Raw genomic sequence first — 56,379 nt, forward strand, 5'->3', positions numbered from 1 at the left:
GCGGGCGTGAAGGTCTCGAAGGCAAGGCCCAGCCGCTGCAGCAGCGTATCGGCGAGGTCCCAGTCCGCATCGTCAAGGCGCGCGCGGGGACGTGGCGTGCGATGGTCCTTTTCCGTGCGGCGTGTGGCAAGGGCTGCGCGCATGCCTTCGATGCCGGGTGCGGGCGCGGGGCCGCGCAGCACGCCGATTTCGAGAACGCTCGCGGCATGTTCGACGGTGGCACGCGGGAAGCCCAGACGCACCAGCGGATGCGCGAGCAGCGAGAGCAGCCGCACGGGGCTCAGATCATCGGCTGCGGCTTCCGCGGTGAGGCGCGCGAGACGTCCTGCGGGCGTATCGGCAAGCGGAATGCCCGCTGAATCTTCCACGCTCAAGCCCCAGCGGGCGAGCTCCGCCGTCACGCGAGCGGCCAGTGCACGGTCGGGCGTCACGAGAGCAGCCGTCCTGTCGGGATGCTGAAGCGTCTCGCGCAGGGCGATCGCGATGGCGAACGCCTCCTCGCGCTCGTCCATGGCCTCGATGATGGTAAGACCCTCACAGCCGCTGCGGCTCATTGCCAGACGCTCGTCCGGCGTGATGAGAGCCCAGCGGTCCGTGGTGTCGGCGGGGCGGAGCGCTTCAGAGAGCAGGTGGTTGCGCGCCTGCGCTGCCTCCGGCAGATCGCCAAGGATGGTCACTTCGGAGCGCGGAATGCGCAGGTGCCTGTCCGTCAGGCGGCGCAGCGACGCCTGCGGGTGGCCGTGAACCGGATCGGTCTCGTCATCGCCGACGCCGCCGATGGTGGACCAGCTCTCGTCATCCAGATCCGTGTCGAGGCCCGGGAGCACGATGGCGCCGCGCGGCAGGCGCGCGATGGTGGCCATCAGATGCGCGGTCGCAGGCACGGAGCCGGTGGAGCCTGCGACGATGATGGGATTGTCGGGACGTTCGCGGGTGAGGCGGCGCGCCTCCGCCTCGATCAGGGCGGTGCGTCTTTGAGCCGGGTCGCTCGCCTGGCGCTCGGCGAGAATCTTCGGCCAGTTCTCGCTCGCGATCTGCACGAAGTGGCGCGTGATCTCGAAATATTTCGAGTAGTCGGAATCCACCGCGAGTTCGAGCGCGTGCCAGTCGATGCCTTCCGTCGTGAAGGCATCCATGAGCGTTTCGAGATCGCCGGCAAGATTCACCGCATCGGCGGGAGAAGCGGGCACCATGAAGGGCACTTCGGGACCGAGCTGCAGCAGCGCGCGATCCACTTCTGCGGACCAGCGCTGCACGAGGCGCGTGAGAATGAGACGACGCTCCAGCGGCGGAATGGGCGGCTTCAGGCTCGCGGCTTCCGCGAAGGGCGTGCCCTCGAGGCCCGTCAGCTCGAATTCGGCTTCATCCGTCTCGCCCAAGGGCACGATGCGCGGCAGCAATTGCGCGCGGCCCGCGCCGCGTTCAGCCAGCAGCGCGATCAGCGCGCGGGTGGCGCGGCGGGTCGGAACGTAGATGGTGACGTCGGCAAGAGCGGCAGGATCGTCGGAGAGCGCGCCGACGAGGCGGCCTTCAAGCAGCGCGTCCACCAGGGTCGGCAGGAAGGCGCAACCCGGAGGGATCGAAAAGACGCGCGGCAAATCTTTTTGGGCAAACATGATCTGATCGGAAAACCGGTCTCCACTGTTCCGGATCATGTTCGACACGTCGGGCACTCATCGCTTGCTGGCGGCAAGGCACTTTTCTGCCTCAGCAATCGTGTGAGGCTCTCCAACATGCAGCCATTGCCCCGTCAGAGGCAAGCCGTAGAGGCGTCCTTTCGCGATGGCGCGGTCGTAGAAAGCGTTCGCGGAGAAAGCTCCCTCGGGCGTTCCGACGACCAGTTCCGGCTTCACGATGGCCACACCCGCGTAGACGAAATCCGCACCCGGATCGGTTCCACGACGATGCAGGCGGCCATCCGGATCACGGTGAAAGTCGCCGCGTCCCTCATAGCCAACACTTGTGGATAACGGGGCGACGAGCATCAGGATGTCCATGCGCTCAGGCTCCCAGGCCGCCACGAGGCGCCGCAGATTCGGTTCCTCGCCCTCGATCCACATGGAATCGGAATTGAAGGTGATGAAGGGATCTTGTCCCAACAGCGGCAGCGCCTTCTTCACGCCGCCGCCGGTCTCGAGAAGTTCCGGCCGCTCGTCGGAGATCACGATCCGCGGGAAACTGCGTATGCGCAGATGCCCTTCCAGCATGTCCGCGAAGTGGTGCACGTTCACGATCACCGTCCCGATGCCGGCTTCATGCAGTTTGTCGAGCGCGAAATCGATCAGGCTTTGCCCGGCCACCTTCACGAGGGGCTTAGGGATAGAGGCCGTAATCGGCAGCATGCGCTTGCCGAGACCCGCAGCAAGAACGATGGCGGTGTGGGGCTTGCGTTGGGACAATGGGGACACTGAAACCGCTCAAGAAGAAGGAGGCGTCTCATCCTCGAGCGGAATGAGGCGCGGCAGATAAGTCTCATACCAGACCTTGAGCTTCGCCAAGGCCGGATGCGCGAGGTTGCGGGTGAGATAGGCCTCAATCCGCGGCAGATGCTTCAGATAATGCGGCTTGCCATCGCGCCGGTCGAGACGCGCAAAGATGCCGAGGATCTTCGTGGCGCGCTGCGCCGCCATGATCGCGTAGGCGCGGGCAAAGCCTGAGACGTCGAAACCGGGATCAGCCGCCTTGCGCTCGCGGGCATAGAGGCCGATGAGCTTCAGCTCCAGATCCGCCGGCACGGTCACGCGCGCATCCTGCAGGAGAGAGGCGACATCATAGGCCGGAGAGCCCAGCACCGCGTCCTGGAAGTCGATGAGGCCCACGCGCTGCAGGCCTTCGCGCTCGGGCATCCAGATGAGGTTGGGCGAGTGATAGTCGCGCAGGATCCAGGTGACGGGACCTGCGAGAATTTCACCCAAGGCCTCCGTCCAGAGATTGACGAATTCCGCGCGCGCGGAGCCGGAGAGCTGCGTGCCGATGATGTGCGGCACATACCAATCGGCAAGAAGCTCCACCTCGATGAGCAGCGCTTCGAGATCATAGGGCGGGATCTCATGCTCGATGCCGTCGGAGACCGGCAGCACCTGCGGCAACTCTGTGCTGTGCAGTTTCACGAGAAGGCGCGTCGCTTCCGCGTAGCGCTCGGGGATCGGGCCGTTCTCGTCGACCACCGGTTCGGAGCCGAGATCCTCGATCAGCAGGAGGCCCGCATCGAGATCCTCGCCGTAGATGTAGGGCGCGCTGAAGCCCAGCGCGCGCAGACCCTTGTCCATCGCGACAAACGCGTGAACGGTTTCGGCGAGCTTCGCGATGGTCGTATAGGGCTTGCCGCGCCGTACGGGCGGGCCGACGGGCCGCGGCGGCGAGATCATCAAGAGCGCGGTCTCGCCGTTCGGCTTCACCAGCCGCTCGTAGGAGCGGATCACGGAGGCGTCGCTCGGCATCGGATGGCGCGCGGCATCCGACCAGCCGCAGCGATCCACCAGATTGCGGAACGCCTTGATGCGCTGCAGGCGCGAGGCGAAGGCGCCGGTCCCGGTGAGCATGGCGACGCGGCCACGGCCTCCAGGTCCGATATCGAGATGAATGTCGAGGTGTTCGGGGTTCAGCCCATCCTCGGCCCGCTCCGGCCACTCGACGAGCGCGATGGCGTTTTCCGTCAATTCCTCCCAGCCCAGCTCGACCAGTTCATAGCCCCCCGAAAGGCGATAGAAATCCGCATGCACGATGGGGCAGAGCGGGCCGTCATAGACCTGCATCAGGGTGAAGGTGGGGCTCGGAACCTCGAGCTCCGGGTCATTCGCAAGCGTGCGCACGAGGGCGCGGGCGAAGGTGGTCTTGCCGGCGCCGAGCCCCCCTGAGAGGGTCACGAGATCGCCCGGCTTTAACTCCTCCGCGAGCTTGCGCGCGAAATCCTCCGTGGCCTCGTGATCGGGAAGCGTCACGATCCATGCGACTTGGGAGACATCGTGCTCGGACATAAGAGCCAATCCATTCACCATCACAGGGGTCCTACTCGGCAGCCATAGGAGTTAGCGCAGAGGGGCCGGATCGGCCATCGGAGGGAGATTCCTGCCGGTCATTGGGGAAGATGCAGGTCACCGTAGTGCCCTGGCCCGGCGCGGAGGTAAGATCGATGCGCCCGCCATGAAGCTCCACGAAGGAGCGGACGATGGACAGTCCCAGGCCTACGCCCCGGTGGCGGGTGCCCAATGTGTGGCTCTCGAACCGCTCGAAGATGCGCGCCTTGATCTCCGGCGGGATGCCGCGGCCCTGGTCCTTCACCTCGAAGATGACCTCGCCGCCGCGCTTGCGGGCAGACACCGTGATGGTCTGACCCGGCGAGGAGAAGCCCACTGCGTTCGAGAGCAGATTGAACAGGATCTGCCGCACGCGCTTGCCGTCCGCCACGAAGGTGCCGATGTCGCCCGGCGTATCGATGACGAGATGGAGCGATGATTCCGCGAGCCGGTCCTCGAGGCCGCGCATCGCGGCCTCGATGGTGGAGCGGATATCGACGATCTCCGGCGTGAGCTCCAGCGAGCCCGTGTCGATGGAGGCAAGGTCCAGGATGTCGTTGAGAATCGCGAGCAGCGCCGCCGAGGAGCGCATGATGTGATCCGCATAATCGCGCTGGCGCGGATTAAGCGCGCCCACGGTCTCGTCGCCGAGCAATTGTGTGAAGCCGATGATGTTGGTGAGCGGCGAGCGCAGCTCGTACGACACGTGGTGCACGAATTCGTCGCGAAGCCGCGAGGCGCGTTCCAGCGCCTCGTTGCGTTCGGTGAGCGCGCGCTCCACGTTCACGCTCGCAGTGACATCGGTGAAGCTCAACAGCGTCGCGCCATCGGGCAGAGGCTGCGCCGTGCAATCGAGCGCCGAACCATCGGGCCGCTCGATGCGGCAGGAGAGGCCCATGCGCATGTCGGCAAGGCCCACCACTGCGCCGCGAATGTCGGTCCACGGCTCCTCTTGCGGCGCCAGCAGGCGACAGGCCTTGATGATCGTTTCGACATGCGGATTTGGCGTCAGCATGTCGGAGGTCAGGTTCCACATTTCCGCGAAGGCGCGGTTGTGCAGCTTGAGGCGTCCGTCCGAGCCGAACACCGCCACGCCCTCCTTGAGCGTGTTGAGCGTTTCGCCCTGCACTTGGGTCAGCGAGTTCACCTGCGAGGCGAGTTCGAAGCGCTCGCTCACGTCGTCGAACAGATAGGTTACGCCGCCCTGCGGATTGGGATTGATCACCACACGCAAAGTGCGGCGGTCAGGCAGATGCCACCAGGTTTCCAGCTGTTCGACCGAGTGATAGCCGTTGAGAAAATCCGCCTTCCATGCGCGAAAATCCGCTTGCTCCGGCAGCTTGCGCGCAGCGCGCAGACGATCGAGCACCTCGCTGTCCGTGGGACGCGAGGAGAGGAATGCCGCGTCCAGGCCCCAGAGACGCTGATAAGCGGCGTTGCTGAAGATGAGTGTTTGCGATCCGTCGAAGATCGCGACCGCCGTCGGGAGCTGATCGAGGGTGCGCACATGCGCATCCATCTGCCGCTGCAGATCGGTGCGCACGGCCTCCAGCTCTGATACGTCCACCGCAATGCCCGCGCTGCCGCCCGCAGTGGGGCGCTCGATCACGTCGAGGACGGCGCGCTGGCCGGCAACGACGGCTGTCACACGCGCGGTATAAACCGCACCGCTCTTGCGCTGGCGGAGCGCGTCCTCCCGCGCCCGTTCGCTCAGGAGTTCGAGGGAGCGGGCAATCGCATCATCGAGGTTCGGCGCTTCAACGGCGCGCAGGTAAGCCTGGTTCGCCCAGAGCAGCCTGTCATCCGCATCGCGGATCCAGAGCGGATAAGCCACGTCGTCGAGCAGCATGGTCATGGAGCGAAGATCGCTGCGTGCATTGGCAAGATCCGCGCGTGTCTTCAGAAGATCGGCGCGGTCGCCGGTCACGTCGCGCAGCCGCAGGATCGCGCGGCCGCCGATGGTCCGTCCTTCCACATCGATGAAGTGGTTGGAGAGCGTGCGCGCCACTTGGCGGAACGCTTCGCCGCGCTGCTTCAGTTGCTCGAGGGAGGCTTCTGCGGCGGCCGCATCGCTCGGCTGCATCCAGGTGCCGAAGGCAAGCGCGCGTTGCGCGGGCGCGCCCCCGCCGATGATGGAGGGATCGCCCTGGAAGCGTGGCTCGCTGTTGCGTCCCTGCCAGCTCACCAGCAATTGCCGCTCGGAACCCATGAGCAGGGTCGCAAGATCGTCGGAGCCGCGCAAAGCCGCAAGCTCTCTGCGCAAGGCGCGCTCCACCCGCGCGGAGCGGCGGCGCTCCTGCATCAGCAACAGGGAGGTGATGGTGGTGAGCGACATCAGGCCCATGAAGAGGCCGAAGGCCGCGGCGCTGTGCAGATTGAAACCGTAGAGATAGGCGAGGATGTCGGAGGCCTGCTCCATAAGATGAGCGGGCGTGTCGGCGGCAAAGGCGGCTTGGGACGTTCCGGAGAGAAGCGTCAGGCTCAAGGGCACGCGGACGAAGCCTGGGAGGATGCCTGCCTCGCCGCAGCTGCCGTTTTGATGCTCCCCTAGCCCGGCCATGCCGTGCGGTCCTCCCCAATACGAACGGCCTTCAACAGGCCAAGTGTGTTCACGCCTCTAGAGCCTTTCTCTTGCTCGAGAGGAGATACCGCCTACGCATGAACGGAACTGCCGGCATGGTTTGCAAGAAAACCGCGGTACCGCCGGTCGAATCGCATTCACTCTAGACCACCCCTGACTCCGCCAGGAAGAGGGTTAACGTCGGCTTAATCTTCCTTTGGAAAAGCTGTGCGCAATTGGTGGAAAGCTATTGCATTTGCGACACACGCATGACGCTGCGGCGTGCTGCCGATTCGACAGCAAGGCCTAAGAAAAAAGCCCGGCATGGAGCCGGGCTTTCTTGAATATTTCCGTCACGGAAGGTCCGATCAGTAGCGATAATGGTCCGGCTTGAACGGGCCGGTCTCCTTGACGCCGATATAGGCCGCCTGGTCGGGGCGCAGCTTCGTGAGCTTCACGCCGATCTTCTCGAGGTGCAGGGCAGCCACTTTCTCGTCGAGATGCTTGGGCAGGGTGTAGACCTTGCGCTCGTACTTGCCCTGGTTGGCGAAGAGCTCGATCTGGGCAAGCGTCTGGTTCGTGAAGGAGGCCGACATCACGAAGGATGGGTGGCCCATGGCGTTGCCGAGATTCACGAGGCGGCCTTCCGACAGCAGGATGATGCGGTGGCCGTCGGGGAACTCGATCTCGTCCACCTGCGGCTTGATGTTGTTCCACTTGAGGTTCTTGAGAGCCGCGACCTGGATCTCGTTGTCGAAGTGGCCGATGTTGCAGACGATGGCGCGGTCCTTCATCGCCCGCATGTGGTCGATGGTGATCACGTCCTTGTTGCCGGTCGCGGTGACGAAGATGTCGGCGCGGGGAGCCGCGTCCTCCATCGTCGTGACCTCATAGCCTTCCATGGCGGCCTGGAGCGCGCAGATCGGGTCGACTTCCGACACCAGCACGCGGCAGCCGGCCTGACGGAGCGAAGCGGCCGAGCCCTTGCCCACGTCGCCGAAGCCCGCGACCATCGCGACCTTGCCGGCCATCATCACGTCCGTGCCGCGGCGGATGCCGTCGACGAGCGACTCGCGGCAGCCATAGAGATTGTCGAACTTCGACTTCGTGACCGAGTCGTTCACGTTGATCGCCGGGAAGAGGAGCTTGCCCTCCTTCTCCATGATGTAGAGGCGGTGAACGCCGGTGGTGGTCTCCTCCGACACGCCCTTGATGGAGGCGGCGAGCTCGGCGAACCAGCCCTTCGGCTTTTCCGACAGCAGGCGCTTGATGAGAGCGAAGAAGACCTCCTCTTCCTCGGAGCCGGGCTTGTCGAGGAAGGCGGTGTCGCCCTGCTCGGCGCGCAGGCCCGCATGGACCAGCATGGTGGCATCGCCGCCGTCGTCGAGGATCATGTTCGGCATGCCGCCGTCATGCCAGTCGAAGAGCTTGGCGGTGAAGTCCCAGTATTCCTTCAGGGTTTCGCCCTTGTAGGCGAAGACCGGGATCCCGGCGGCGGCGATCGCCGCGGCGGCGTGGTCCTGGGTGGAATAGATGTTGCAGGACACCCAGCGGATGTCGGCGCCGAGAGCCTTCAATGTCTCGATCAGCACCGCGGTCTGGATGGTCATGTGGAGCGAGCCGGCGATGCGGGCGCCCTTCAGCGGCTGCCTGGGGCCGTATTCCTCGCGCACGGCCATGAGGCCCGGCATCTCAGTCTCGGCAATCGAGATTTCCTTGCGGCCGAAATCGGCAAGCCCGATGTCTTTAACGATGTAGTCCTGAGCCATGATGGCCTCCGTGCACCCGTGGGGTTTCGATTGGCGGTGTCTCTACCAGAGACCTGCCCGGGAGGCAATCAAGATATAAAGATGTCTTTATATGTTTCGGGTGGAGTGGCCGAAGATGGGAGCTACTCCTCCTCGCCGAACCTGTTGGCGAGGAGGTCGTCGATGGCCTGGAGGCAGGCCTGGGCGTCCTGGCCCTTCGCGGCGACGGTGATCGTGGTACCCTGGGCGGCAGCCAGGGTCAGGAGACCCATGATCGAGCGGCCGCCGACCGTCTCGCCGCAGCGGGTCACGGTCACGTCGGCGTCGAAGCGCTCGACGGTCTGGACGAACTTGGCCGATGCCCGGGCATGCAGGCCCCGGCGATTGATGATCGGGAGCTCCCGGACCTCGGCCCCGTCGGGAACAGGAGCTGGGGGGCAATCCTCCTGGTCGAGGGGCTGATCCATGGTTCTTATTTTCCCGACAGAACGCGCGAGGCGATGTTGATGTATTTCCGCCCCGCTTCCTGCGCGTGGGAGACCGCATCGTTCAAGGGCTCCTCGTCGCGGACGGAAGCCAACTTGATGAGCATGGGCAGATTGATGCCGGCAACCACCTCGACGGAGCCGCCGTTCATGCAGGACAGGGCAAGGTTCGAGGGCGTGCCCCCGAACATGTCGGTCAGAACCACGACACCCTGACCCGAGTTGACCCGGCACACGGCGGCCATGATGTCCTTGCGCCGTGTTTCCATGTCGTCGTCAGGGCCAATCGTGATCGTCTCAAGCTGCTCTTGAGGACCCACGACATGCTCCAGCGCGGCTTTGAATTCCGTCGCGAGCTGCCCGTGGGTGACGAGCACCATTCCAATCATATTGTTCCAGGTCCAAACGCTCCGAGAGCGGAGCCGCTATTTTGTGCACCGCGAAGCCAAGCGCAAGAGCATTGAGAGGAAAAGTTCATCACAGTGTCGCAACCGTGTCGCAAACACCACTCAGGCGCCCCAGGGCAATGCTCGCAAAACTTGCCCCGGCCCGCATGCGGATGCGAGGGACCATGACGCCGCACAGAACAATATTGCTGTCTTCCGCTTCCGGAAAGCGCGGTGGGTCTTCGCTGAGATCGATGACGAGGCGGATGACGGCGGCAGGCTCGTAGGGCTGCCGGATGATGCCCAGACCATGGATCTCCAGGTGGCCTGCGAGCGGCTCCACCGGGCGTGCGAGGAGGCGCCCGTGATCGACGCGGAGGGTGGTTCTGTCATCGCTGACGAGGCAGCCGAACCGGCCCGTCTGGATGGCATGAAGCACCATCTCGCGCGCCAATGTCGATTTGCCCGAGCCCGAGCGACCCCGGATCAGAACGCCGGCTTCGCCGATGACGACGCAGGACGCATGGACGGTTTCAGGCTGGCTCAAGGCGTTTTCTCTCCTTGAGCCTTTTTAGCCTGTTCCCGCTTGGCCGTCTCTTTCTTCGCCTGCTCCTTCCTGCCCTTCGGATTCTCGGCCGTGGGCAGGCGGATGATGAAGCGGGCGCCGAGCCGCTTCGGCTCGCCGGTCTCGTCCGGTGAGCCGAGCCGGTTTTCGGCGCGGATCTTGCCGCGATGAGCCTCGATGATCTGCCGGGAGATGGACAGTCCCAGGCCGGAATTCTGACCAAAGCCCTGATTGGGCCGGTCCGTATAAAAGCGCTCGAAGATGCGGTCGAGGGCATCGGGCTCGATGCCCGGACCATTGTCCTCCACCAGAATCTCGACCTCGGTCTTCCGCCGCCGCAACGTCACGCGCACCGGCGCATCGGGAGGAGAGAAGGAACGTGCATTGTCGATAAGGTTGTTGAACACCTGGCCGAGGCGGCTGTCATGGCCGAGTACCAGGAAGGCATCGCGGCCGCGCGGATGATTCTCGATGCTGAGCTCGACGAGCGGATCGTGCTCCTGCCGACGCTCGTTGGCCACAGACACCACCGCGTCGAGCAGGCGCGTCATGTCCACCGGTTCCGCATCGGCGCGGGCGAGTTCCGCATCGAGGCGCGACGCATCGGAGATGTCGCTGATGAGGCGGTCGAGGCGCTTCACATCATGCTGAATGATCGACATGAGGCGCCCACGGGATTCGTCGCTGCGGGCGAGGGGCAGGGTCTCCACGGCGCTTCGAAGCGACGTGAGCGGGTTCTTCAGCTCATGCGCTACGTCCGCCGCGAAGCTCTCGATGGCGTCGATGCGGTTGTAGAGCGCCTTCGTCATGTCGCGCAGCGCGCCTGACAGGTGGCCGATCTCGTCGGAGCGATTGGTGAAATCCGGAATTTCCTGGCGGGACTTGGTGCCCCAGCGAACGCGCTCCGCCGCTTCTGCCAGGCGGCGCACGGGGCCTGCAATGGCGCCTGCGAGGAAAAGCGAGAGCACGATCATCACGACTGCCGCCACCAGAAACACCTGGAGCAGCGCGAAGCGTTCGGAGGCGATGATGGCGTCGATGTCGCCTTCCTGCGTCGAGAGCAGCAGGACGCCCTGCACCGCGCGGAAGCGCTGAATCGGCACCGCGACGGAGACGATGGTTTCGCCGCGTGTGTTCACGCGCACCACGCTTGATTGCTGGCCTGAGAAGGCCTGCTGCACTTCGGCCAAGGACTTTCCGTTGACGGGGCCTGCCTCCTCCTGCACCGGGCGCTTGGTGCGACGGAACATCTTGCGCACGCTGTTCCAGAGGCGCTCGATGGTGCTTGCCGTATCCTCCACATTGGCGACCGGCGGCAGGTCCATCCGCAGGATGTCGCCGCGGGAATAGAAGTTGCGGGAATCGAGCAGGAGCAGACCGTCCCGGTCGAAGATCCGGGCGCGGGTCTGGGTCGGGGTCACGAGACGCCGCAGCAGGGGCGCGACGCGTTCCGGGTTGATGGAGAATTCGAGCGAGGAGAGGCTCTCGTCGTTCATGCGCTCGGTCTCGCCCGCCTGCATCTGGAGGAGCTGGTCAGGGTCGAGGGTGATGGTGTTGGTTTCCACCGTCGCGGAACTCGCGATGGCGCCGGCGATGATCTCACCTTGCGTAAGCAGGCTCTGCACCCGCGCCTCGATGAGGCCTTCGCGGAACTGGTTGAGATAGAGAAAGCCCACGAGCAGGGCCACGAGGCCCGCGAGATTGAGCACGACGATGCGGCGCGTCAGGCTCGACGAGGCGCGCTGGTAGAGCATGCGGCCGAAACCGTTCAGCCGCGCCAGGATGCCGCGAGGAGCAGGCGGATCGTCGGACGACGCCTCGGCGTGGATGGGATCAGCCTTCATGCCACTCATTCAGCACGGCCCGAAAGGTCTTTTCGGACCATGCCCGTCTTTCCTGGTTGTCCTTTGCCGTCGAAGGCAAGCGCTCTCAGGCTTTAAGCTTCCTTGAAGCGATAGCCGACGCCGTAAAGGGTCTCGATCATTTCGAAACTCGGGTCAACCACCTTGAACTTCTTGCGCAGGCGCTTGATGTGGCTGTCGATGGTGCGGTCGTCCACATAGACCTGATCGTCATAGGCCGCATCCATCAGGGCATTGCGGCTTTTCACCACGCCGGGACGCGTGGCGAGCGCCTGCAGGATCAGGAATTCGGTCACGGTGAGCGTCACCGGCTCGCCCTTCCACGTGCAGGCGTGGCGTTCCGGGTCCATCTTCAGCTGGCCGCGCTCCAGGGCCTTCGGGTCGGCTTCCTTGGGGGCGCTCTGGTCCTTGGGAGCGAAGCGGCGCAGCACCGCCTTCACGCGTTCGACCAGGAGGCGCTGGGAGAAGGGTTTCCGGATGAAGTCGTCCGCGCCCATTTTCAGGCCGAACAGCTCATCGATCTCCTCGTCCTTGGAGGTCAGGAAGATCACGGGCAGATCCGACTTCTGGCGCAGGCGCCGCAGCAGCTCCATGCCGTCCATGCGTGGCATCTTGATGTCGAAGATGGCAAGATCCGGCGGCGCATGCTTCAGGCCGTCGAGGGCGGACGCCCCGTCGGTATAGGTCTGGATGCGATATCCCTCCGCCTCGAGGGCGATCGAGACCGAAGTCAGGATGTTGCGATCGTCATCGACAAGGGCGATCGTGGGCATGAACTCTTCCCTAAGCTTACACGGACGATGGTCGCGTGACGTATCGTTCGACAACGCAGAAGGCCTTAAAGTGTGCCCAACTGCGCCTTACTCATGGCATAAATATGGTTGCCCCCAGTCCAAGTGCCAGGGCAGGCCATGCGATAGTGGTGTTTAGGAAGCGCAGGTTCAACCAGGGATGAACGGACCAGGACCATTTTGAGGCCGATCTGCCGCACGGAATACGCCGCCCCGGAGCCTGAAAGCATTGCACGATGGAGACCTCCCCCGTCAATCCTTCCAAAGAACTCTGCGACAAATGCTGAAAATCCGGGCGAACTACCCTGGATGGGTCTAGCGCCGCGAAAAATAGAATGCCATGGAATGCCCTCGGTTGACGGCTTAGCCGACTGACCTAAACATCCTTAGTTCAGGCGGATTTGCGCGGATGAACCGCGCCGCTTGAGTACAACAATGTGACGGCCATCTGAAAGGCGGCACATCCGCCGCTCGATGATCGGCGACCAGGAGAAGTCTTCCGTGGATAACATCGGCGTCTTCAACAGCGCTCAAGGCGCGGAGGCTATCGGCTTCCGCAATCTCAAAAAAGTCTACTGGAACCTCGAAGCCCCGGCACTCTACGAGCATTCCCTGACAAGGGCTGAGACCAAGCTCGTGAAAGGTGGCGCTCTCCTGGCCGAGACCGGCGTTCACACGGGCCGTTCGCCCAAGGACAAGTTCGTGGTTCGGGACGAGAACACCGAAAGCGCGGTCTGGTGGGACAACAACGGCTCCATCACCCCCGGCCACTTCGACACCCTGCTGCAGGATTTCCTGGCTCATGCCGAGGGCAAGGAGCTGTTCGCGCAGGATCTTTACGGCGGTGCCGACCCGGCCTACCGGGTCAAGGCCCGCGTGTTCACGGAATTCGCCTGGCACTCCCTGTTCATCCGCAACCTGCTGATCCGTCCCGAGATGGGCGAGCTGCAGGACTACGTGCCCGGCCTCACCATCATCGACCTTCCCTCCTTCAAGGCCGATCCGGCCCGCCACGGTTGCCGCTCAGAGACGGTGATCGCCTGCGATTTCACCCGCAAGATCGTGCTGATCGGCGGCACCTCCTATGCCGGCGAGATGAAGAAGTCGGTCTTCACCTATCTCAACTACGTTCTGCCGCCGCAGAAGGTCATGCCCATGCATTGCTCCGCCAATGTGGGCCATGAGGGGGATGTCGCCGTCTTCTTCGGTCTCTCCGGCACCGGCAAGACCACGCTGTCCGCCGATCCGAACCGCGTCCTGCTCGGCGATGACGAGCATGGCTGGGGCCCGAATGGCGTGTTCAACTTCGAGGGCGGCTGCTACGCCAAGACCATCCGCCTCTCCCGCGAGGCGGAGCCCGAGATCTTCGCGACCACCGAGCGCTTCGGCACCGTTCTGGAGAACGTGGTGGTCGATCCCATCACCCGCGTTCCGAACTTCGACGATGCATCGAAGACGGAGAACACGCGATGCGCCTATCCGCTGGACTTCATCCCGAATGCGAGCCCGACCGGCCGCGCGGGAATTCCGAAGAACATCGTGATGCTCACCTGCGATGCCTTCGGCGTTCTGCCTCCCATCGCCAAGCTCACGCCGGCGGAAGCCATGTATCACTTCCTCTCCGGCTACACTGCCAAGGTGGCAGGCACGGAAAAGGGCGTGAAGGATCCGGAAGCCACCTTCTCCACCTGCTTCGGCTCGCCCTTCATGCCGCGCCATCCGTCCGAATACGGCAATCTGCTGCGTGACCTCATCGCCAAGCACCATGTGGATTGCTGGCTCGTCAACACCGGCTGGACCGGCGGAAAATACGGCGTCGGCCGCCGCATGCCGATCCGCGTCACGCGCCGCCTGCTCACCGCGGCGCTCGACGGTTCGCTCTCCCGTGCCGATTTCCGTCGCGATCCCTATTTCGGCTTCGCGGTGCCGACATCGGTGCCCGGCGTCGAGCCGCACATCCTGTATCCGGTGAAGACCTGGGCCGACAAGGCGGAGTTCGCCGAGACCGCAAAGCGCCTGATCGCCATGTTCAACGAGAACTTCAAGCGCTTCGAGGGTCACGTCGATTCCGACGTGCGCTCGGCAGCGCCGCAGATGTCGATCGCAGCATAAAAGCTGCTGTCATTAAGACGACAGGAACGGCGGCTTCAGGGCCGCCGTTTCGCGTTGGGGATAGAGGCATGGACATTCTTGTCATCGGCGCCGGCGTTGTCGGACTGGCGATCGCCCGTGAGTTGGCTCTGTGCGGCCACAGCGTCATCGTGGCCGAGAAAACAGGCGGCATCGGCAATGGCGTATCCTCGCGCAACAGCGAGGTGATCCATGCGGGCATGTATTACCCGACGGATTCGCTTCGCGCGCGCCACTGCGTGAATGGGCGCCGCATGCTCTACGCTTTCTGCGAGAGCCACGGCGTGCTGCACAGGAAATGCGGCAAGCTCATCGTGGCGACGAACGATCTCGAACAGGCGAAGATCGAAGGCATCTACGAGCAGGGCATCGCCAATGGCGTGGAGGGGCTGTCCTACCTCACGGGCGACGAGGCAAGAGCGCTCGAGCCGAACCTCTTCTGCACCGGCGCGGTGCTCTCGAGCGAAACCGGGATTATCGACAGCCATGCGCTGATGCTGGCATTGCAGGGCGATCTCGAATCCGCAGGCGGCATGATCGCCTTTCACGCGCCCGTCGAGCGGATCGTGCAAAATGGAACGGGATGGAACGTGCATGTCGGCGGCGCGGAGCCGATTGAAATTGCCGTCGATGCGGTGATCAATGCGGCGGGCTTAAGTGCGCAGGCGCTGGCACGCGCAACGGAAGGTTACGCTCAAGAGCGCGTACCGCCTCTCGTGCTCGCCAAGGGCAATTACTTCGGCTGCCTCGGGAAGCCTGCCTTCTCGCGCCTGATCTATCCCGCGCCCGTCGATGGAGGCTTGGGCACGCATGTGACGCTCGACCTTGCCGGGCACATGCGCTTCGGGCCCGATGTGGAATGGATCGATCACGAGGCCTACGAAGTCGATCCTGCTCGCGCTCAGAGCTTCTACGCCTCGATCCGTCGTTATTGGCCGGGCCTGCCGGATGGCGCGCTCGTGCCGGATTATGCAGGCATCCGCCCGAAGCTCACGGGCCCCGGCGAGAAGGCGGCCGATTTCATGATCGACGGACCGGCCGAGCACGGGCTTGCCGGCCTCGTCCATCTCTTCGGCATCGAGAGCCCGGGGCTGACCTCGTGCCTGTCGATTGCCGAGGATGTGGCGGGGCGGTTGGATGCTGAACGAACGTCATCCCGGACGGCGTCAGCCGATCCGGGATCGCGTGCAAAATAAAGCACCATTTTCGTCTTGCGATCCCGGGCTCTGCTCCGCAGCCCCGGGATGACAGGTTTCCTTAAGCCCTGAAGAACAGCAGCGTCGCCAGCAGGAAGGTCGGCACGAGAATGCCGCCCGACCAGAGAAGATAGCCGAAGAAGCTCGGCATCTTCACGCCGCCTTGGCGGGCGATCGCATAGACCATGAAGTTGGGAGCATTCCCGATATAGGAGTTCGCGCCCATGAACACGGAGCCCGCCGAAACGGCAGCGAGCGTCAGCGCACCCGTGGTCATGAGAGTCTGCGGATTGCCGCCGGCGAGCTCGAAGAACACGAGATAGGTCGGCGCGTTGTCGAGGAACGACGACAGGCCGCCGGTGAGCCAGAAATAGGCGGCGTTGTTGGCGGTCCCGTCCGGGTTCGTCACCAGGGCCACGAGAGGCGCGAACGCACCGTTCGCGCCGGCCTTGAGCATGGCGAGCACCGGGATGATGGCGATGAAGATGCCGGCAAAGAGCTTCGCCACTTCCTGGATCGGCCCCCAGGAGAAGCCGTTCTCCACGCGGTTCGCCTTCGGCGTGGCCTTCAACGAGATGATTGTCACGCCGACCATGATGGCATCGCGCAGGGCGTTCGCCAGCTCGATCTCCACACCCAGCACGGTGACGCGGCCGAGATCCGTGGTGGCGCTCATGAGAATCGCGGTGATGATGATGAAGATCAGCAGGAAGTTGATGCCGCCTGTCACCCGCACCGGATTGTCGGGCGTCGGGTCAGGCTTGATGTGCCCTTCCTTCTTGTAGATCACGGAATCGACAAGGAAGAAGAGCGCGAGCAGGATTCCGCTGATGAAGAGCGTCTCGGGAAAGAGATGCGTGGTAGTCCAGAAGAAGTCGACGCCGCGCAGGAAGCCGAGGAAGAGCGGCGGGTCGCCGAGCGGCGTGAGCGAGCCGCCGATATTCGACACCAGGAAGATGAAGAAGACGACCACATGGACATTGTGCCTGCGGTCGTCGTTGGCGCGCAGGACGGGGCGGATCATCACCATGGATGCGCCCGTCGTGCCGATGAAGCTCGCAAGCGCCGCGCCGATCGCAAGAAGCGTCGTGTTCGTGCCCGGAGAACCGTGCAGGTTGCCGCGCACCAGGATGCCGCCGGCGACGGTGAACAGCGCGAGCAGCAGCAGGATGAAGGGGATGTATTCAAGAACCGCCGTATGGAGGAGTGCCTGGAGCGCCGTGGACGGACCAAGGATGACCGCCATGGGTACGAGCACCAGCAGGCCCCAAAGGGCTGCGATCTTGCCCTGGTGATGCTCCCACGTATGGGCTGCGAGCAGCGGGAAAAGCGCGATGGAGAGCAGGATGCCGGCAAAGGGCAATGCCCAGAGAGGGCTCAAGGCCGCGCCATCGAGTTCGGCGGCGAAGGCGGCTTGCGGCAGTAAGGTCAGGGCGGCGGCGAGCGCCACGCTTGAGATGCGAAGCATGATCTTGGGTCCCCCTCGCCGGCTCCCGGCGCATCTGTGATCTTGTGGACACGGTTTAAGGGAAGGGGTCCATCGCCGCAACGGTGCGAGCGTTAACCGGCTATTCACCTTAAGTAAAAGAGACTACAACATCATTACACAAGCTTTGCCGCGCCTGGGGTTGTGGAGCCGATGTGCCGCTTTCTTGCCTACCGGGGAGAGCCGATCTTCCTCGATGAACTCGTCTGTGCCCCCGCTCATTCGCTGGTCCATCAGTCGCTTCACGCGATCGAGGCCAAGACGGAGACGAACGGCGATGGGTTCGGCATCGGCTGGTACGGCGAGCGCAAGGAGCCGGGCATCTATCGCGAGGTGCGCCCCGCCTGGTCGGACGAGAACCTGAGGAGCCTCTGCGAGCAGGTGCGCTCCGGCCTCTTCTTCGCCCATGTGCGCGCCTCCACCGGCACTTCCACCACACGGGCGAACTGCCATCCCTTCTCCCATGGCCGCTATCTCTTCATGCATAACGGCCAGATCGGCGGTTACCAGCGCATCAAGCGCAGGATCGAGGCCATGATCCCGGACGAGCTCTACGACCGCCGGCAGGGCACGACGGATTCGGAGGCGATCTTCCTCGTGGCCCTCGCCAACGGGCTCGCAGACGAGCCGGTGACCGCCATGGCCCGCACCCTCAAGCAGATCCGAGGTCTCATGGAAGAGGCCGGGATCGAAGAGGCGTTACGCTTTACTGCCGCCTTCACCGATGGCGAGAATCTCTGGGCCTATCGCTGGGCCTGCGATGCCAAGCCGCCGACGCTCTATTTCCGCGAGGAAAGGGGCAACCTGCTCGTGGTCTCCGAGCCCATCGACGACAAGACCAGGGGCTGGCGCGAGGTGCCGAAGGGCTGCAGCCTCGTGGCGCGGGCCGACGGCAATGTGGCCGTGCGATGTCTCAACGAAGCCATGGCGCAGCTCGCGGCGTGACGATCTGCTTCATCGTTCGAACGCGGTCTTCGATGCCGTTGATGCGCTCTTCAGGATGTCTTCGAGCCTCTCGTGCCGGTTTCTGGCTCGTGCGAGCCAGTCTGCGGCGATGGAGTGGTCGAGAAAGAAGGAGCTGAGCCGGCCTTCCTGGTCGGCTTTCAGGAATTCCGAAAGCGCCGCGAATTCGATCTGCCGATCCCGTGTCATTTGAGCCCTTCCGAGCCGCTCCTGTGAATGCTCTTCAGCCAGGAAGAAATAGGCCGGAGCGAAATCCGGGTGTTCCCCGACCAAGGCATGGATCTTTGCCTCGCGTTCCGGGCCTTCGAACTGGAGCGCATAGAGCAATGCGGTTGCGCGGGTTGGGACGTCCTCATGCAGCTCGGCGTAGACCTGCCGTGCCATCGCTCTGCCTTCATGCGTTTGCACGAGAGCCGCGTAGCGCAGGTGCGGGTCGATGAACTCCAATCCCATGCGGGCCAATGCATAATAAGCGCGGTGCGCGCCGGCCGTTTCGCCCTTCGCTTCAAACAGGACGGCTTTGTAATACAAGGCGGGCGCCGATTGGGAATTCTCGACCAAGCCGCCCTTTTGGGAGAGCCGCGAGAAAGTTTCCGCGGGGTCCGCCGACAGAAGAAGGGCTTGGGCGGCCTGCTGGGCGGGCAATGAAATGACAATGCCGTTATCGGCTCGTCCCTCAGGCGCAGTCGCAGACCAGCGGACGACGAGCGAGCCAGCGATAAGGCCGCTGAGGATCAAGGCCGCGATGCTGGCACCCGCGACCCACACGATAGGCACTCGTTTCGGTAGAGGAGGTATGCCGGACGATTCCGGCTCGACCTCCGTGCCCGGCCAGGCGATCGCAAAGGCATGAACCGGAACAGGGATGTTCTTGACCTTTCTTTCGCCCAGATCCACGAAGGGAACGGAGACCTTGCCGGAGACGGCCTCATATACGTCTCCCACGACGCAGATGCCGCCGGGCCTGGCGAGTGTCTCGAGGCGAGCTGCGATATTGACGGCCATGCCGAGAAGATCGCCATTCCGGTCAGCCACCTCGCCTGTGGAAATACCGATGCGAAACTGAAGCCACCGGTTCGGCGGATAGGCAAGATTACGCCTCCGGATCGCCTCCTGAATATCGATGGCTGTGCGTACGGCCTCGAGCGGGCTCTCGAACTCGCACATGATCGAGTCGCCTGCCGTGTTGAAGATGCGCCCTCCATGGCGGGCGACGAATGCCTCGTAGGCCTCGCGATAGGCTGTCAGCCGCTGGAGGGTCTCCTCTTCATCGTCAGCCACCAGCCGTGAGAAGTTCACGACATCGCTGGCCAGGATGGTGGTGACCCTGCGTTTCACCCGCGAACCCGCTCCGTCGGCATCGGACGCCGAAAGGTCCTCTGCTCAAGAAACTGCCGGGCCTGAGCTCAAGGAAGCTGCCCAAGTAAATAATGTTATAAAATAACGACACAATCAAGGATAATCGAATGAAAGTTCCAGCGGGCCGTCCGAGAGCCCGCCCGAATGTTCAGCTCCGCGCTTCGGAGGGGCCCTTTGAAGGAGTGCGACACGGCTTCCGAACAGGCCCCGGGCCGATTTCATGCAGGTGGAAACGGCCTTTGAGCGTTAGTTCAAGGATCCGCTCCCGCCCGACAGGAGCGGCAGCAGGGCGTCTTTAAGCGCTTTCATCTGCATCTGCGTCTCGGCTTGGGCCTGGGTGCTGTCCGCATCCGGATTGAGAAGGGCGCGCAAACGGGCATTTTCCGCGGCGAGACGGTCATTCTCGGCCATGAGGATCGAAACCTTTTCCTCGGCGATCCGCAGGCGGGCCTGAGCCTCGTCGCGCTCCTGCTCCCGCAGCTGCACCCGATCACGCCAGAGGCGGGTCGCAACGGTTTCCGTTCCCTCAATCATCATCGGCTCCTCGCATGATCCGAAGACGGCAGCAGCCGTCATGCTTGCACCATACTCTACATCGCGCCGGCATCTTAATAGATCGTTGCCAGCGCATCGTGCGGACCCAGCGACCCGAAGGCCGCGTCAGCGAAAAGTGGACCCGGTTTTCGCTGATGCGGACCTCCGGTTCCGCATTGAACGATGCGCTGCTCTCAAGAATGAGCATCGGACGTGAAAAGTGCAGATCCACTTTTCACGTCCGATGCTCGAGTGGCGGTTAACCATCGAGTTCCGGATAGTGACGGAAGATTCCCTCCTCGTTGAAGGGAATGCGGCGAGGGCTTACGAGGTAAGCCTTGATGCGCGGTCTTTGAGCGACAACGTTGCGCAGGGCCGCAACGCGCGGCACGTCCTTCAGGGCCCGCCTCATGGTCTTGGGAAAGGCGTAGGACAATCCTTCGACCATCTGGAAAAGGGAAAGGTCCGCATAGGTGAGATTGCTGCCGACGAGATGCGCATCGCCGGACGGATTGCGAGCGAGGATCGTCTCGAACCAGTCCAGGAATTTCGGGATCCGCTTCTTGCGAAACTCGGCGGATCGCTTGAGGGCCTCCGCCTTCTGGTCCTCATAATAGAGGCTCACGGCGACCGGATGATGCGTGTCGTGCGCTTCCGCGATGAAATCGGCGATAGTGAGCTGGATCTGATGCGTCCATAGCCCGCCTGCCGGATCCTTCGGCGCGAGATCGTGCCGCGCGCCGAGATAAAGAAGGATCGCCGCCGTCTGGCCGATGATCGTATCGCCGTCCTTCAGGAAAGGCGGCGCGAAGGGCGGATGCTCGGCGTGGTCCATCATCCTTAGCATCACGGCGACGCCTTCCGACTCCCGCGCCGCATCGATGTAATCGGCTGCCGCTTCCTCCAAGGTCAGCCTGACAAATTCGCCGCGTCCCTGGATCGTGGGCCAGTAGTAGAGTTCATAGGACATGGAAGGCTCCGCTTCTCTGCAGCTGTGCGTGGGAAGGATGGAGCTCCGGCTTTCGATGTCAAAGGCGATCTTCAGTCCATTGCTTGAGCGCCTCTTTATCCATGCACATCGTTGCGGCGAGGCTGCATGGATCACGCGCCAAGAAAAAAGCGCCCTTGCGGGGCGCTTTTCATCGCGTGAGCGATGGAGGCCTTCTCTCAGATGACGAAGAACTCGGCGTAGGTCATCTTGAGGCCCTTCGCCATGGTGGCGATCAGCACCTGCTTGGCCGCGCCGGTGCCGTCCGCATCGTAGTAGAGATAGCCCTTGGTGGCGTCATAGATGATGCGGTCGCTCGAATCGTGCGCCATGGCGCCGGTCCAGAAGGCCGAGGAGGCGAGCTTCTTCGGGCTCGTGATCGAGCCGGAGCCGAGCTTGGTGAAGACGCCGTTCTCCAGGTAGATCGAGTCGTCGCTCCAGTTGTAGTCGGCGATCTTGTCATAGTTGGACGAGGACGGCCTGGTGGTGAAGATGAAGATGTCCTTGCCTGACCCACCATAGAGCACGTCCTTGCCGTAGCCGCCGTTGATCTTGTTGGCACCAGCATTGCCCTTGATCACGTTCGAGAGCGTGTTGCCGGTCAGGCTGATCGCCGCAGAGCCGGAGGCGTAGAGCCGTTCCACGTAAGAGGACAGGGTGTAGCTGACGCTGGTGGAGACGATGTCCGCCGTGCCGCCGGTCGAGGTTTCCACCACCCGGTCGGATGTGCTGTCGACATAGTAGAGATCGTTGCCGGTACCGCCGACCATGCGATCCGCACCGCCACCGCCGTAGAGGGTGTCGTTCCCGGTGCCGCCATAGAGCGTGTCCTTCCCGCCCCCGCTGGCGATGCGGTCATTAAAGCGCGTGCCGACGAACTGCTCGTCGGCCGCCGTTCCGGACCAGTGGCCGGCCTCCCCTGACAGCACCGCACTCGTCCGCGGATCGAAGATCTGCGCTTTTACGGTGGGGTTGGTTATCCCCATCTGTTCGCGCCAGCTGACGACGAACCGGCCGTCATTCAGCACGGCAATGGATGGATCAGTTTGAGTGATTCCCGCCGTGCTCTTCGGGAGGAGGAAATCGGCGTCGGCGGTCCCGTCGGCCGAATAGATGCCGACTCGGACCGACGAATGGCGATCCGTACTGGTAACGGCGAAACCGCCGTTCGGAAGGGCGATGACCTTGACATCCCACAATATGGTCGAAGACTGGTGAAGAGTTATCTCGCCTCCCTGCGGAACGCCCGCCTCATTGATGAAGCGCGCCTTCAGCGTCTTATTGCCGTTGCTCCCACGCCAGTCACTCCAGATGACAACTGCGTTCCCGTCAACAAGCGTCGCGATCTGCGGGCTGGGCAATGATGCTGGTAATTCCGGCAGGCTGCTGATCACGATGTCGGACTGCATGACCGTCCCGTTCGGGCCATGAATCCAGGCCAGGATGTCATTTCGGACGACGGCTCCACTGGCATCTTCGATCCTTTTAATGGCGACATTGACGAAGTTGCCGTTATGGAGTGTCGCAAGATCTAAGTTGAGAAAATTCTCATCCGGATCGACTATTGGGACCGCGGGGCTTCTTTGCAGGTCGGAACTGAAGATCGTGGTTTCGAACCCGCCGAGATCCGGTTCCTGATAGCTGACGGCGAAGGCGCCATTCGCGAGAGCGGTCACGCTGACATTGTGCTGAATGCCGTTCGCGCCTGCGGGAACGATGAAATCGGGGGCATCCGGATTCGGCTGCCCCCAAGAGTCGAGCACGCGGCCCCGCACGTCCTTCAGCGTACCGCCCCGGTCCTCGTCCCAGGTGACGATGACACGACCATCGCTCAAGACGGCGGCATCGAAGAAGCCGATTGTCCCGTTCGGGGTGGTGTTGATCAGGAACTCGCCTCCCCGTGCAGTCCCGTCCGCGTTGAAGACCCGGCCACGCAAGGCGCTTCCGTCGCCGTCGCCCCCATCCGTCCCGGAACCATTCCAGATCACGAGGAAGAGGCCGTTCTTGAGGGCGACGATGGACGAAGCGCCGTCGTTGATAGTGGTCACGGGATTGACGGAGATAGGTGTTCCCCATGTTTCCGGATTAGGCATCGGACCCTCTCATAGAAAGATATAACCTTTCTTAAGAGTAGTTCGCTGCCGAGGAGCTTCAATCCCGCCGGGCTTTGTCCTTTCTAGAAGTCATACGCGACATGTGTCGCAGCGCACATTTGACAAAGCTTTCGCCTTAATGCGCCTCGTCCCAGTTCTGCGCGGCGCGGGCTTCCACGGCGAGCGGAACCTTCAGGGATACGGCCGGGAAGGGGGCTTCCGTCATCACGCGGGAGATCACCGGCAGCGTCGCCTCCACCTCGTCGTCGGGGGCTTCGAACACCAGTTCGTCATGCACCTGCAGCAGCATGCGGGCGGAGAGCCGTTCGGCCCTGAGCGCGTCCTCCATGCGGATCATGGCGCGGCGGATGATGTCGGCGGCACTGCCCTGGATCGGTGCGTTGATCGCCTGGCGCTCCACGCCCGCGCGTTCCGAGGGGTTGCTCGAACGGATCTGCGGATAGTGGCACACGCGCCCGAAGAGCGTGGTCACGAAACCTTTGTCCTTACAGGCCTTCTTCGTCTCGTCGATATAGGTGCGGATGCCGGGGAAACGCTCGAAATATTGCTTGATGAAGGCCGAGGCTTCCGCGTTCGGAATGCCGAGACGCGTGGCGAGGCCGAAGGCCGAGATGCCGTAGATGATGCCGAAATTGATGGTCTTCGCCTGACGGCGTAAGTCAGGCGTCATCTGGTCGAGCGGCACGCCGAACATGGCGGAGGCCGTTGCCGCGTGAATGTCGACACCGTTCGCGAAGGCCTCCTGCAGCTGCGGGATGTCGGCGATATGCGCGAGAATGCGAAGCTCGATCTGGCTGTAATCGGCCGAGATGATCTTGTGTCCGGGCGGCGCGATGAAGGCCGTGCGGATCTTGCGGCCCGCTTCCGTGCGGATCGGGATGTTCTGCAGGTTCGGATCGGATGAAGAGAGACGTCCCGTCGTGGTCGCAGCCAGCGAGAACGAGGTGTGCACCCGCTTCGTTTCAGGATGCATGTGCTCCTGCAGGGTATCCGTGTAGGTGGATTTCAGCTTCGAGAGCTGACGCCATTCGAGGATCTTCGCGGGCAGTTCGTGACCGGCCTGCGCCAGTTCGTCGAGCAGCGTCGCAGGCGTCGCCCATTGGCCGGACGGTGTCTTCTTCGCGCCGGGCAGGCCCATCTTGCCGAAGAGAATGTCGCCGATCTGCTTCGGCGAGCCGAGCGCGAATTTCTCGCCCGCCATCTCGTGGATCTCGTCTTCGAGGCGCGCGAGCGTCTGCGAGAAATCGCCGGACAGGCGGCTCAGGATCTGCCGGTCCACCAGGATGCCGCGCATTTCCATGCGCGCGATCACATCGACGAGCGGACGCTCCAGCGTCTCATAGACGGTGGCGCGTTTCTCGGCGATGAGGCGTGGCTTGAGAATCTGCCAGAGACGCAGGGTGACATCCGCATCTTCCGCCGCATAGGCCGTTGCCTTCGAAATCTCGACCTTGTCGAAGGTCACCTTGTTCCGGCCCGTGCCGGCCACCTCCGAGAAACTGATGGGCGCATGCCCCAGATGGCGGCGGGACAACTCGTCCATGCCGTGCGAGCCTTTTCCGGCATCGAGCACGTAGGAGATCAGCATCGTGTCGTCGAAGGGGCGCACATCGATGTTGTGGCGCTTGAACACGATCCAATCGTATTTCAGGTTCTGTCCGATCTTGAGCACGGATGCGTCTTCCAGCATCGGTCGGATGACATCGAGCGCGTCGGTGACCGGAAGCTGTCCCTTCACGAGACCGCCGCCGAAGAGATCGGATTCGTCGCGGTGCTGAAGCGGCACATAGCAGGCCTTGCCCGGCTCCAGCGCCAGCGAAAAGCCCACGATGTCAGCGCGGTTGGCATCGAGATCGCTCGTTTCCGTATCGACCGCGACATAACCCTGCTCTCGCGCCTGGGCGACCCATTCCTTCAGCCGGTCGAGACTGGTGACGGTTTCGTACGAAGACATATCGAACGGGATCGATGACGCTTCCGTCGCGCGCTTTCCGGCGAGTTGCGAAGGCGTGCCGATGCCCTCGATCGGTTTACGTGCAGCGCCCGTCTCCGGCAGATCGAGCCCAGCGAAAGGATCGATATCGCCCGAAACTGCTTCGCCCTTCTCGAAGAGAGGGGGCTCGGCCGTCGATCCTGCAAAGCCGCCGCTGCGCTCCCACTTGATCGCGTCGCCGCCCGGCATCAGGCGCGGGTCCGGATCGATCGCTGCGGGATCGGCATCGTAGAGTTCGGCCACGCGGCGCGTGAGCGTGTTGAACTCCATGGCCTTCAGGAAACTGATGAGCGTTTTCGGTTCGGGCTCCGGGACGCGCAGATCGTCGAGCGGAACGGGCACCGGAGCATCGCAATCGAGGGTCACGAGCTTCTTGGAAAGCCGTGCCGATTCAGCGTTGCTGATCAGCGTCTCGCGGCGTTTCGGCTGCTTGATCTCGTTTGCACGCTCGAGCAGTGTTTCGAGATCGCCATATTCCTTGATGAGCTGCGCCGCCGTCTTGAGGCCGATGCCGGGCACGCCCGGAACGTTGTCCGAGGTGTCGCCCATGAGGGCCAGTACGTCGCCGATCTTTTCCGGCGGAATGCCCTCCCATTTCTCGATCACGGCAGCTTCGTCGAGATTGCGCTCGGGCCGGTAGCCGGGCTTGCCCTTGGAGCCGGATTCGAAGTCGTAGAAGCACACCTTGGGGCCGACGAGCTGCATCAGGTCCTTGTCGGAGGAGATGATGAGCACATCCGCGCCGCGCGCCTTGGCCTGCTGCGTATAGGTGGCGATCAGATCGTCCGCCTCGTAGCGCTGAAGTTCCACGGGCTCCAGGCCGAAGGCGCGGATCGCCTCGCGCATCAGCGGCATTTGAACTTTCAGATCCTCCGGCGCATCGGGACGATGGCCCTTGTAATCCTCGTAGAGCTCCTTGCGGAACGAGCCTTCGGACTTGTCGAGCACGATGGCCAGATGCGTAGGCTTCAGGCCAGCCGCGCCGTCGCGCATGAACTGCAGGAGCTTGGACACGAAGAGGCGCACGGCCCCCGTCGGCATCCCGTCCGAGCTGCGGGCATTGTACTTCTGGTCCTGGTTCATGGACTGGAAGTAGGCCCGGAAGATGAAGGAGGAGCCGTCGACGAGGAAGATGTGGTCGCCGGCTTGGACGGGACGGGAGGAAGCCATGGGTCTCGTTCGTGAGGAAGTGACCCGCAAGAGATAGTGGTTTTGGAGGCCGATGGCTATGCCTCCAGGCCTGCAATGATTTCGGCTGTGGATCTCACCCGTGAGACCCGGGGCAAGGTGTTTTTGATGGCGAATCGATGGAGCTCGGCACTCAGGCTGCTCGACGCATCCTCGGCAATGAGGGTGTGGTAATTGTGCTGCCAGGCATCGCGTGCGGTCGATTCCACCCCGAAATTCGTCATCAGGCCTCCGATCACCACATGGGTGATGCCGCGCCGCCGCAATTGCAGGTCGAGCTCGGTTCCGTGAAAGGCGCTCCACTGCCTTTTGGTAATGAGCAGGTCGGGTTTGATCGAAGCGAGCTCGGCCGGGAACTCGGCCCAGTCGGCAGGCAGGCCGCCAGGAGGAAGGACCATGGGCACGTCGGTTGAGCCTCCGGGCCTGTCGGCATAGCCCTCCGAGAAGTCGACCCGGACGAGAGCGACGGTTGCTCCTTTTTGCGAAAACCGATTGGCGAGGCGGGCGCTGTTCGCGATGATTGTCGCTGGTGCGTGCGGACCTATGGGCAAGGCGAGGGTGCCTTTTTGCACATCGATCAGGACGAGGGCCGTGCTGCGGGGATCGAGCTTCAGCATGAGTGGACTTTCAGGTATCGAAAGAGGGAGGAAGCGGCGTCGGATGAGGTTCGATGATTCATGAGGATATCCTCATGTTGGAGTTATATGAGGATGGTCTCACAAAAAACAAGCGCAAAGGCGAATGCCGCGATCCGTGCGCCGCAACGACAGCGTGGGCGTGAGCGTGTGGCCGCCCTTCTGAAAGCCGGAGAGGAGATCTTCGCCGAGAAAGGTTTCGATGCCGCGACCATGACGGAGATCGCAGCGCGGGCGAAGGCTTCGATCGGGTCCCTCTATCAATTCTTCCCGACCAAGGAGCTGCTCGCTGATGTGCTTCAGACAGCGAATGGCGAGGCGCTCGCCCAGATGCTCGAAGCCTTGGGTCAAAAGTCAAAACAAATGACGCCCGCCGAGCTCTTGGACTCCCTGTTCCAGGACCTGTCCGCCTTCCTCTTGGCTCATCCGTCTTTCGTTCTCCTGGCGGATCGCCCGGCTGCGGACAAGGCACAGAAGACTGAACGGCGCAACCGCATGCGCAGCCAGATCGCGATGCTTCTGTCTCAGACGAATCCGCCGCTGCCTCGCGAACGGGCCGAGGTCATGGCCGTCATTGTCCTGCACCTCATGAGGGTTGCGGCAGCCATCAGCGGCGAGACGGATCTACCCGTTCGCGATGCTGTCCTTCGGGACTTGCGCGCCATGCTCATCAGGCAAGTCAACGAGCCGGAACAGCGACCGCGGATCAGGCCGCTTTAAGCCGCGCCAAGTCGAGATCGAGCTCCCGCAAAGCCTGCATCACCACGCCTTCGGTGAGAAGATCGAGGGAGGATTCCACCACGTGGACGGCGGCAAGGGCTCTCAATTCCGGAATCGTCTGCGATTCGATGGCTGCCTCGAAGGAGGGGCGTAAAAGATCCATGGCTCGCGTGCCGGGGCCGCAGATCACGACGTGATCAGGCTCCAGCGTCTGGATCAGGATGGAGACGGCATCGCCCAGGACCTCGCCGGCCTCGTGGAAGAGGTTGAGGAGAGCCGGATCGCCCGCACGGGCCTGCTCCACGATATTGTGCATGGCTTCCTCGCCCGGCAGCAGCAGGGTCGGAGCGGGGCGGTGGTCGATGAGCTGAGCATCCCGGTGCAGGGCATAATCGGCGAGATAGGCCTCGATGCAGCCGCGTCCGCCGCAGCGGCATTGCGGCCCGCTCCGGCGAAGCCGTACATGCCCGAACTCGCTGCCGCCGAAGCGCGCGCCGCGATAAAGCTCGCCATGGATGAGAAAGCCCATGCCGACGCCATCACCGATCATCAGGCAGGCGGTACGACCCGACCGGAAATCGGGATTGCGCTGGGCGATGGCGAAGGCCATGGCGCTGGCATCGTTCTCGATGAGGACGGGTCTGCCGAGCCGCTCGCTCAGGCCTGCCGCGAGGGGCAGGTCGCGGGTGCCGAGGACCGGGCTCCAGGCCACGATTCCGTCCCGCGTGTCCACATAGCCTTGGCAGGCAAGGCCGATGGCCTTCACATCGGCCGCGCCGGTATCCCTGGCGAAGGTGGTGATCGTCTCCGTCAGAACGTCCATCAGCTCTTCGGCCCCAAGGCTGCGCAGGGGCCGTTCGATACGGCGGCTCGCCCGGTTGCGTCCCGCACTGTCCACGAGCCTGAGCTCGATGCGGTTGAAACCGGTCCAGACGCCGATCACGGAACCCAGTGAATCGGCAAAGAACAGGCGCACCTTGGGGCGGCCCCGGATAAGGCCTGAGCCTTGATCCGTCGTTTCCTCCGTCACCAGAATGCCTTCGTCCAGCAGGCTTGCCGTGAGCTCCGAGACACTGGCCGGGCTCATGCCGAGATGCTGGCCGATCTCGACCCGCGCCATGCGGCCTTCCCGGCGCAAGGCGTCCAGAAGGCGCCGTCGGGCTGTTTCACGAGGGGAGAGCGGAAGGAGGGTCATGGCACCTATTTGTTCACGTAACGAATAAATGATCTGCAGATAAAAAGCATATCCGACCAAAAGCTGAGAGCTTTGCCGCTTGAAGGTGGGATTGGTTGGGGTAATTATTTCTCCGCTCGAAAAATAAACATGGCAGCGTGAGCCACGTCTGTCGATCCGGCTGGAAGAGACAGCCTGCCATGAGCACAGGGCCTTGGAGGGAAGCCTGGCCCAGGAGGAAACCAATGATATCTAAGAAGCATGTTCTCATCAGCTTTGCCGCTCTGACCCTGTCTGCTACCGCAGCCTTCGCCCAGAGCAAAGGCCCGGTCATCGGCGTGAGCTGGTCGAACTTCCAGGAAGAGCGTTGGAAGACCGATGAGGCCGCCATCAAGGCCGCCATCGAGAAGGCCGGCGGCACCTATGTCTCGGCGGATGCTCAGTCCTCGCCTGCCAAGCAGCTGACAGATATCGAAAGCCTGATCGCCCGCGGCGCCAAGGCACTGATCGTGCTGGCCCAGGATGCGGACGCCGTTCGCCCTGCGGTCGAGAAGGCCGTGGCCGAAGGCATTCCGATCGTGGGGTATGATCGCCTCATCGAAATCCCGCAGGCCTTCTACCTCACCTTCGACAACGTCGAGGTCGGTCGCCTGCAGGCGCGCGAGGTGTTCAAGGTGAAGCCCGAGGGCAACTATGTGTTCATCAAGGGCTCGGGTTCCGATCCGAACGCCAACTTCCTGTTCCAGGGCGCTATGGAGGTGCTCAAACCCGCCATCGACGCGGGCAAGATCAAGAACGCGGGCGAGGCTTATACGGATGGCTGGCTTCCCGCCAATGCGCAGCGGAACATGGAGCAGTTCCTCACCAAGAACAACAACAAGGTCGATGCGGTGGTCGCCGCCAATGACGGCACCGCCGGTGGCGCGATCGCCGCGCTCGCGGCTCAGGGCCTTGCAGGCTCGGTGCCGGTATCCGGTCAGGATGCCGACAAGGCGGCCCTCAACCGCGTCGCGCTCGGCACGCAGACCGTGACCGTGTTCAAGGATGCCCGCGAACTCGGCCGCAACGCCGCCGAAATCGCGATGCAGCTCGCCGGCGGCAAGAAGCTCGCCGAGATCCAGGGAGCGAAGTCCTGGAACCTGGGGCCGAAGAAGCAGAATATGACGGCTCTCTTCCTCACTCCCGTCGCGATCACGAAGGACAACCTCGATGTGGTCATCAATGCGGGCTGGGCCTCCAAGGAGGTCGTCTGCCAGGGCGTGAAGGCAGGCTCCGTGAAGGCCTGCAACTGATCGGAGCTTGCTCCTGTGTCATCCCCGGCGAGCCTTTAGGCGAGGGAAGAGGATCCATTTACACGCTCAAGCGCTGTGGATCCTCTTCCCCTCCGCTTCGCTCCGGCCGGGGATGACAGCTTTTCATAGAATTATTCATCCGTTTTCAGCGTGACGCCATGAACGCCCCTGTTGCCACAACCGCGCCGCCGAGCACCGCTTCCGGCTCGTTTCTGTCGAAGCTCGAGATCGATGTCCGCATGCTCGGCATGCTCGCAGCGCTTGCCGTGATCTGGATCGGTTTCGATCTTTTGTCGGGCGGTGTTTTTCTCACCCCGCGCAATCTCTGGAACCTGTCGGTTCAAACCGCCTCCGTCGCGATCATGGCGACGGGCATGGTGCTCGTGATCGTCACGCGCAACATCGATCTCTCCGTCGGCGCCATCCTCGGTGTCGTCGGCATGATCATCGGCGTTGCACAGGTGCAGTGGCTGCCTGCCTATCTCGGCCTGGAGCATCCGCTCACCGCGCCGCTCGTGGTGTTGCTCGCGCTCATCGTCGGCGGAGCGATCGGCCTCTTCCAGGGTTGGCTCATCGCCTATCTCGGCATTCCCTCCTTCATCGTGACGCTTGGTGGTCTTCTCGTCTGGCGTGGTGCGGCCTGGTGGGTCACATCGGGTCAGACCATCGCGCCCATGGATACGCGCTTCAAGGCTTTCGGCGGCGGCGTGGAAGGCGCATTGGGTGCGACGACCACCTGGGTCATCGCGGCCATCGCCTGCGGTCTCATCGTCGTGGGGCTTGGGCTTTCGCGCCGCCGTCGCTTGAGCTTCGGATTTCCGGTCCGTCCTGGCTGGGCGGATGCGGTGATTGCCGCCGTCACCTGCGGCGCGGTGCTCGCGGCAGCAGCCATCGCCAATGCCTATCCGTTACCGGCAGGCACGGCCCGCCGCTGGGCGGAAGCACAAGGCATCGCCTGGCCGGAAGGCGGCCTGTTCATTCCGCACGGCGTCGCGCTGCCGGTGCTGATTGCCGTGGTGGTAGGACTCGTGATGACCTTCATCGCCACGCGTCGCCGGTTCGGCCGCTATGTCTTCGCCATCGGCGGCAATCCCGAGGCGGCGGAGCTGTCGGGCATCAATACGCGCTGGACACTGATGAAGGTGTTCGGCCTCATGGGACTGCTCTGCGGCATCTCGGCCTGCATCTCGACCGCGCGCCTGAACGCTGCGACCAACGCGGCGGGCACGCTCGACGAGCTTTACGTGATCGCCTCCGCCGTGATCGGCGGAACGTCCTTGGCTGGCGGCATCGGCACCATCGCAGGCGCGATGCTGGGGGCCCTCGTCATGCAGTCGCTGCAATCGGGCATGGTTCTTCTCGGCGTCGACACGCCCCTGCAGAACATCGTCGTCGGCGCGGTGCTCGTGCTGGCGGTGTGGGTCGACGGCCTCTATCGCCGCCGTATCAAGTAAGAGGGGAGCGTATCATGCAGCAGAATGGAACGACGCCTCTCGTCGAAATGCGCAACATCTCCATCGCCTTCGGCGGCATCAAGGCCGTGGACGACGTGTCCATCGACCTGCGTCCCGGCGAGGTGGTGGGCCTGCTCGGCCACAATGGCGCAGGCAAGTCGACGCTCATCAAGATTCTCTCCGGCGCCTACAAGCCGGACGCGGGCGAGATCTACGTGAACGGCGAGCATGCCGACATCTCCACGCCTCGCGACGCCAAGCGCTACGGCATCGAGACGATCTACCAGACGCTGGCGCTCGCCGATAACATCGATGCGGCCGGCAACATCTTCCTCGGTCGCGAAGTGCTCACGCCTTACGGCACGCTCGACGATGCAACGATGGAAGCTGAGACCCGCAAGGTGATGGCGCGTCTCAATCCGCATTTCCGGAGATTCAAGGAGCCCGTGAAGGCGCTCTCCGGCGGCCAGCGTCAGTCGGTGGCGATCGCGCGCGCGATCTATTTCAATGCGCGCGTGCTGATCATGGACGAGCCGACAGCGGCTCTCGGCCCCGCGGAGACGCAGCAGGTGGCCGATCTCGTGCTGCAGTTGAAGAAGGAAGGCATCGGCATCTTCCTCATCAGCCACGACATCCACGACGTGTTTGGCCTCGCCGACCGCGTGAGCGTGATGAAGAACGGCAAGCTCGTGGGCTCCGCCAACGTGCAGGACGTCACGCAGGACGAAGTGCTCGGCATGATCATCCTCGGCAAATGCCCGCCCGGCGCAACGCCGGGACCGGGCGCGAGCTAAGCGTTCCTGACACTCAGCTCGTCATGGCCGGGCTGGTCCCGGGCATCTCTCTATTTAGACCCTCTGTCCTCATCCTGAGGAGCAGACGCAGTCTGCGTCTCGAAGGAGTGTCCAGAGCGCACTGGAACCTCCTTCGAGACGGTCGCTGCGCGACCTCCTTGGGACCAGGACGGAGGAAGACAGAGCCGTTGACGACGGTAGGCAGTTAAGCCCGCGATCCTGCAGCCATGGGAGCGGGAGCCTCTTGCGCTTCCGCCTCTTCCTTTTGCCGCACCGTCTCCATCGTATCCCGCCGCACGATGAGGCAGAGGATCACGAGCGGAATACCAAGCGCCGCCGTGCCGGTGAACAGAAGCGGATAGCCGTAAGAATCCACCACGGCGCCGGAGGCACCGCCAATGAGCTTTCCGGGCAGCGCGTAGAGCGAACTCAGAAGCGCGTATTGGGTGGCTGCAAATCCCGGCGAGGTGAGACCCGACATGTAGGCGACCAGCGCCGCGCCCGCGAAGCCCTGGGCGAAATTGTCGATGCTGATGGTGAGCGTGAGTCCCGTGAGAGTGGCATTGCCGGCTGCGAGCCAGGAGAACATCACGTTCGATCCGGCCGCAATCGCCGCACCGATCAAAAGGCTCCACCAGAGGCCGAGACGGGTGAGCGCAAGACCGCCGGCGAAGGCGCCGATAATGCCGATCCACACGCCATAGAGCTTCGAGATATTGGCGATGTCGGCCTTCGAGAAGCCGAGATCGATGTAGAGCGGATTGGCCATGATGCCCGCCATGAAGTCGGGAAGGCGATAGCAGGCGATCAGCGCCAGGATCGGAACCAGCATCATGCGCTTGCGCTGGAAGAGATCGGCCAGAGGCTCGACGATGGCCTGGGCAAAGGGGACGTTCTTGCGGACCTGCACTTCGTCGATTCGCGGCGCCAGCAAGGTGCCGACAAGACCGATGCCCATGAGCGCAGCCATGGAAAGATAGGCGCTTGGCCAGTTCACAAGCTCGGCGATATAGAGCGCGCCCGCGCCCGCGCAGAGCAGCGCCAGGCGATAGCCGAGCTGCAGGCTTGCCGCCATCATGCCCTGCCGCTCCGTGGGGGCTGCATCGATTCGCCAACCGTCGATCACCACGTCCTGCGTGGCCGAGAAGAAGGCGATCGTCACGGCGGCGATGATGGTCAGCGGCATGCTGACCTGCGGCCCCGTGATGGCCATGCCAGTGAGGCCTGCCATCACGCCGAGCTGCGCCAGCGCCATCCAGCCACGGCGGCGGCCCAGCAGGCGCGCCAGAACCGGAACGTCATAGCGGTCGACGATGGGGGCCCAGAGGAACTTGAAGGAATAGGCCAAGCCCACCCAGCTCATGAGGCCGATGATCGTGAGCGAGATGCCGGCTTCCCTGAGCCATGTAGAGAGCGTGCTGAACACGAGCAGGAAGGGGAGGCCCGAGGAAAAGCCCAAGGGCAGCATGAGCGCGATGCGCCCGTCAGTCAGGATATCGGTCAGGGAAAGGCGGCGTTTGGTCGTACTAGCCATGAATCTGCTTGGAAATCAGGTGTGCGTAAGAGGCGCCACATTGGCACACGAGGCCGGGGATGCAAAATCAGACGCCTTCCTCTTCCTGCTCGACAGCCTTGCAGAGCTTGGCCAGAAAGATCTCGAGCGCGTCCTCGGGCGGGCAGTCCTTTTCCATGAGAACGCGCAGGCCCCATTGCTCCAGCACTGCATGTTCCACCGGATTGGGGCGCAGCATGAAGACGTAGGATTGCGGCCGGTCGCGCTCGTAGCCTGATCCGGCCCAGGTCTTCCAGAGCCGGTGCAGCAGAAAGCGGATGTTGAGATCCGTCATGCTGTAGCCGATGAACAGGATGGTTTTTCCCAAAGCGTCCGAGCGAAACTTGATGTCGAGCGGAGATTCAAAGGAGAGGCGGTCGAGATAATCGGTTTCGGCAATCACGATGGAATCGTCGTCATCGAAATCGCCATGGTACTTCACGATCTGCGGCACGCCCTCGCGGATGCGGGCGATGTCCTTGGCGTTGACGATCTTCACGTAATCCTTGTCCTGGAGGTCGAAGGCGGTTTCCAGGTTCCGGTCGAAATTCGTCGTGTAGATGATGGGAAAGTCGAGCCTGCAGATGAGCTCATGGACCTTGGATTTCTTCAACTTCTCTTCCGGTAGCGTCCAGTGCCGGTCCATCCAGCTGCGCAGGGGCCCGATGCTGCCCTGCCTGATCCGGTAGAATTCGGCGAGCGTCAAATAATTGAGGTCGCCCCCGTTGAACTTCGAAAGGTCGAGATCGAGCTCCTCCGCGATATGCTCGATCAGGGTGCTCCAGGAGGGCAGCCCGACGGTCATCGAGACGCCCGCTCCGGCAAAGAGAATGGCCTGACGCTTCTTGATGGCCCCGACCAGATCTTCCAGCACCTGAAACGCTCCTCGTGACGAACTCCTGTCCATAACGTTTGAGCGCGGCTGTCGGGCTCAAAGAGATGATGGATAAGTTTAAGCGTTTCATGTGTTGTCTGCAGGATGAGGCCCGTGAAACAGGAGAGGACCGGACGTGACAGTCTACCGGATCAAGCAGATCGATACCGTTTATGAGGGGTGGCGCAAGATTCTCAAGATGACCGTCCAGATGCCGGATGGGCGGATCATGACCCGCGAGGTGCTCAACAGCGGCGATGCCGCCGCCGTGCTGCCCTACGATCTGGAACGGCGCAAGGTGATCCTCGTCCGGCAGTTCCGGGCGCCTGTGATGCATGTCGAGGGGCACCCGGATTTTCTGGAGGCGGTGGCGGGCCTGCTCGACGGGGACGAGCCCGAAATCTGCGCCCGGCGCGAAACCATGGAGGAGGCGGGCATCAAGGTCGAGCATCTGGAGCCCCTGGGCCATTTCTGGTCGGCACCCGGGTTCACCACGGAGCGGCTGCATCTTTTCCTCGCGCCCTATGCCGAGGCCGATCGGGTCGGCGAAGGCGGCGGGCTCGCGCACGAGCACGAGGAGATCGAGGTGCTGGAAGTGAGCTTTGAGGACCTTGCTGGCCTCGTGGCCTCCAACGCCATCGCCGACATGAAGACCATGATCCTCGTGCAGGCGCTTCAGATGAAGCACCCGCAGTTCTTCGGCAAGACTTAAGAGCGTCCGACAAAAGCCGCCGTGAGCCTTAAACCTGAGGAGTGAGCTTGCTCGCGTCTCGAAGCCTCACCCTGAGGAGGATTGCGAGAGCAATCCGTCTCGAAGGGCGAGGCGTCTCCCATGCGCTCTGAACCCTCCTTCGAGACGCTGCTCCGCGGCTCCTCAGGATGAGGGCGTCGACTAGGCAATCTTAAGCGAGACGCTCTGCATGCCAGCGCAGGTGATCCTCGATGAAGCTGGCGATGAAGAAGTAGGAATGGTCGTAGCCTTCCTGGCGGCGCAGGGTGAGCGGCTGCCCGGCCTTGGCGCAGGCCTCTTCCAGGAGTTGCGGCTTCAGCTCGCTTTCCAGGAAGCTGTCCGCAGTTCCCTGATCGACGAGAATATCGGGCACACGGGCGCCGCTCTCGATGAGCGCACAGGCATCGTATTCGCGCCAGGCGGATCGGTCTGCGCCGATATAGTTCAACAGCGCTTTCTCACCCCAGGGGCAGTCCTTGGGGGAAGAGATCGGCGCAAAAGCAGAGACGGCCTTGAAGCGCTCCGGATTGCGGAGTGCGATCGTGAGCGCGCCGTGGCCGCCCATGGAATGGCCGGTGATGCCCTGCCGCTCCATGTCGGCGGGCAGGTTCTCGGCGATCAGCGCCGGCAGCTCGCGCTCGATATAGGAGCGCATGCGGTAGTTCTTCGCCCAGGGTTCCTGCGTGGCATCCACATAGAAGCCCGCGCCGAGGCCGAAATCATAGGCTCCCTCCGGGTCATCCGGCACACCTTCGCCGCGCGGACTCGTATCCGGCGCGATGAGGATGAGGCCGAGCTCCGAGGCTATCCGCTGCGCGCCTGCCTTGACGGTGAAGTTCTCTTCCGTGCAGGTGAGGCCGGAGAGAAACCACACCACCGGCACCTTGCTCTTCGCGGCCTGCAGCGGAATGTAGGCCGCAAGGCGCATCGGCGTGCCCGTCTCACGCGAGATGTGACGATAGACGAACTGCGTGCCGCCAAAGCAGCGCGATTGCGAGACGATCTCGAAGCTCATGCCTGTCACCGATCAGTAGACGATCACCGAGCGGATCGACTTGCCCTCATGCATGAGATCGAAGGCGGTGTTGATGTCCTCCAGCGGCATTGTGTGGGTGATCAGATCGTCGATGTTGATCTTGCCTTCCATGTACCAGTCCACGATCTTCGGTACGTCCGTGCGTCCGCGCGCGCCGCCGAAGGCCGTGCCCTTCCACACGCGGCCCGTGACAAGCTGGAACGGACGCGTCGAGATTTCCTTGCCCGCTTCCGCCACGCCGATGATGATGCTCTCGCCCCAGCCGCGATGGCAGCATTCGAGCGCCTGGCGCATCACATCCGTGTTGCCGGTGGCGTCGAACGAGAAATCCGCGCCGCCGCCGGTGAGATCGATGATCGCCTGCACCACCTTGTCGTTGCCGATTTCCTTCGGGTTGATGAAATCGGTCATGCCGAACTTCTCGGCCATGGCGCGCTTGGCCGGATTGATGTCGACGCCGATGATCTTGTCCGCGCCCACCATGCGGGCGCCCTGGATCACGTTGAGGCCGATGCCGCCGAGACCGAATACCACCACATTCGCGCCGGGCCATACCTTCGCGGTATAGATCACCGCGCCGATGCCGGTGGTGACGCCGCAGCCGATGTAGCAGATCTTGTCGAAAGGCGCGTCCTCGCGAACCTTCGCGAGCGCGATTTCCGGCAGCACCGTAAAATTCGCGAATGTCGAGCAGCCCATGTAGTGGAACACGGTCTCGCCATCGCAGCGGAAGCGGCTCGTGCCGTCGGGCATCAGGCCCTGGCCCTGCGTGGCGCGGATCGCGGTGCAGAGATTGGTGCGCCGCGACAGGCAGGATTTGCAGTTGCGGCACTCGGGCGTGTAGAGCGGGATCACGTGATCGCCCGGCTTCAGCGTCGTCACGCCGGGACCGACCTCGCGCACGATGCCCGCGCCCTCATGGCCGAGGATGGCCGGGAACTTGCCCTCGGAATCGAGGCCCGACAGCGTATAGGCGTCCGTGTGGCAGACGCCCGTCGCCATCACTTCCACCAGAACCTCGCCCGCCTTGGGGCCCTCGATGCGGATGGTCTCAACGGTGAGCGGCTTGCCAGCCTCCCATGCGACGGCGGCCCTGGTCTCCATGCTCGTTCTCCCAATGCGAATCGATGAGGGACTATGTGAACGGGCTTCCCGCAACGTCAATGGAAGGCCACCACCTATTCCAGTCTTTCCAGACAGGGCTGCCGATCATATGTGTGCTTTCGACAATGAAAGGATCAGCCCGTGCCCAATGTTCGCGCCGCCATCATTCCCGTCACGCCGTTCCAGCAGAACTGCACGTTATTGTGGTGCGAGAAGACCAAGAAGGCGGCGGTGATCGATCCTGGCGGCGATCTGGAGCGCATTCGCGATGCCATCGCGCAGAGCGGCGTGAGCGTGGAGAAAATCCTGCTCACCCACGGCCATATCGATCATGCAGCAGGTGCGGCAGAACTGCGCGAGGAGCTTGGGGTCACGATCGAAGGCCCACACGAGGCGGACGATTTCCTGCTTCGGCATTTGGCCGAGCAGGGACAGGCTTATGGAATCCCTGCGCGCGCGGTCACGCCGGACCGCTGGCTCAATGAAGGCGACACGGTGACGGTCGGCGATCTCACTCTCGACGTCCTGCATTGCCCCGGCCATTCGCCGGGCAGCGTCGTGTTGGTCTCGAAGGCAGAGCGCTTCGCCATCGTGGGCGATGTGATCTTCCAGGGATCCGTCGGTCGCGTGGATCTTCCCGGCGGCGACGGCAAGGCGCTGATCCGCTCGATCAAGGACAAGCTCTTGCCGCTCGGCGATGACATCGCCTTCATCTGCGGCCATGGTCCCATGAGCACGCTCGGTCAGGAGCGGCAGACCAATCCGTTCCTGCAGGGTGAGGGGCTGATCTAGGACGTATAAAACAAACTTTGCCCTCATCCTGAGGAGCAGACGAAGTCTGCGTCTCGAAGGAGGGTCCAGAGCGCATGGGAGACGCCTCGTCCTTCGAGACGGATTGCTCATGCAATCCTCCTCAGGATGAGGCTGTGTTGGGCAATCCATTCACCCGAAAGAAATCGGCCCGGGAGCAGTCCCGGGCCGTTCCATTTCGCCCCTACGGCTTATTGTTTTATTCCGCCGCCTGGATGAGCACGGCGCCCTTCAGGCCCATGCGATCGGCAACGCCGAGGCCGTAGGCCTTGTCGGCGAGATAGAAGTGCACGATCTGGCGCTTCACGATCTCTTCCGGTACGCCCTGCATCGCTTCCGCGATGTTGTCCATGAGCCGGTTCTGCTCCTCCGGCGTCATGAGGCGGAAGAGATTGCCGGGCTGCGTGTAGTCGTCGTTGCCGGCGCGGTGATCGTAGCGATCCGCATCGCCTGAGATCTTGAGCGGCGGCTCGGCGGCGCGAGCGGTCTGGACCGGACCATTGAAGGAGTTCGGCTCGTAATAGGCATCACCCCGGTTCGGGATGTCGAAGAGCATCGAGCCATCCGCATGATAGTGATGAACCGGGCAACGTGGACGGTTCACCGGCAGAGCCTCGTAATGGGTGCCGACGCGATAGCGGTGCGCATCTGCATAAGCGAAGATGCGGCCCTGCAGCATCTTGTCGGGCGAGAAACCGATGCCAGGCACGATGTTCGACGGCGAGAACGAGGACTGCTCCACTTCGGCGAAGTAGTGCTGGGCATTGCGGTTGAGTTCGAGAATGCCGACCTCGATCAGCGGGTAATCCGCATGCGGCCAAACCTTCGTAACGTCAAACGGGTTGTAGGAGGTCTTCTCCGCATCCGTCTCCGGCATGATCTGCACGCAGAACTTCCAGCGCGGGAAGTCGCCGCCTTCGATGGCCTCATAGAGGTCGCGCTGAGCACTCTCGCGGTCCTTGGCGACCACCTGTTCCGCCTCGCGGTTTGTCCAGGTCTTGATGCCCTGCATGGACTTGAAGTGGAACTTCACCCAGAAGCGCTCACCCGCCGCGTTGATGAAGGAATAGGTGTGCGAACCGAAACCGTGCATGAAGCGATAGCCCTGCGGCAGCCCGCGATCCGAGAACAGGATCGTGACCTGATGGAGGCTCTCGGGGCTGAGCGACCAGAAATCCCACATGGCTTTCGGCGAACGCAGGTTCGTTGCGGGATGGCGCTTCTGCGTGCGGATGAAGTCGGGGAACTTCAGCGGATCGCGGATGAAGAACACGGGCGTATTGTTGCCCACGATGTCCCAGTTGCCCTCTTCCGTGTAGACCTTCAGGGCGAAGCCGCGCACGTCGCGCTCGGCATCCGCCGCGCCGCGTTCGCCGGCGACGGTGGAGAAGCGCAGGAAGACCTCCGTCTTCTTGCCGATCTCGGAGAACACCTTCGCCTTGGAGTACTTGGTGATGTCATTGGTGATGGTGAGCGTGCCGTAAGCCGCCGAGCCCTTGGCATGCACCACGCGCTCCGGAATGCGCTCGCGATTCTGGTGGGCCAGCTTCTCGACCAGCTGGTAATCCTGCAGCAGCAGGGGGCCGCGCTCGCCGGCGGACAGGCTGTTCTGGTTGTCGGCAATCGGCGCGCCGGCCGTGGTCGTCAGTGTCGTTGTCTTTGTCATGGTCGTCCCCATTGAATGGGTGCAAGATGCCCATGAGAAGCGATAAGGTCCAATTATATTGATTAAAAAGTGCGATCAGATATTCTTATCGCCGTCATGATCACTTTCCGGCAGTTACGATATTTCGAGGCGCTCGCCCGGACGCAGCATTTCGGCATGGCGGCGGACCAATGCGCCGTAACGCAGCCAGCCCTCTCCATGCAGATCAAGGAACTTGAGCGGGAGCTTGGCATCGAACTCGTCGAGCGGCGCGGCAATTCCGTTGTTCTGACGCGGGCCGGGCAGGAGATTGCCGCGCGAGCCGAAGCGATCTTGGGACAGGTGCGCGAGTTGTCGGAGCTGGCGCGCCAGCATCAGGGCGTGCTCTCGGGTCCCCTGCGGCTCGGGATCATTCCCTCCGTGGCACCCTATCTCCTGCCGGCGATCCTCACGGAGGTCGAGCGGCACTATCCGAAACTCGATCTGCAGATCCGCGAGACGCAGACCGACACGCTGGTGGACGAACTTTCACGCGGCGATCTCGATGCCGTGCTGATCGCCCTGCCTGTGCAGAATGCGCAGCTGGAATCGATGCCGCTCTTTGATGATCGCTTTCTCGTCGCCGTGCAGGCTCAGGCGGCCGATCAGTGGGCCTCCAAGGACTTGCTCGAGTGGATCGGGCAGGAGCGCCTGCTTTTGCTGGAAGAAGGACATTGCCTGCGCGAGCAGGCGCTTCACTATTGCCAGATCGCCAACATGCAGGCGCGCAAGGCGCTCGGAGCCGCCTCGCTCACTACCATCATGCAGATGGTGGCGGCAGGCCATGGCATCACGCTTCTGCCGGAGCTGTGCGCTGCGACGGAGGTCGACCACAGGCGCGTTGCGCTCATCCCGTTTCCGGATAATCCGCCCATGCGCACGCTGGGGCTCGTCTGGCGACGAACATCGGGGCGGAAGAAGGATTTTTCCGCGCTCGGCGATCTCATCAAGACAATCAGCCGGAACGGCCAAGGCACAGAGAAAGCCTCTGGGGCGTTGGAACACTAAGATGATTTTTCACCGCGCCGGACCAGGAGAGCCGCGATGACCAGAGAGAATCCCATCCAGATCGCGGTCTGGAGCGACTATGTCTGCCCGTTCTGCTATCTGGAGCGGCCCGTTCTCGAGCGCATCCGGACCGAGCTGGGCGATGACGTGCAGATCGACTGGCGTTCTTTCGAGCTTCGCCCGGAGCCGGAGCCGACGCTCGATCCCAATGCGGAATATCTTCACCGCGTCTGGACCCAATCCGTTTATCCAATGGCTCAGGAGCGCGGCGTGACCTTGAAGCTGCCGCCGGTTCAGCCGCGCAGCCGCAAGGCTCATGAAGCAGCCGAGTTCGCACGCGATGCGGGCCGCCTCGATGCCATGAACAAAGCTCTTTTCAAGGCTTTCTTCGAGAATGGGAGGGATCTCGCCGATCTCGATGTGCTGCTCGAGGTCGGACAATCCGTTGGCTTGGATCGCGAAGACCTGCGCGAAGCCCTCATCAGCGGGCGCTATGAGCCGAGAGTTCTCGACGATCAACATCTGGCAAGGCAAATCGGCATTTCCGGCGTTCCCGCGCTGGTCGTCAGCGCGGGCCACCAGGCCTATCTCGTCTCCGGCGCTCAGCCCTATGAGACGGTGAAGGACGTGATCGCCTACGCCACAGGCGAGAAGAAGGCAGCAACCTGATCGGTCACGAAAAAGGCTTCCCGGACCCAGTCCGGGAAGCCTTTCTTGATTGTCCGGGCTGGAGATGTCAGCAGCTCGTGAGCTTCACACGCTCGACTTCAAGGCCGAAGAGCGGCCGGACGCGCGTGCCGATCACGTTGCCGGCAAAGGCCGCCGCGAGCCACACCCAGCCATGCAGGCTGCCCGAGGCGATGCCCGAGAAATAGGCGCCGATGTTGCAGCCATAGGCGAGGCGCGCACCATAGCCGAGAAGCAGGCCGCCGGCGATGGCGGCAACGGCGGAGCGCAGCGGGATCTTCCACACCGGCGCGAAACGCCCGGCAAGCGACGATGCAAACAGGGCGCCGAGGATGATGCCGAAATCCATCACCGTCGTGATGTCGTTGAAGATGCTGCCGTTGAGCTCGGCCTGGCGGGCGGGTGCGGACCAGTAGGGCCAGCTCGCCACATCGAAGCCGATGGCGGCCGCGATCTTCGAGCCCCACAGGGCGAAGGCCGAGGTGACGCCCCAGGGGCGGCCTGCGAGGTAGAGCGTGACGAAATTCAACAGCGCCAGCGCCACCGCACCGGCAACCAGCGGCCAGGGGCCACGCAGGAAGCGGGCGAGCCCCTGGCGCGGGGAGGGGGCGGCTTCGATCAGCCGACCGTGACGGCGCTTTTCGAACACCACCGTGACGGCAGCGATGAGCGCGAAGATGACGAGCTGCACGGCTAGCGCAGTCCAGGGGCCCCAGAGCTCGATGATCGAGATCTTGGGCAGGCTCGGCAGGGCCGTCCACCAATGCAGATGCGCGGCGCCGATCGCCGAACCTGCGATGAAGCCTGCGAGCGTGATCAGCATGCGCGTGGAGCCGCCGCCCACCGTATAGAGGGTGCCGGAGGCGCAGCCGCCGCCGAGCTGCATGCCGATGCCGAAGATGAAGGCGCCGAACACCACGCTGAGGCCCGCCGGGGAGACGTTGCCCGCGACCGGCTGGCCGAAGAGGGAGCCGGAGGCGAGGACGGGGAAGAACAGGATTGAGGCGATTGCCAGCATGACCATCTGCGCCCGAAGGCCTTCGCCCCGCCGGTCTGCGATGAACACGCGCCAGGCGGAGGTGAAGCCGAAGGCGGCATGATAGAGCACAAGGCCAAGCGCAGCGCCGAGCACATAGAGCGCGGCTTGCTTCGGGTTGATGAGGGCGCCGAGAAGGGCCGCGCCGCCGATGACGCCCGCAGCTGCCGCAAGCGAAGCCGGAGCATTGATGTTCACGCTCGCCCGGTTTCCAGCGGAAAGAGGCGAAGCCACTGCAGAGCTGGACATGGAGACCTTCCTTGCTGCGTTGGGGATAAGGCCTTCGCGGCCTGCGGACTGAACATGTGGTTCTTTTTAAAGAACGTCAATAGATGTATTATAGGAAATATATACGCATTAAATATGTGAATTTTTGCGAATTGCCCCTGCTGACTTTCTGCCCGATGTTCCCGCCGCACCCTCACAGGAATGACCGCTCATATGTCCATCAAGCCTGACGTCCCCGCTGCCATCGGCAATACGCCTCTCATCAAGCTCCGCCGTGCCTCGGAACTCACCGGATGCACGATCCTTGGCAAGGCCGAGTTCATGAATCCCGGACAATCCGTGAAGGACCGGGCGGCCCTCTTCATCATCCAGGATGCGGTGAGGCGCGGGGTGCTGAAACCCGGCGGCGTGATCGTGGAGGGAACCGCGGGCAATACCGGCATCGGCCTTGCCCTCGTCGCTAATGCCTTGGGCTATCGCACAGTGATCGTGATCCCCGAAACGCAGAGCCAGGAGAAGAAGGACATGTTGCGCCTGGCCGGCGCCGAACTCATCGAAGTGCCGGCCGTGCCATATGCCAATCCCAACAACTACGTGAAGGTGTCGGGGCGACTCGCGGAGCGCCTTGCCGCATCCGAGTCGAATGGTGCGATCTGGGCAAACCAGTTCGACAACGTGGCGAACCGGCAGGCCCATATCGAGACGACGGGTCCGGAGATCTGGGAGCAGACGGGTGGCGAGGTCGACGGCTTCATCTGTGCGGTGGGCACCGGCGGTACGCTGGCCGGCGTCGGCATGGCATTGAAGAAGAGCAATCCGAAGATCGCGATCGGCCTTGCCGATCCGATGGGTGCTGCGCTTTACAGCTATTATACGACGGGTGAGCTGAAATCGATGGGCTCATCCATCACCGAAGGAATCGGTCAGGGGCGTATCACGAAAAATTTGGAGGATGCGCCCATCGACGTCGCGTTCCAGATCCCCGATGAGGAAGCGCTGCCGGTCATCTTCGATCTGCTGGAGCATGAAGGCCTGTGCCTGGGCGGGTCGTCAGGCATCAACGTGGCGGGCGCGATCCGTCTCGCCCGTCATCTCGGCCCGGGGCATACGATCGTGACGGTGCTGTGCGATTACGGCACGCGCTATCAATCCAAGCTTTTCAACCCGGCCTTCCTGCGCGAGAAAAACCTTCCCGTGCCTGAGTGGTTGGAGCGCAATAGCAAGATTGATCCGGGGCTCGTGTAAGAGCGCGCAAAGCAAACGCTGCGTCCGAGCGAGCAGACGCAGCGTCAGATTTCGGCAATGAATTCTTTAAGCAGCGGAGGGCGTGCTCGTTTCCGTTGTCTCGCTTTCCTCCGGGCGCGCCTGATGCGTGCGTGAGAGATTGACTGGCGGACGTGCGGTTTGTCCCGGCTGTGCTGCTCTTGCAGGAGCAATAATGTTCTGAAGGTCCGCCTGGATGCTGTCGAGAAGATCGATCATCCACAGCTCGCTCGTATCCACCTTGTCTCGCAGGGCGGACTTCGCGATATCGACCTTCGCGGAAATTTCCATCGGGTTGCGGGACGGCAGCGTGCTGAAATCCTGCTCGAGGGTTGCGAGCTCGACCAGAAGCTCATCGCGCAGAGCACGCTGCTCCTCGGCGGTGATCAACGGCGAATTCAGCATGCCACGCAGGGCTGCCCAGCGCAGGCCAAGAGCGCTCACGGATTGCGTGCCGCTGAGTTCTGCGAGTTTCTGATTTTCAGCCACGGGATCATCCTTCTGAGAAAACTGAATCAAACCGTGACAGGAAGAGGGATGGTTGTGGCGTGAATCGGGCAGGCACGTGAGAAAAGCGAAAACCGCGCGCGAAAAGATCGCGCGCGGTTAACGAATTCAGCCGATAAAGAAATACAGTGTCAAAGCCGCGCCTACTGCGATCACCAGCCAGCGGATCACGCTCGCCGGCAAGCGGCGTCCGAAGACGACGCCGAGATAACCGCCGATCACGGATGCGGCGCCGACGATGAGCGTCTCGGGCCAGCTGACGAGGCCAGCCGCGATGAACAACACGACGGCGACGAGTTGTATGAGCGTGGAGCAGAGGTGCTTCGCCGAGTTGATGAGGTGGAAATCATCGCCCTCGGTGATGGCAAGCGCCGCGAGCATCACGATGCCCATGCCTGCGCCGAAGAAGCCGCCATAGGCGGCAACGAGAGTTTGGAAAGCGAGGCCTGCCGCCCACGCGCGGTTCGAGGGGTGTTTGCCCTCGACCTTTCCGATGCGGCGGGCGAGCGCCACGATGCTCGGGCTCGCGGCAAAGAGCAGGGTCGCGAACAGCAGAAGCCACGGCACGAGCTGGCGGAAGGCTGCGTTGTTCGTGACGGTGAGAATATAAGCGCCACACAGGCCGCCGATTAGGCTCACCGCACCGAGGGCCGCAAAGCGGCGGGCATTGGCGGCAAGCTCTCGTCTGTAGGCCCAGGCGCTTGAAAGGTTCGCAGGTGTCACCGCGACCGCGCTGGTCGCATTGGCCACCACCGGGGGAAGGCCTGCTGCGACAAGGGCCGAGAAGGTGAAGAAGGTGCCGCCGCCTGCAATTGCGTTGACGAGACCTGCCGCAAGACCCGAAGCCGCAAGAAGAGCCGCAGTGGTGAGTTCCATGATCCGTTCAGTCTGATGAGGAGAAAAGGCGAGGAGGGAAGGCTGGAGATAGCACGTCGGGGCTTTTAGAGCCCCTTGAGCGAATGTCTAGAGAGACGCAAAGCGCGAAAAAAGCACGTCTTGAGCCTTAAAATCCTAAGCTTTCCTGTGGATCACAGCTTGGGCATCCATTGCTCTAAAGCCCGCGAAGGCGGAATTTAGAACACATGTCGAACATCATCCCTCTCGTCCCGCGCCTGAAGCAGGCCAAACCCGCCGCCTCCGAGGCGGAGGAGCGCGCTGCGCTGGCGGCAGATCTGATCGATCTGATCGAGCGGGTGAGGGACGTGACCGAGCATGTGGCCGCCCTGTCCGGCCCACCCCTCCAGATCCAGCAGACGGCCCAGCATCTTTTGGACGCTGGAACCGCCCTGGAGCGGGCTGTCGAGTCGCTGACCGAAAACGGCGAGTGGGTTCCGTTTTAGAAGCCCTGTGATGGGGCTTGAGGCGTCAGCTTCCAGAGCACGGGCGAATCCAGCCCCCTATTTCAGCGCCTCTATCCTTTCTCCCGCTTGGGCGATTCCGAGGGCGCGAGCCCTCATATAGAATTCCTGCGCCTTGGCCGGATCGCCCCGGATGCCTACGACCCGCAACCTGGAAAGGGCATTCGGATCGAACGTCTCGGCCATCAGGAAGGCAGCGCGCGCATTGCCGCTTGCCAGGGACCGCTCCAGCAGGAGACGGGCTCCGCTCACGTCTCCCTTGCTCAGAAGCTCTTCCGCGCGGGCGATGAGTCGGTCGTCTGCCTTCACGGTATCCGGCGGGCTATTCCTGATCTCTGCCTGCGGAGAAGCCTTTATCGCATCCACGGGCTTCGGTGGGACGGGCAGCGGTTGGATACTGTCCGGCAAGGATGCGACTACGACGGAGGCAGACTCCCTTTGAGGCAAGGCGGATGTGATCTCTTGCGGGGCCGCTTCGACCTGAGGCAGAGACGAGACGTTCTGGGGTTGAACATTCTCCTGGTCCTGAGGCAACGGGGCGTCCATCCCTTTGTCTGCAATCCGGAGCACAAGAGGTATGGCGCTTGACTGGTAGGGCTCCTGCAGAGTGCGTATCTGCTTGAGGGCATTGGTGAGTTCTTCGGTGAGTGTGCCTCTCCGAATCCGTTCCTGCGCGAGAGCATTCTCCAGCTCAGTCACTCGGGCCGATTCGGATGCAATCGCCTCATTCTTGAAAAGCTTCAATGCGCGAAGCTCCTGCTCCATGCTGGCAAGCTGATGGACGGCATTGTCTCTTTGCTCCCGTTCCTGTCGCAGACGAGCCTCCAGTTCGTCCGTATTCGGTGGAGGTGCAGGCTTTTCCTGTTCTCTCGACTCCTGCAGAGCCTGATAAGCCGCCTGGAGACTCGCGAGCTCGCGCGTGACGGCTTCGACCTGCTCCTGCTCCTTGCCCAAGGATTGCTGCATCTCGGATGCTTTCGCCTCCTGAGAGGCCGTTTCCGTCTCCAGCTGTGTCTTCAGGACGCTATTCTCCTCCATGAGATCATTCAGCGTTTTGGAGATCGTACTGCTGTAGAATTGCTCCTGCTCCAGCGCCCTCTGCAGATCGGCTGCGTTCGATGCAGCAGAAGAGGCAGGTGCGCTGCAGGTCGCCGGCGGCATTCTTTCCTCGGTCGGATTCGGCAAAGATATGGAAGCTCCGTCGATACCGGCGGCCTCAAGAATCGCGAGGAAGTCAGGATCATGCAGGTGATCGGTGAGGAGAACGGCGAGAGTGCCAATCTCGATGGCCGTATTGAGGCTGTTCTCCGCGCCGCTCAGATCGCCGTTGCGGATGGAGGATCGAAGCTTTTCAGCAAATTGTATCCTGTCTTGGGATGTTAAAAGAACCCGCAGAAGGTGCGGAAGGTTCGAGGCTCCCGGCTGGCCTGGAATGTTGGTGCCTGCCACCGGACCGATGCTCTCGGCCGTGCGGCTTTCGGCGAATGCAGGGCCGAGGAGCGAAAGGCTGATCAATGTGCCGGCCAGCAACTCGGTCGCTAAACGTTTCGAGGTCGATGCGTCTCGTCCATTCATGTCGGACCTCCCTCTTTGGTTGCCAAAGGCTTGATGCTTAAGCCTTTGGCCTCGGTCCAGTTGGATCTTGATTAGTCTTGCCGGGTGCTCCGCCGGGTCACTTTCTGCCGATCGGTTTGCCATGCCAGGAAATCCCGGAAGAGAGCTTCGCGCTGCTCTGCCGTCACATTGATCCCTCTGCTGTTTATGAAGCTCTCAAAACCTTGAACCTCAGCCGATGGATTGCCTGCCGCAGCGCGGTCCAACCAGTCCTGAGCAGGCTTCACGCGTTCCCAGCCGGGTACGTCCGCAGCCAGATTGACTTCCTTCCATTTCGGATGTCGGCCCGGTTGGAGAAACTCGTCGAAATGGGAGAAGAACGCATTCACGAAACGCTTGACCCGGGAATACCGATCGGAATTTTCTGGCCAGTTGAATACGGCGAGCAGGCTGCCGACGGCCAAGGTTTCGGTCGGCTGATTCCTGTCTACCAGCTGCGGATAATCCTCACTGGTAAAGCGGGCTGGAAAGTAGCTCTCCGCGATCTCTCCTTCAAAGGGGATAGAGATAAGATGGAAGCGTCCATCAGTCTGGAATTCCGCAATCGCGCGCACCGGCCGCCCGGCGACATAGACGGCCGCCTGGATTTCCCCGGACTTGAGCTTCGCATAGGACGAGGCCTGGTCGAAGGTCGTGACTTCCGGCTTGATTCCGAGCTTCTCGAAGATGAGGCGCGAGGTCAGGTTCGTTCCGCTGCCGGCCTTGTCGATATTAACCTTTTTACCATCGAGCTGCCGGATGTCGGTGATCTCCCGGCTTGCGATGATATGGACCTCCTCGTTGTAGAGACGGGTGATGAAGCGCAGGCGCCGGGCTGCACTGTCCTGAAGGTTTTCGGCCTTCAGCTGCTCCCGAGCATCCATCTGCACGATGCCGATATCGACGCCGCGCAGGAACATGATGTCCCGCAGATTCTGCAGCGAGCCGCGTCCGATCATCGGCAGAACGCGCAGGTCCTCGCCGTCGAGGACGTTGGCAAGATCGGCTGCAATACGGATGTAGGTTCCGTCAGCCCCGCCTGAGATGACACCTACGGTACCGGTGTTGGCGCGGGAGGGACTGAATGCCGGTGCGGTCTGGGCCGATGCACCGGCCAGACCCGAGATGAGAATGGCTGCAACGACAGGAGCCTGATGCAACAAAAGCTTCAGAAATTTGCGTGCTGAGAGAAAACCATAAGCGCGACCCGACATTCCTTGTCCTCCCTGGACCTGCCTTCCGGCTGCTCGTCGATCGTTTTGTTTCCGTGCGTCGTTTTAAGAAAATGATCTTCAAAATTCAGAAGCAAAACGAAGGAAGAACGATCCTATGCTCCTCGCGAGCATGGTCAATTGAGCTTCGACCTCTGAATACTACGCAAGAAGTGATAGAGACTACTCACAAAGAGATATGTTTTGTCTTTATATTCCTTGTGGAAGTGCAATTTCTCATCGACGAACTGCCAGGCTTTGTCGGCCAAGAAGCCGTTTTGGTTCGCGGCATTAAGAAAATTGTTGGCGCCGAGCAGCTCTTTTAACGGTCCATTAACCATAAGCGTTCGAAATCAGGGAGTATTAAAGGAATTTGACCTCCCGTGACCATCGCCGTTCGCCCCCGCCCCGCTCTTCGCTTCCGTGGAAGGTCCTTCATGGCCCTGGTCCTCGCGCCTGAAGTGCCGCTGAGGGACTGGCTCGAGGATCTCGATGCCGTGTCGGAGCGTTCGCCCGGATTTTTCTCCGGTCGCCCGATCATTGCCGATGTCTCCAACCTCAAGCCCTCCAAATCCGAACTGAAGTTCCTCCTGGCCGCTTTCAGGATGCGCAATATCCGCATCATCGGCCTCGAGGGTGCTGCGCCTGAGAATGTCGAGCCCGACATGCCGCCGCAGATTACCGGCGGCAAGCCTGCGGGCGAGATCGATGTGACGGATGCCGTCGGCACCGCCAATGACGCGGTTGCGGCCGTCTCCGCATTCAGCCACCAGCCCTCCGCGGAGAAGTCGCTGATGATCGAAGGCTCCGTGCGCTCGGGCCAGTCGATCCTGCATCCCGAAGGCGACGTTACGGTTCTCGGCTCCGTCGCCTCCGGCGCGGAGATCGTGGCCGGCGGCTCCATTCATGTTTACGGTGCGTTGCGAGGCCGCGCGATTGCCGGATGCACGGGCAATGGCCGTGCGCGCATCTTCTGCAGAAAGTTCGAGGCCGAGCTCATCGCTATCGACGGTCTTTACAAGACCGCCGACGACCTCGGCACAAAGTTCCACGGTCAACCCATCCAGGTTCACCTGGATGGCGATTCGATCATCCTGCAAACCCTGGATTGATAGAGAGAAAGAGAGACGACAATGGCCAAAGTCTTGGTCGTAACATCCGGCAAAGGTGGCGTTGGCAAGACCACGTCCTCGGCAGCTCTGGGCGCGGCGCTCGCGCATAGTGGCGACAAGGTCGTTGTCATCGACTTTGACGTCGGCCTGCGCAATCTCGATCTCGTCATGGGCGCGGAGCGCCGCGTGGTGTTCGATCTCATCAACGTGGTGCAGGGCGATGCCAAGCTCTCTCAGGCTCTCATCCGCGACAAGCGCCTCGAGAACCTCTCGCTGCTTCCCGCGTCGCAGACACGCGACAAGGACGCGTTGACGGAGGAGGGCGTGGCCAAAGTGCTCGGCGAACTGCGCGAGAAGTTCGACTGGATCATTTGCGATAGCCCGGCCGGTATCGAGCGCGGCGCCACCATGGCCATGCGCCATGCGGATGTGGCCGTCGTCGTCACCAATCCGGAAGTGTCGTCGGTTCGCGATTCCGACCGCATCATCGGCCTCCTCGATTCCAAGACCGAGAAGGCGGAGAAGGGCGACCGCATCGAGAAGCACCTGCTGCTCACCCGCTACGATCCTGCCCGCGCCGAGCGTGGCGAGATGCTCAAGGTGGACGACGTTTTGGAAATCCTCTCCATCCCGCTGATCGGTATCATTCCCGAAAGCGAAGAGGTTCTGCGCGCGTCCAACGTGGGCTCGCCGGTGACCCTCAACAACCCGTCGAGCGCGCCGGGCCGCGCCTATTTCGATGCCGCACGCCGGCTGAAAGGCGAGACCGTCGAGATCACGATCCCGAGCGACAAGAAGGGTCTGTTCGGCAAACTGTTCGGACGGAGGGCCGCATGAGCCTCATGAGTTTCTTCAACCGCCGCACGTCGGCGCCTGTTGCGCGCGAGCGCCTGCAGATCCTGCTGGCGCATGAGCGTGGCATCGTCGGCGGGCAGCCCGATCTGGTGGCGAAGCTGCGCGAGGAAATCCTCGCCGTCGTCCGCCGCCACGTGATGGTCGAGCACGACAACGTCCAGGTGAAGATGAACCGCGATGCGGATATCTCGACCCTCGAGATCGAGGTCGAGATCCCGGCTCCGGTCCCGGTCGGCGCCCGCTGATCAATGTTCGCGAAATGATGAAACGGCCCCCTGCAGGTGCAGGGGGCCGTTTGCTTTACGGCTGCTTGTTCCACACGCCGATCTTCGCCTCGCGCGCCTTATTCGCAGCAGCCTTCAATTCCGGCGTCGCCTCGGCCGTGGGCTGACCGCCGCCATTGTAGAGAATAACCCGCGACAGATCCTGCCCGCCGACATGGCAGCGATAGGTATCGTTGCCGCCCACGGGTTCGCACGTCACTTCGCGGCCCTGAAGATAAGCTGTCAGATCCTCCGGCTTGCCGGCGCCCGGTGCCCATTCCACGCCGAAGAGGCGGACCACTTCGCCATTCAGAGACAGGGTTGCAGTGTCGATCACATCCGGTACGCCGCGCAGCGTCTGACCGCCTGACGAACGCGGCGCAGCAGCGGGGGCATTGGCAACCTGGCTGGCGGCCACGGAGCCTGTTTCCGATGGACCATCGGTGCTGGCCTGCGTGATGTCGTCGGGACGGAGGAGAAGGAACGCGCCGAGGCCCAGAAGCAACAGAACGGCCGCAACAGCGCCCAAGGCGAAGCCGGGGCGGCGGGATACGGGTTTGTCCTGCAGGTTGTCGAAGAAGGCTTCGGCGCGCTCCCGGGAATCGGCAATCGAGTGGGCCAGTCCCTTTCGAACATTCGCCATCGTGCCGCTGCTGGTGAGGACCGGGGAGGCTTTCAACCTTTCGGACATCCTCTTGGACCAGGCGTGAAAGCGGGCCTTGCCTTTACGCCAACGGTTCAGCGCGTGCGTGTCCGAAGAGGGCGCGGGCTGGCTTTCCCGTGCCGGTTCGTTCGAGCCGAGGGTCAGCCAGTCCCGCTTCAGCTCCTGCTTCGGCTGTGCAACCTCGTGATGGGCCTGCTCCGCCAATTCATCCGGGGGTGACTGCGGCTTGGGCGGCGACTTGAAGAGAACGGGGTGGAGAGTACGCAGCTCGGCAAGCAGATCCTGCAAGGTGAACGGCACCTTCTCCCCATTCCTCTCGATCATGCGGGGCTGGCCGTTTGCATCGATCACGGTGAGCTTCATCTCGCCATCGATCTCGGACGGACGCAATGAGGACTCGATGATGAGTTCCAAAGCCCGGCGTGCATCGTCGGTCGGATTGATCCTGTCGACCTCGGCATGGATGAGCGCGCGCATACGCTCCCTCATCTGGACCGCATGACCGATGGGGGTGTCGCCGAGATGATGGGAAGTGTCGCGGACGGACGTGACATCACTCATTCGATGTTCCCTCCGAAGCAAGAGTGCGCCTACGTGTCTGCGTGAGCAATGTGCTGTGCTCCGCAACGATCACAGGCTTCTCGCCGATGAATTCCAAAATGAGCTGAAGCGCGCCGGAGCCTTGCGACATGCGCCGCCGCTTTGGATTGATCGCGGTGTAATCGAACACCGCATGCACCTTGCAGACCGTGCCGGCGGGGTTGCAATCGGTGCCGATAGCCTCCGGGCGGGGACGATATTCACGCTCTGGCCACCGGCGTATGAAGCGCTGCTTTTCCTTGTACAACCGCTCCAGGCTGACCGTGCGTCCATGAAAAAGCACACGCGGGGCATAAAGCTCGGCCGTCGCGTCGAGCGCTATGTCATTCCGCGCTGACCACGATGCCAGATAATCGATGGCGAAGTCCTTGGCCGCATCGGCCCGCGACACGCGTCGCTCATTCTGGGGCTGTTGCCGTGGCTCTGCGGCCTTCGTGCGCGGCTCAGATTGCTGTGGTTGCGCGGGTGGCGGCGCGGCTTGCGGCGGCTGCGCGGCTTGTCGGGGTTCCGGCGTTGGCGAGACGGCGGGCAGCCTGGGAGGCTGAGGGGATTGCGCGGAAGGGGCAGCAGGTGCGGGTTGCGGTTGAGCTGGAGGTGCCGCCTGAGGCGCGGCATCGCTCTCTGCTGGCGGATCGACCCACGGTTGTGCGCTTTGCGCAAGAACCACGGAGCCGCTTGCGCCGAGCAGCGCAAGAAGGGAGAGAGTCGATGCCAGTAACGGACCAGCCTGCATGTGATATTCCGAACCGCCTTCTCACGACGAAAAAGGTGACCGGGGAAAAGCAGGCTGGAGGGTTCTGAGTTCCATCGGGAACCGTGTCGGAAGGGTTCCGATCAGAGTTCCGCGACCGTGACGGAGCCAACGCCTGAAATGCCGATAGCCTGCGCGGAGGCGCGCGAGAGGTCGATCACGCGGCCATGCGCATAGGGGCCACGGTCATTGATGCGAACGACCACAGACTTTCCGGTACGCTGGTTCACGACACGCACCTTCGTGCCGAAGGGCAGGGTGCGGTGGGCTGCAGTCAGTTCATTGGTGTTGAAGGTTTCACCGCTTGCCGTCCGACGTCCGTGAAAGCCGGGGCCGTACCAAGAGGCGCGGCCGCTCTGAACGACTTTCCCGGAGGTTTCCTGCGGCTGGGCCTGCGCTATCGAGGCAGAGAAGAGAGCCGCAGCCGAGAGAATAAAGGTCGCGACGCGAAGTGTTGCCTTGCGTTGATCCACAATGCATTCCCTTGTTGTTGTCAGAGGGCGTGCAAAATGAAGGCTAATAAGGCAACAATAAGACCTTCATTGTTGATGAACTGGTAAGGTTAACGTTATGTTTACTGAACAGGCGTTCATCCTAGACGCTGGATGTTGTAACGGTTTGTAGCGTTTAGCCTAAACAGGAGTAGATCAACTGAAGCTCAATGCTGGCGCTCTGGTCCCGGGGCACAGGATCCATTCATCGAGAGCATGGTTCGGGTACCGAGTTTGCACTTCTCATTGCAGAGAAATGAACCTCTAGTGGCGCCGACAACTGCCTCCAGGCTCGCAGCGCCCGCATGCGGGCCTCTTTTTTGAGTCCCCCATGACCATAGCTTCCAGGGCCGCCGAGAGCGAGGCGCCGTTGAAAATCACAGAGCAGCTCCCTCACGCGCAGGTGGTTCCGTCACCAGTGCGGGGCATCCTGCTGCTGGTGGCCTCGACGATCGTTTTTTCCTTCTGCGATATCATCACCAAGCATCTCGCGGCCACGCTTCCCGCAACCGAGATTGCCTGGATCCGATATGCCACCTTCTCCTGCATCGTCGTTCCCGTGATCCTGCTCACGGGCGGCAAGGTGTTGTTTCGTGCCAAGCGTCCCGGCCTTCAGATCCTGCGGAGCTTCGGCATGATCGGCTCTACCCTGTTCTTCACACAGGGCCTGCGTTATCTGCCGGTGGCGGAATCGACTGCGATCTACTTCATCTCGCCCATTCTCATCATGGCATTGTCGATCCTCTTCCTGGGAGAATCGGTGGGGTGGCGGCGCTGGATCGCGGCTCTTGTCGGACTGACAGGCGTGCTGGTCGTCATCCGTCCGGGCACTGATGCCTTTCAAACGACGGCGCTGCTGCCGTTGCTTGGCGCGACGAGCTGGGCGGCGGGTGCCGTGGTGACACGCAAGATGAGCGGCAGCGACCATCCGCTGACGACGCTCGCCTATTCAGCCGTCGGTGGCTGCCTGATCCTGAGTGCGGCGCTTCCCTTCAATTGGGTGGCGCCCTCAGGAAGCGAAATCGGCTTTGCTGTCCTGATGGGATTGTTCTTCGCCGTCGGGCAATGGTTCGTCGTGCTGGCCTATCGCCATGGCAACGCGTCCGTGATTGCGCCTTTCTCTTATGTGCAGCTGATCTGGGCGGGAGCGCTCGGCTATCTGGTCTTCGGCGCTCTGCCGGATGGCTGGACCATCATGGGCGCCTGCATCATCGCCGCCAGCGGTCTCTATACCGCCTATCGCGAGCGCGTGCGCATGTTGCAGCGGAACGGGGCTTAAGACTTAGGCTCCCGCCGAATGCACGATGCGCAGGCGCGGACGCGCGGCGCGGCTGTAGAAGGTGAGCACGACGCAATCTTCAACCGCCTCGCCTTCGACCAAGCGATAACCGAACTGCTCCGCTACGGCGCGCACCTGCCCGAGGTTGGCCTTCGAGATGCGGCGGCTGAACTCCGAGACGTCCTGGCTCATGAGTGCGGCCAGCATGCCGACCTCGACGCCCTGGTCGAAATCAGCGCTGCGTGCCGGAAAACGAAGCCGCAACCCCTCGGCAAGGTGGATGTGATGCATGTGATCCCGTTCACTTCACGACGTTTCAGCGGGGTTATGGCTCACAACATCCTACTGCTTGCTTAAAACAGCCCTGCGGCGACCTCCTTGTGGATAGCACGGACAAGATTGGCTGGATCCGAAAGCCCCTCACGGCATTTATTCTTTCATAGGCTTTGTAGTTGGCGGCTGAGCAGATGAGGGAGCTTGAGATGAAGATCCATACGACGGGTATCGTGCTTGCGGCCTGTCTTCTGGCTCAAGCGGCGTCCGCGGCGGACATGACGTATCGGGCCGCGACCCGAACCACCCGCGTGATCCGCATGATGCCCGTCGTCCCCGAGCGCGCGATTGCTCGCTTGGCGGACCAGGGCCTCGGATACTCGGTCCTGCATGAACCACTCGGTGTGCCGCCGAGGGGTTACCGGGTCCATGTCACCTGCACCATCACGGAGACCTTCAGGCAGACCTATTGCCCGACCCCTGCCTACGTGGCCACTTGCCCGAACGCCGTCATCGGCTGCCGATAGCGGCAGAGAGGAGCCCTGGACGGGCGGTATGGCTGTTATGCGATCAGTCTTTCGAAAATTCAGGGAAAGTTGTTCCGCGCGAGGCCAGGCTTTTTTGAACCAGAGAAGAAAGCCAAAATAAATTACTTCTCCCGGGTGCCTTGTATTTGCCTGATTAGGGCACTAGATCATTCTCCATCGACATTTGGCCGGACAATCGGGCCGTTACGCCTTGGCATGCCAGGCGCACGTTCAGACACTCTCCCAAACATCGACGAACCCGAGACTGAGGTCGTGCTCCCGCACGCCTTCAAGCTCACGTGCACTGACGCATAAACTCAAGGATATCCCCATGATTACGGGCACCGTAAAATTCTACAATGACCAGAAGGGCTTCGGCTTCATTCAGCCGGACAACGGCGACAAGGACGTGTTCGTCCACGCGACCGCTCTCGAGCGCGCTGGCATCCG

General features: G+C 62.5%; 52 protein-coding genes (2 of these 52 cut by a window edge). 20 read left to right on the forward strand and 32 right to left on the reverse strand.

From position 1 onward, the window contains the following. The 10 genes from addB to ACUXUR_RS09155 all read right to left on the reverse strand — a co-directional run. Positions 1-1,616, reverse strand: partial view of a double-strand break repair protein AddB gene (gene addB / locus ACUXUR_RS09110; protein WP_445502031.1) — the 5' portion only. Its footprint begins 1,555 nt before the window's first position; only the first 1,616 of its 3,171 coding nucleotides appear in the window; the start codon lies at positions 1,614-1,616; its stop codon lies beyond the left edge, outside the window. Positions 1,617-1,673: 57 nt separating this feature from the next. After that, positions 1,674-2,408 (reverse strand): nucleotidyltransferase family protein, encoded by a 735-nt coding sequence (locus ACUXUR_RS09115; protein WP_445502032.1) that lies wholly within the window; start codon positions 2,406-2,408, stop codon positions 1,674-1,676. A gap of 9 nt (positions 2,409-2,417) precedes the next feature. Beyond that, on the reverse strand, positions 2,418-3,977 hold the full coding sequence (gene tsaE / locus ACUXUR_RS09120) for a tRNA (adenosine(37)-N6)-threonylcarbamoyltransferase complex ATPase subunit type 1 TsaE (RefSeq protein WP_445502033.1): 1,560 nt from the start codon (positions 3,975-3,977) through the stop codon (positions 2,418-2,420). Between the two features lie 31 nt (positions 3,978-4,008). Beyond that, positions 4,009-6,576 (reverse strand): PAS domain-containing sensor histidine kinase, encoded by a 2,568-nt coding sequence (locus ACUXUR_RS09125; RefSeq protein ID WP_445502034.1) that lies wholly within the window; start codon positions 6,574-6,576, stop codon positions 4,009-4,011. Between the two features lie 368 nt (positions 6,577-6,944). Next, positions 6,945-8,345, reverse strand: a complete 1,401-nt coding sequence (ahcY, locus tag ACUXUR_RS09130; RefSeq protein ID WP_445502035.1) for an adenosylhomocysteinase — start codon at positions 8,343-8,345, stop codon at positions 6,945-6,947. 122 nt (positions 8,346-8,467) lie between these two features. Beyond that, positions 8,468-8,791: an HPr family phosphocarrier protein gene (locus ACUXUR_RS09135; protein ID WP_445502036.1), complete on the reverse strand. Its 324-nt coding sequence runs from the start codon at positions 8,789-8,791 to the stop codon at positions 8,468-8,470. 5 nt (positions 8,792-8,796) lie between these two features. Beyond that, positions 8,797-9,198, reverse strand: coding sequence for a PTS sugar transporter subunit IIA (locus tag ACUXUR_RS09140; protein WP_047188137.1), 402 nt, complete (start codon positions 9,196-9,198; stop codon positions 8,797-8,799). An 88-nt stretch (positions 9,199-9,286) separates the two neighbouring features. Beyond that, complete coding sequence (locus ACUXUR_RS09145; RefSeq protein ID WP_445502037.1) at positions 9,287-9,742, reverse strand: HPr kinase/phosphorylase; 456 nt, start codon at positions 9,740-9,742, stop codon at positions 9,287-9,289. After that, positions 9,739-11,604 (reverse strand): stimulus-sensing domain-containing protein, encoded by a 1,866-nt coding sequence (locus tag ACUXUR_RS09150; protein WP_445502038.1) that lies wholly within the window; start codon positions 11,602-11,604, stop codon positions 9,739-9,741. The genes ACUXUR_RS09145 and ACUXUR_RS09150 overlap by 4 nt, the downstream gene beginning before the upstream one ends. 92 nt (positions 11,605-11,696) lie before the next feature. Then, complete coding sequence (locus tag ACUXUR_RS09155) at positions 11,697-12,395, reverse strand: response regulator transcription factor (protein WP_047188140.1); 699 nt, start codon at positions 12,393-12,395, stop codon at positions 11,697-11,699. 519 nt (positions 12,396-12,914) lie between these two features. Between ACUXUR_RS09155 and ACUXUR_RS09160 the strand changes: the two genes are divergently transcribed. Beyond that, positions 12,915-14,525 (forward strand): phosphoenolpyruvate carboxykinase, encoded by a 1,611-nt coding sequence (locus ACUXUR_RS09160; RefSeq protein WP_445502039.1) that lies wholly within the window; start codon positions 12,915-12,917, stop codon positions 14,523-14,525. Positions 14,526-14,593: 68 nt separating this feature from the next. Beyond that, a complete protein-coding gene (locus ACUXUR_RS09165; RefSeq protein WP_445502040.1) occupies positions 14,594-15,739 on the forward strand; it encodes an NAD(P)/FAD-dependent oxidoreductase in 1,146 nt (381 codons plus the stop codon). A gap of 61 nt (positions 15,740-15,800) precedes the next feature. Here ACUXUR_RS09165 and ACUXUR_RS09170 read toward each other — a convergent pair whose 3' ends face one another. Further along, positions 15,801-17,207, reverse strand: a complete 1,407-nt coding sequence (locus ACUXUR_RS09170) for a sodium:proton antiporter (protein WP_445502041.1) — start codon at positions 17,205-17,207, stop codon at positions 15,801-15,803. A 171-nt stretch (positions 17,208-17,378) separates the two neighbouring features. Between ACUXUR_RS09170 and ACUXUR_RS09175 the strand changes: the two genes are divergently transcribed. Then, entirely contained in the window at positions 17,379-18,170 is a 792-nt protein-coding gene (locus ACUXUR_RS09175; protein WP_445502042.1) for a class II glutamine amidotransferase, read from the forward strand. Positions 18,171-18,179: 9 nt separating this feature from the next. On the opposite strand, the gene ACUXUR_RS09180 is transcribed toward ACUXUR_RS09175, so the two are convergent. From ACUXUR_RS09180 to ACUXUR_RS09205, 6 genes are all read right to left on the reverse strand, one after another. Next, positions 18,180-19,526, reverse strand: a complete 1,347-nt coding sequence (locus tag ACUXUR_RS09180) for an adenylate/guanylate cyclase domain-containing protein (RefSeq protein WP_445502043.1) — start codon at positions 19,524-19,526, stop codon at positions 18,180-18,182. 267 nt (positions 19,527-19,793) lie between these two features. Next, complete coding sequence (locus ACUXUR_RS09185; protein WP_445502044.1) at positions 19,794-20,123, reverse strand: hypothetical protein; 330 nt, start codon at positions 20,121-20,123, stop codon at positions 19,794-19,796. A 217-nt stretch (positions 20,124-20,340) separates the two neighbouring features. Then, positions 20,341-21,051, reverse strand: a complete 711-nt coding sequence (locus ACUXUR_RS09190) for a glutathione S-transferase (protein WP_445502045.1) — start codon at positions 21,049-21,051, stop codon at positions 20,341-20,343. Between the two features lie 197 nt (positions 21,052-21,248). Beyond that, on the reverse strand, positions 21,249-23,162 hold the full coding sequence (locus tag ACUXUR_RS09195) for a calcium-binding protein (protein ID WP_445502046.1): 1,914 nt from the start codon (positions 23,160-23,162) through the stop codon (positions 21,249-21,251). 136 nt (positions 23,163-23,298) lie between these two features. Next, positions 23,299-26,346, reverse strand: coding sequence for a DNA polymerase I (gene polA, locus ACUXUR_RS09200; protein WP_445502047.1), 3,048 nt, complete (start codon positions 26,344-26,346; stop codon positions 23,299-23,301). A gap of 56 nt (positions 26,347-26,402) precedes the next feature. Beyond that, positions 26,403-26,981, reverse strand: coding sequence for a hydrolase (locus tag ACUXUR_RS09205; RefSeq protein WP_445502048.1), 579 nt, complete (start codon positions 26,979-26,981; stop codon positions 26,403-26,405). Between the two features lie 93 nt (positions 26,982-27,074). On the opposite strand from ACUXUR_RS09205, the gene ACUXUR_RS09210 reads away from it, so the two are divergent. After that, positions 27,075-27,719, forward strand: coding sequence for a TetR/AcrR family transcriptional regulator (locus tag ACUXUR_RS09210; RefSeq protein WP_445502049.1), 645 nt, complete (start codon positions 27,075-27,077; stop codon positions 27,717-27,719). On the opposite strand, the gene ACUXUR_RS09215 is transcribed toward ACUXUR_RS09210, so the two are convergent. After that, positions 27,706-28,914: an ROK family protein gene (locus tag ACUXUR_RS09215; RefSeq protein ID WP_445502050.1), complete on the reverse strand. Its 1,209-nt coding sequence runs from the start codon at positions 28,912-28,914 to the stop codon at positions 27,706-27,708. The genes ACUXUR_RS09210 and ACUXUR_RS09215 overlap by 14 nt on opposite strands. Positions 28,915-29,138: 224 nt before the next feature. On the opposite strand from ACUXUR_RS09215, the gene xylF reads away from it, so the two are divergent. The 3 genes from xylF to ACUXUR_RS09230 all read left to right on the forward strand — a co-directional run bounded on the left by xylF (position 29,139) and on the right by ACUXUR_RS09230 (position 32,433). Further along, positions 29,139-30,185 carry a D-xylose ABC transporter substrate-binding protein gene (xylF, locus tag ACUXUR_RS09220; RefSeq protein WP_445502051.1) on the forward strand — a complete coding sequence of 349 codons (1,047 nt, stop codon included), beginning with the start codon at positions 29,139-29,141 and terminating at the stop codon, positions 30,183-30,185. Between the two features lie 158 nt (positions 30,186-30,343). After that, entirely contained in the window at positions 30,344-31,639 is a 1,296-nt protein-coding gene (locus ACUXUR_RS09225) for a sugar ABC transporter permease (RefSeq protein WP_445502052.1), read from the forward strand. Positions 31,640-31,653: 14 nt separating this feature from the next. After that, positions 31,654-32,433: an ATP-binding cassette domain-containing protein gene (locus ACUXUR_RS09230; protein WP_445502053.1), complete on the forward strand. Its 780-nt coding sequence runs from the start codon at positions 31,654-31,656 to the stop codon at positions 32,431-32,433. Between the two features lie 205 nt (positions 32,434-32,638). Here ACUXUR_RS09230 and ACUXUR_RS09235 read toward each other — a convergent pair whose 3' ends face one another. After that, positions 32,639-33,967 (reverse strand): AmpG family muropeptide MFS transporter, encoded by a 1,329-nt coding sequence (locus tag ACUXUR_RS09235; RefSeq protein ID WP_445502054.1) that lies wholly within the window; start codon positions 33,965-33,967, stop codon positions 32,639-32,641. Between the two features lie 67 nt (positions 33,968-34,034). Then, on the reverse strand, positions 34,035-34,892 hold the full coding sequence (locus tag ACUXUR_RS09240; protein ID WP_445502055.1) for an SIR2 family NAD-dependent protein deacylase: 858 nt from the start codon (positions 34,890-34,892) through the stop codon (positions 34,035-34,037). A gap of 103 nt (positions 34,893-34,995) precedes the next feature. Here ACUXUR_RS09240 and ACUXUR_RS09245 point away from each other — a divergent pair, with 103 nt between their 5' ends. Next, positions 34,996-35,571 carry an NUDIX domain-containing protein gene (locus ACUXUR_RS09245; RefSeq protein ID WP_445502056.1) on the forward strand — a complete coding sequence of 192 codons (576 nt, stop codon included), beginning with the start codon at positions 34,996-34,998 and terminating at the stop codon, positions 35,569-35,571. 190 nt (positions 35,572-35,761) lie between these two features. On the opposite strand, the gene fghA is transcribed toward ACUXUR_RS09245, so the two are convergent. Both fghA and ACUXUR_RS09255 read right to left on the reverse strand, forming a co-directional pair. Further along, entirely contained in the window at positions 35,762-36,604 is an 843-nt protein-coding gene (gene fghA / locus ACUXUR_RS09250; RefSeq protein WP_445502057.1) for an S-formylglutathione hydrolase, read from the reverse strand. A 12-nt stretch (positions 36,605-36,616) separates the two neighbouring features. Continuing rightward, positions 36,617-37,729 (reverse strand): S-(hydroxymethyl)glutathione dehydrogenase/class III alcohol dehydrogenase, encoded by a 1,113-nt coding sequence (locus ACUXUR_RS09255; RefSeq protein ID WP_445502058.1) that lies wholly within the window; start codon positions 37,727-37,729, stop codon positions 36,617-36,619. Positions 37,730-37,870: 141 nt separating this feature from the next. Here ACUXUR_RS09255 and ACUXUR_RS09260 point away from each other — a divergent pair, with 141 nt between their 5' ends. Next, positions 37,871-38,521, forward strand: a complete 651-nt coding sequence (locus ACUXUR_RS09260; protein ID WP_445502059.1) for an MBL fold metallo-hydrolase — start codon at positions 37,871-37,873, stop codon at positions 38,519-38,521. A 217-nt stretch (positions 38,522-38,738) separates the two neighbouring features. On the opposite strand, the gene ACUXUR_RS09265 is transcribed toward ACUXUR_RS09260, so the two are convergent. Continuing rightward, a complete protein-coding gene (locus ACUXUR_RS09265) occupies positions 38,739-40,205 on the reverse strand; it encodes a catalase (RefSeq protein WP_445502060.1) in 1,467 nt (488 codons plus the stop codon). A 69-nt stretch (positions 40,206-40,274) separates the two neighbouring features. Between ACUXUR_RS09265 and ACUXUR_RS09270 the strand changes: the two genes are divergently transcribed. Both ACUXUR_RS09270 and ACUXUR_RS09275 read left to right on the forward strand, forming a co-directional pair. Further along, entirely contained in the window at positions 40,275-41,231 is a 957-nt protein-coding gene (locus ACUXUR_RS09270) for a LysR substrate-binding domain-containing protein (protein WP_445502061.1), read from the forward strand. A 36-nt stretch (positions 41,232-41,267) separates the two neighbouring features. Continuing rightward, the gene (locus tag ACUXUR_RS09275; RefSeq protein ID WP_445502062.1) at positions 41,268-41,900 is read left to right on the forward strand and encodes a DsbA family oxidoreductase; all 633 of its coding nucleotides are present in this window, start codon (positions 41,268-41,270) and stop codon (positions 41,898-41,900) included. 67 nt (positions 41,901-41,967) lie between these two features. Here the strand turns inward: ACUXUR_RS09275 and ACUXUR_RS09280 are convergent, their stop codons facing one another. Continuing rightward, the gene (locus ACUXUR_RS09280; RefSeq protein WP_445502063.1) at positions 41,968-43,203 is read right to left on the reverse strand and encodes a YeeE/YedE family protein; all 1,236 of its coding nucleotides are present in this window, start codon (positions 43,201-43,203) and stop codon (positions 41,968-41,970) included. 192 nt (positions 43,204-43,395) lie between these two features. Between ACUXUR_RS09280 and ACUXUR_RS09285 the strand changes: the two genes are divergently transcribed. After that, positions 43,396-44,427, forward strand: a complete 1,032-nt coding sequence (locus ACUXUR_RS09285; RefSeq protein ID WP_445502064.1) for a cysteine synthase A — start codon at positions 43,396-43,398, stop codon at positions 44,425-44,427. Positions 44,428-44,493: 66 nt separating this feature from the next. Here the strand turns inward: ACUXUR_RS09285 and ACUXUR_RS09290 are convergent, their stop codons facing one another. Together ACUXUR_RS09290 and ACUXUR_RS09295 are read right to left on the reverse strand one after the other, a co-directional pair. Then, positions 44,494-44,934 carry a hypothetical protein gene (locus ACUXUR_RS09290; protein ID WP_047188160.1) on the reverse strand — a complete coding sequence of 147 codons (441 nt, stop codon included), beginning with the start codon at positions 44,932-44,934 and terminating at the stop codon, positions 44,494-44,496. Positions 44,935-45,060: 126 nt separating this feature from the next. Then, a complete protein-coding gene (locus tag ACUXUR_RS09295) occupies positions 45,061-45,828 on the reverse strand; it encodes a sulfite exporter TauE/SafE family protein (RefSeq protein WP_445502065.1) in 768 nt (255 codons plus the stop codon). A gap of 206 nt (positions 45,829-46,034) precedes the next feature. On the opposite strand from ACUXUR_RS09295, the gene ACUXUR_RS09300 reads away from it, so the two are divergent. After that, a complete protein-coding gene (locus ACUXUR_RS09300) occupies positions 46,035-46,292 on the forward strand; it encodes a hypothetical protein (protein ID WP_445502066.1) in 258 nt (85 codons plus the stop codon). Positions 46,293-46,349: 57 nt separating this feature from the next. Here the strand turns inward: ACUXUR_RS09300 and ACUXUR_RS09305 are convergent, their stop codons facing one another. Both ACUXUR_RS09305 and ACUXUR_RS09310 read right to left on the reverse strand, forming a co-directional pair. After that, on the reverse strand, positions 46,350-47,885 hold the full coding sequence (locus tag ACUXUR_RS09305) for a hypothetical protein (RefSeq protein ID WP_445502067.1): 1,536 nt from the start codon (positions 47,883-47,885) through the stop codon (positions 46,350-46,352). Between the two features lie 71 nt (positions 47,886-47,956). Further along, entirely contained in the window at positions 47,957-49,063 is a 1,107-nt protein-coding gene (locus ACUXUR_RS09310; RefSeq protein ID WP_445502068.1) for a TAXI family TRAP transporter solute-binding subunit, read from the reverse strand. Between the two features lie 20 nt (positions 49,064-49,083). Between ACUXUR_RS09310 and ACUXUR_RS09315 the strand changes: the two genes are divergently transcribed. From ACUXUR_RS09315 to minE, 4 genes are all read left to right on the forward strand, one after another. Further along, the gene (locus ACUXUR_RS09315; protein ID WP_445502069.1) at positions 49,084-49,440 is read left to right on the forward strand and encodes a hypothetical protein; all 357 of its coding nucleotides are present in this window, start codon (positions 49,084-49,086) and stop codon (positions 49,438-49,440) included. Between the two features lie 111 nt (positions 49,441-49,551). Beyond that, the gene (minC, locus tag ACUXUR_RS09320) at positions 49,552-50,226 is read left to right on the forward strand and encodes a septum site-determining protein MinC (protein ID WP_445502070.1); all 675 of its coding nucleotides are present in this window, start codon (positions 49,552-49,554) and stop codon (positions 50,224-50,226) included. A 21-nt stretch (positions 50,227-50,247) separates the two neighbouring features. Then, positions 50,248-51,063 carry a septum site-determining protein MinD gene (gene minD / locus ACUXUR_RS09325; protein ID WP_445502071.1) on the forward strand — a complete coding sequence of 272 codons (816 nt, stop codon included), beginning with the start codon at positions 50,248-50,250 and terminating at the stop codon, positions 51,061-51,063. Next, positions 51,060-51,326 carry a cell division topological specificity factor MinE gene (minE, locus tag ACUXUR_RS09330; RefSeq protein WP_047188165.1) on the forward strand — a complete coding sequence of 89 codons (267 nt, stop codon included), beginning with the start codon at positions 51,060-51,062 and terminating at the stop codon, positions 51,324-51,326. The genes minD and minE overlap by 4 nt, the downstream gene beginning before the upstream one ends. Before the next feature lie 55 nt (positions 51,327-51,381). Here the strand turns inward: minE and ACUXUR_RS09335 are convergent, their stop codons facing one another. From ACUXUR_RS09335 to ACUXUR_RS09345, 3 genes are all read right to left on the reverse strand, one after another. Continuing rightward, the gene (locus tag ACUXUR_RS09335) at positions 51,382-52,569 is read right to left on the reverse strand and encodes a thermonuclease family protein (RefSeq protein WP_445502072.1); all 1,188 of its coding nucleotides are present in this window, start codon (positions 52,567-52,569) and stop codon (positions 51,382-51,384) included. Then, positions 52,562-52,999 (reverse strand): hypothetical protein, encoded by a 438-nt coding sequence (locus tag ACUXUR_RS09340; RefSeq protein WP_445502073.1) that lies wholly within the window; start codon positions 52,997-52,999, stop codon positions 52,562-52,564. Before ACUXUR_RS09340 ends, ACUXUR_RS09335 begins: the two co-directional genes overlap by 8 nt. Positions 53,000-53,442: 443 nt before the next feature. Continuing rightward, entirely contained in the window at positions 53,443-53,832 is a 390-nt protein-coding gene (locus ACUXUR_RS09345) for a septal ring lytic transglycosylase RlpA family protein (protein ID WP_445502074.1), read from the reverse strand. A 349-nt stretch (positions 53,833-54,181) separates the two neighbouring features. Here ACUXUR_RS09345 and ACUXUR_RS09350 point away from each other — a divergent pair, with 349 nt between their 5' ends. Continuing rightward, positions 54,182-55,129 (forward strand): DMT family transporter, encoded by a 948-nt coding sequence (locus ACUXUR_RS09350; RefSeq protein WP_445502075.1) that lies wholly within the window; start codon positions 54,182-54,184, stop codon positions 55,127-55,129. Between the two features lie 3 nt (positions 55,130-55,132). Here ACUXUR_RS09350 and ACUXUR_RS09355 read toward each other — a convergent pair whose 3' ends face one another. Then, positions 55,133-55,420, reverse strand: a complete 288-nt coding sequence (locus ACUXUR_RS09355) for a hypothetical protein (protein WP_445502076.1) — start codon at positions 55,418-55,420, stop codon at positions 55,133-55,135. 191 nt (positions 55,421-55,611) lie between these two features. Here ACUXUR_RS09355 and ACUXUR_RS09360 point away from each other — a divergent pair, with 191 nt between their 5' ends. After that, on the forward strand, positions 55,612-55,929 hold the full coding sequence (locus ACUXUR_RS09360; protein WP_445502077.1) for a hypothetical protein: 318 nt from the start codon (positions 55,612-55,614) through the stop codon (positions 55,927-55,929). Positions 55,930-56,260: 331 nt separating this feature from the next. Continuing rightward, positions 56,261-56,379, forward strand: the 5' portion of a protein-coding gene (locus ACUXUR_RS09365; RefSeq protein ID WP_116528134.1) for a cold-shock protein. The gene runs 91 nt beyond the window's last position; 119 of the gene's 210 nt are visible here — the first part of the coding sequence; the start codon lies at positions 56,261-56,263; the stop codon falls past the right edge of the window.

The organism is Microvirga medicaginis (assembly GCF_052658925.1).

Bases quoted from the DNA above. Each gene is read 5' to 3' on its own strand.
- tsaE (WP_445502033.1), bottom strand. From the start codon at position 3,977: ATGTCCGAGCACGATGTCTCCCAAGTCGCATGGATCGTGACGCTTCCC.
- ACUXUR_RS09125 (WP_445502034.1), bottom strand. From the start codon at position 6,576: ATGGCCGGGCTAGGGGAGCATCAAAACGGCAGCTGCGGCGAGGCAGGC.
- ahcY (WP_445502035.1), bottom strand. From the start codon at position 8,345: ATGGCTCAGGACTACATCGTTAAAGACATCGGGCTTGCCGATTTCGGC.
- ACUXUR_RS09135 (WP_445502036.1), bottom strand. From the start codon at position 8,791: ATGGATCAGCCCCTCGACCAGGAGGATTGCCCCCCAGCTCCTGTTCCC.
- ACUXUR_RS09140 (WP_047188137.1), bottom strand. From the start codon at position 9,198: ATGATTGGAATGGTGCTCGTCACCCACGGGCAGCTCGCGACGGAATTC.
- ACUXUR_RS09150 (WP_445502038.1), bottom strand. From the start codon at position 11,604: ATGAAGGCTGATCCCATCCACGCCGAGGCGTCGTCCGACGATCCGCCT.
- ACUXUR_RS09155 (WP_047188140.1), bottom strand. From the start codon at position 12,395: ATGCCCACGATCGCCCTTGTCGATGACGATCGCAACATCCTGACTTCG.
- ACUXUR_RS09165 (WP_445502040.1), top strand. From the start codon at position 14,594: ATGGACATTCTTGTCATCGGCGCCGGCGTTGTCGGACTGGCGATCGCC.
- ACUXUR_RS09170 (WP_445502041.1), bottom strand. From the start codon at position 17,207: ATGCTTCGCATCTCAAGCGTGGCGCTCGCCGCCGCCCTGACCTTACTG.
- ACUXUR_RS09175 (WP_445502042.1), top strand. From the start codon at position 17,379: ATGTGCCGCTTTCTTGCCTACCGGGGAGAGCCGATCTTCCTCGATGAA.
- ACUXUR_RS09185 (WP_445502044.1), bottom strand. From the start codon at position 20,123: ATGACGGCTGCTGCCGTCTTCGGATCATGCGAGGAGCCGATGATGATT.
- ACUXUR_RS09190 (WP_445502045.1), bottom strand. From the start codon at position 21,051: ATGTCCTATGAACTCTACTACTGGCCCACGATCCAGGGACGCGGCGAA.
- ACUXUR_RS09195 (WP_445502046.1), bottom strand. From the start codon at position 23,162: ATGCCTAATCCGGAAACATGGGGAACACCTATCTCCGTCAATCCCGTG.
- polA (WP_445502047.1), bottom strand. From the start codon at position 26,346: ATGGCTTCCTCCCGTCCCGTCCAAGCCGGCGACCACATCTTCCTCGTC.
- ACUXUR_RS09205 (WP_445502048.1), bottom strand. From the start codon at position 26,981: ATGCTGAAGCTCGATCCCCGCAGCACGGCCCTCGTCCTGATCGATGTG.
- ACUXUR_RS09210 (WP_445502049.1), top strand. From the start codon at position 27,075: ATGGTCTCACAAAAAACAAGCGCAAAGGCGAATGCCGCGATCCGTGCG.
- ACUXUR_RS09215 (WP_445502050.1), bottom strand. From the start codon at position 28,914: ATGACCCTCCTTCCGCTCTCCCCTCGTGAAACAGCCCGACGGCGCCTT.
- xylF (WP_445502051.1), top strand. From the start codon at position 29,139: ATGATATCTAAGAAGCATGTTCTCATCAGCTTTGCCGCTCTGACCCTG.
- ACUXUR_RS09225 (WP_445502052.1), top strand. From the start codon at position 30,344: ATGAACGCCCCTGTTGCCACAACCGCGCCGCCGAGCACCGCTTCCGGC.
- ACUXUR_RS09230 (WP_445502053.1), top strand. From the start codon at position 31,654: ATGCAGCAGAATGGAACGACGCCTCTCGTCGAAATGCGCAACATCTCC.
- ACUXUR_RS09235 (WP_445502054.1), bottom strand. From the start codon at position 33,967: ATGGCTAGTACGACCAAACGCCGCCTTTCCCTGACCGATATCCTGACT.
- ACUXUR_RS09240 (WP_445502055.1), bottom strand. From the start codon at position 34,892: ATGGACAGGAGTTCGTCACGAGGAGCGTTTCAGGTGCTGGAAGATCTG.
- fghA (WP_445502057.1), bottom strand. From the start codon at position 36,604: ATGAGCTTCGAGATCGTCTCGCAATCGCGCTGCTTTGGCGGCACGCAG.
- ACUXUR_RS09255 (WP_445502058.1), bottom strand. From the start codon at position 37,729: ATGGAGACCAGGGCCGCCGTCGCATGGGAGGCTGGCAAGCCGCTCACC.
- ACUXUR_RS09265 (WP_445502060.1), bottom strand. From the start codon at position 40,205: ATGACAAAGACAACGACACTGACGACCACGGCCGGCGCGCCGATTGCC.
- ACUXUR_RS09275 (WP_445502062.1), top strand. From the start codon at position 41,268: ATGACCAGAGAGAATCCCATCCAGATCGCGGTCTGGAGCGACTATGTC.
- ACUXUR_RS09280 (WP_445502063.1), bottom strand. From the start codon at position 43,203: ATGTCCAGCTCTGCAGTGGCTTCGCCTCTTTCCGCTGGAAACCGGGCG.
- ACUXUR_RS09285 (WP_445502064.1), top strand. From the start codon at position 43,396: ATGTCCATCAAGCCTGACGTCCCCGCTGCCATCGGCAATACGCCTCTC.
- ACUXUR_RS09295 (WP_445502065.1), bottom strand. From the start codon at position 45,828: ATGGAACTCACCACTGCGGCTCTTCTTGCGGCTTCGGGTCTTGCGGCA.
- ACUXUR_RS09300 (WP_445502066.1), top strand. From the start codon at position 46,035: ATGTCGAACATCATCCCTCTCGTCCCGCGCCTGAAGCAGGCCAAACCC.
- ACUXUR_RS09305 (WP_445502067.1), bottom strand. From the start codon at position 47,885: ATGAATGGACGAGACGCATCGACCTCGAAACGTTTAGCGACCGAGTTG.
- minC (WP_445502070.1), top strand. From the start codon at position 49,552: ATGGCCCTGGTCCTCGCGCCTGAAGTGCCGCTGAGGGACTGGCTCGAG.
- minD (WP_445502071.1), top strand. From the start codon at position 50,248: ATGGCCAAAGTCTTGGTCGTAACATCCGGCAAAGGTGGCGTTGGCAAG.
- minE (WP_047188165.1), top strand. From the start codon at position 51,060: ATGAGCCTCATGAGTTTCTTCAACCGCCGCACGTCGGCGCCTGTTGCG.
- ACUXUR_RS09335 (WP_445502072.1), bottom strand. From the start codon at position 52,569: ATGAGTGATGTCACGTCCGTCCGCGACACTTCCCATCATCTCGGCGAC.
- ACUXUR_RS09350 (WP_445502075.1), top strand. From the start codon at position 54,182: ATGACCATAGCTTCCAGGGCCGCCGAGAGCGAGGCGCCGTTGAAAATC.
- ACUXUR_RS09355 (WP_445502076.1), bottom strand. From the start codon at position 55,420: ATGCATCACATCCACCTTGCCGAGGGGTTGCGGCTTCGTTTTCCGGCA.
- ACUXUR_RS09360 (WP_445502077.1), top strand. From the start codon at position 55,612: ATGAAGATCCATACGACGGGTATCGTGCTTGCGGCCTGTCTTCTGGCT.